The organism is Sphingobium agri, from assembly GCF_023051225.1.
Classification (GTDB): domain Bacteria; phylum Pseudomonadota; class Alphaproteobacteria; order Sphingomonadales; family Sphingomonadaceae; genus Sphingobium; species Sphingobium agri.
This window is the reverse complement of record NZ_JALKHS010000006.1, coordinates 1-55,669: the sequence shown is the minus strand read 5'-3', so window position 1 is coordinate 55,669 and position 55,669 is coordinate 1. Positions and strand designations below refer to the sequence as shown.

Annotated in this window: 55 protein-coding genes, 1 tRNA gene and 1 pseudogene (1 of these 57 cut by a window edge); 35 read left to right on the top strand and 22 right to left on the bottom strand. The window is 62.9% G+C overall.

Features of this window, described 5'->3' with window-relative positions; translation table 11 throughout:
* From MU848_RS03590 to MU848_RS03575, 4 genes are all read left to right on the top strand, one after another.
* A protein-coding gene (locus MU848_RS03590) for a hypothetical protein (protein WP_247230249.1) crosses the window boundary here: on the top strand, nt 1-187 show its 3' portion. 164 nt of this gene lie to the left of the window's left edge; only the last 187 of its 351 coding nucleotides appear in the window; its start codon lies beyond the left edge, outside the window; the stop codon is at nt 185-187.
* A 51-nt stretch (nt 188-238) separates the two neighbouring features.
* Complete coding sequence (locus tag MU848_RS03585; protein ID WP_247230248.1) at nt 239-712, top strand: hypothetical protein; 474 nt, start codon at nt 239-241, stop codon at nt 710-712.
* Nucleotides 700-1,026 carry a JAB domain-containing protein gene (locus MU848_RS03580; RefSeq protein ID WP_247230247.1) on the top strand — a complete coding sequence of 109 codons (327 nt, stop codon included), beginning with the start codon at nt 700-702 and terminating at the stop codon, nt 1,024-1,026. Before MU848_RS03585 ends, MU848_RS03580 begins: the two co-directional genes overlap by 13 nt.
* A gap of 135 nt (nt 1,027-1,161) precedes the next feature.
* A complete protein-coding gene (locus MU848_RS03575; protein ID WP_247230246.1) occupies nt 1,162-1,827 on the top strand; it encodes a S24 family peptidase in 666 nt (221 codons plus the stop codon).
* Nucleotides 1,828-2,440: 613 nt separating this feature from the next.
* On the opposite strand, the gene MU848_RS03570 is transcribed toward MU848_RS03575, so the two are convergent.
* Genes MU848_RS03570 through MU848_RS03560 form a run of 3 tightly spaced genes read right to left on the bottom strand, consistent with a single transcriptional unit; the run spans nt 2,441 to nt 5,861 of the window.
* Nucleotides 2,441-3,349 carry a plasmid partitioning protein RepB C-terminal domain-containing protein gene (locus MU848_RS03570; RefSeq protein ID WP_247230245.1) on the bottom strand — a complete coding sequence of 303 codons (909 nt, stop codon included), beginning with the start codon at nt 3,347-3,349 and terminating at the stop codon, nt 2,441-2,443.
* Nucleotides 3,346-4,239: a plasmid partitioning protein RepB C-terminal domain-containing protein gene (locus tag MU848_RS03565; RefSeq protein ID WP_247230244.1), complete on the bottom strand. Its 894-nt coding sequence runs from the start codon at nt 4,237-4,239 to the stop codon at nt 3,346-3,348. The genes MU848_RS03570 and MU848_RS03565 overlap by 4 nt, the downstream gene beginning before the upstream one ends.
* Entirely contained in the window at nt 4,236-5,861 is a 1,626-nt protein-coding gene (locus MU848_RS03560; RefSeq protein ID WP_380800162.1) for a recombinase family protein, read from the bottom strand. The genes MU848_RS03565 and MU848_RS03560 overlap by 4 nt, the downstream gene beginning before the upstream one ends.
* A 52-nt stretch (nt 5,862-5,913) precedes the next feature.
* Between MU848_RS03560 and MU848_RS03555 the strand changes: the two genes are divergently transcribed.
* The 3 genes from MU848_RS03555 (at nt 5,914) to MU848_RS03545 (ending at nt 9,772) form a co-directional block, all read left to right on the top strand.
* Nucleotides 5,914-6,267 (top strand): hypothetical protein, encoded by a 354-nt coding sequence (locus MU848_RS03555; protein WP_247230242.1) that lies wholly within the window; start codon nt 5,914-5,916, stop codon nt 6,265-6,267.
* 417 nt (nt 6,268-6,684) lie between these two features.
* Complete coding sequence (locus tag MU848_RS03550; RefSeq protein ID WP_247230241.1) at nt 6,685-8,430, top strand: type I secretion system permease/ATPase; 1,746 nt, start codon at nt 6,685-6,687, stop codon at nt 8,428-8,430.
* 1 nt (nt 8,431) lies between these two features.
* Entirely contained in the window at nt 8,432-9,772 is a 1,341-nt protein-coding gene (locus tag MU848_RS03545; protein ID WP_247230240.1) for an HlyD family type I secretion periplasmic adaptor subunit, read from the top strand.
* A 68-nt stretch (nt 9,773-9,840) separates the two neighbouring features.
* On the opposite strand, the gene MU848_RS03540 is transcribed toward MU848_RS03545, so the two are convergent.
* Nucleotides 9,841-10,692, bottom strand: a complete 852-nt coding sequence (locus tag MU848_RS03540) for an SDR family oxidoreductase (RefSeq protein WP_247230239.1) — start codon at nt 10,690-10,692, stop codon at nt 9,841-9,843.
* 309 nt (nt 10,693-11,001) lie between these two features.
* Between MU848_RS03540 and MU848_RS03535 the strand changes: the two genes are divergently transcribed.
* Both MU848_RS03535 and MU848_RS03530 read left to right on the top strand, forming a co-directional pair.
* Entirely contained in the window at nt 11,002-12,306 is a 1,305-nt protein-coding gene (locus MU848_RS03535) for an NtaA/DmoA family FMN-dependent monooxygenase (RefSeq protein ID WP_097092328.1), read from the top strand.
* A gap of 266 nt (nt 12,307-12,572) precedes the next feature.
* Nucleotides 12,573-13,019 (top strand): nuclear transport factor 2 family protein, encoded by a 447-nt coding sequence (locus tag MU848_RS03530; protein ID WP_247230238.1) that lies wholly within the window; start codon nt 12,573-12,575, stop codon nt 13,017-13,019.
* Between the two features lie 6 nt (nt 13,020-13,025).
* Here MU848_RS03530 and MU848_RS03525 read toward each other — a convergent pair whose 3' ends face one another.
* From MU848_RS03525 to MU848_RS03510, 4 genes are all read right to left on the bottom strand, one after another.
* Nucleotides 13,026-14,894, bottom strand: coding sequence for an ABC-F family ATP-binding cassette domain-containing protein (locus tag MU848_RS03525; RefSeq protein ID WP_097092329.1), 1,869 nt, complete (start codon nt 14,892-14,894; stop codon nt 13,026-13,028).
* Between the two features lie 290 nt (nt 14,895-15,184).
* Nucleotides 15,185-17,464 (bottom strand): glycoside hydrolase family 3 N-terminal domain-containing protein, encoded by a 2,280-nt coding sequence (locus MU848_RS03520; RefSeq protein WP_247230237.1) that lies wholly within the window; start codon nt 17,462-17,464, stop codon nt 15,185-15,187.
* Nucleotides 17,465-17,534: 70 nt separating this feature from the next.
* On the bottom strand, nt 17,535-17,855 hold the full coding sequence (locus MU848_RS03515; RefSeq protein WP_097092331.1) for a DMT family transporter: 321 nt from the start codon (nt 17,853-17,855) through the stop codon (nt 17,535-17,537).
* Nucleotides 17,856-17,967: 112 nt separating this feature from the next.
* Nucleotides 17,968-18,054: transfer RNA gene (locus MU848_RS03510), tRNA-Tyr, on the bottom strand.
* A gap of 106 nt (nt 18,055-18,160) precedes the next feature.
* Between MU848_RS03510 and rlmB the strand changes: the two genes are divergently transcribed.
* Both rlmB and MU848_RS03500 read left to right on the top strand, forming a co-directional pair.
* Entirely contained in the window at nt 18,161-18,901 is a 741-nt protein-coding gene (gene rlmB, locus MU848_RS03505; protein ID WP_247230236.1) for a 23S rRNA (guanosine(2251)-2'-O)-methyltransferase RlmB, read from the top strand.
* Between the two features lie 47 nt (nt 18,902-18,948).
* Nucleotides 18,949-19,683 carry a hypothetical protein gene (locus MU848_RS03500; protein WP_247230235.1) on the top strand — a complete coding sequence of 245 codons (735 nt, stop codon included), beginning with the start codon at nt 18,949-18,951 and terminating at the stop codon, nt 19,681-19,683.
* 21 nt (nt 19,684-19,704) lie between these two features.
* Here the strand turns inward: MU848_RS03500 and MU848_RS03495 are convergent, their stop codons facing one another.
* On the bottom strand, nt 19,705-20,022 hold the full coding sequence (locus tag MU848_RS03495) for a 2Fe-2S iron-sulfur cluster-binding protein (RefSeq protein WP_247230234.1): 318 nt from the start codon (nt 20,020-20,022) through the stop codon (nt 19,705-19,707).
* A 77-nt stretch (nt 20,023-20,099) separates the two neighbouring features.
* Between MU848_RS03495 and MU848_RS03490 the strand changes: the two genes are divergently transcribed.
* The 3 genes from MU848_RS03490 (at nt 20,100) to MU848_RS03480 (ending at nt 21,455) form a co-directional block, all read left to right on the top strand.
* A complete protein-coding gene (locus MU848_RS03490) occupies nt 20,100-20,717 on the top strand; it encodes a DNA-3-methyladenine glycosylase family protein (protein ID WP_247230233.1) in 618 nt (205 codons plus the stop codon).
* Nucleotides 20,718-20,721: 4 nt separating this feature from the next.
* Nucleotides 20,722-20,949 carry a DUF2188 domain-containing protein gene (locus MU848_RS03485; RefSeq protein WP_247230232.1) on the top strand — a complete coding sequence of 76 codons (228 nt, stop codon included), beginning with the start codon at nt 20,722-20,724 and terminating at the stop codon, nt 20,947-20,949.
* 68 nt (nt 20,950-21,017) lie between these two features.
* Entirely contained in the window at nt 21,018-21,455 is a 438-nt protein-coding gene (locus MU848_RS03480; protein WP_201515619.1) for a response regulator, read from the top strand.
* Here the strand turns inward: MU848_RS03480 and MU848_RS03475 are convergent.
* Both MU848_RS03475 and murA read right to left on the bottom strand, forming a co-directional pair.
* Nucleotides 21,400-22,923: a sensor histidine kinase gene (locus MU848_RS03475; RefSeq protein ID WP_247230231.1), complete on the bottom strand. Its 1,524-nt coding sequence runs from the start codon at nt 22,921-22,923 to the stop codon at nt 21,400-21,402. The genes MU848_RS03480 and MU848_RS03475 overlap by 56 nt on opposite strands.
* Complete coding sequence (gene murA / locus MU848_RS03470; RefSeq protein ID WP_097092338.1) at nt 22,916-24,199, bottom strand: UDP-N-acetylglucosamine 1-carboxyvinyltransferase; 1,284 nt, start codon at nt 24,197-24,199, stop codon at nt 22,916-22,918. Before murA ends, MU848_RS03475 begins: the two co-directional genes overlap by 8 nt.
* A gap of 215 nt (nt 24,200-24,414) precedes the next feature.
* Between murA and MU848_RS03465 the strand changes: the two genes are divergently transcribed.
* Entirely contained in the window at nt 24,415-25,149 is a 735-nt protein-coding gene (locus tag MU848_RS03465; protein ID WP_097092895.1) for a Crp/Fnr family transcriptional regulator, read from the top strand.
* Between the two features lie 30 nt (nt 25,150-25,179).
* Here the strand turns inward: MU848_RS03465 and MU848_RS03460 are convergent, their stop codons facing one another.
* Nucleotides 25,180-25,746, bottom strand: coding sequence for an HNH endonuclease (locus MU848_RS03460; protein WP_097092339.1), 567 nt, complete (start codon nt 25,744-25,746; stop codon nt 25,180-25,182).
* Nucleotides 25,747-25,842: 96 nt separating this feature from the next.
* Between MU848_RS03460 and gluQRS the strand changes: the two genes are divergently transcribed.
* From gluQRS to egtD, 5 genes are all read left to right on the top strand, one after another.
* Nucleotides 25,843-26,754 carry a tRNA glutamyl-Q(34) synthetase GluQRS gene (gluQRS, locus tag MU848_RS03455; protein ID WP_247230230.1) on the top strand — a complete coding sequence of 304 codons (912 nt, stop codon included), beginning with the start codon at nt 25,843-25,845 and terminating at the stop codon, nt 26,752-26,754.
* A 9-nt stretch (nt 26,755-26,763) separates the two neighbouring features.
* Nucleotides 26,764-26,997: a twin transmembrane helix small protein gene (locus tag MU848_RS03450; RefSeq protein WP_097092341.1), complete on the top strand. Its 234-nt coding sequence runs from the start codon at nt 26,764-26,766 to the stop codon at nt 26,995-26,997.
* 7 nt (nt 26,998-27,004) lie between these two features.
* Nucleotides 27,005-27,574, top strand: a complete 570-nt coding sequence (locus MU848_RS03445; protein WP_247230229.1) for a cob(I)yrinic acid a,c-diamide adenosyltransferase — start codon at nt 27,005-27,007, stop codon at nt 27,572-27,574.
* A gap of 93 nt (nt 27,575-27,667) precedes the next feature.
* Nucleotides 27,668-28,936, top strand: coding sequence for an ergothioneine biosynthesis protein EgtB (egtB, locus tag MU848_RS03440; protein ID WP_247230228.1), 1,269 nt, complete (start codon nt 27,668-27,670; stop codon nt 28,934-28,936).
* A 3-nt stretch (nt 28,937-28,939) separates the two neighbouring features.
* Entirely contained in the window at nt 28,940-29,899 is a 960-nt protein-coding gene (egtD, locus tag MU848_RS03435; protein WP_247230227.1) for an L-histidine N(alpha)-methyltransferase, read from the top strand.
* Between the two features lie 3 nt (nt 29,900-29,902).
* Here egtD and MU848_RS03430 read toward each other — a convergent pair whose 3' ends face one another.
* Together MU848_RS03430 and typA are read right to left on the bottom strand one after the other, a co-directional pair.
* Nucleotides 29,903-30,955 carry a DUF1176 domain-containing protein gene (locus tag MU848_RS03430; RefSeq protein WP_247230226.1) on the bottom strand — a complete coding sequence of 351 codons (1,053 nt, stop codon included), beginning with the start codon at nt 30,953-30,955 and terminating at the stop codon, nt 29,903-29,905.
* 127 nt (nt 30,956-31,082) lie between these two features.
* Nucleotides 31,083-32,900 carry a translational GTPase TypA gene (gene typA, locus MU848_RS03425; RefSeq protein WP_097092896.1) on the bottom strand — a complete coding sequence of 606 codons (1,818 nt, stop codon included), beginning with the start codon at nt 32,898-32,900 and terminating at the stop codon, nt 31,083-31,085.
* Nucleotides 32,901-33,091: 191 nt separating this feature from the next.
* Between typA and MU848_RS03420 the strand changes: the two genes are divergently transcribed.
* Genes MU848_RS03420 through MU848_RS03410 form a run of 3 tightly spaced genes read left to right on the top strand, consistent with a single transcriptional unit; the run spans nt 33,092 to nt 35,195 of the window.
* Entirely contained in the window at nt 33,092-34,306 is a 1,215-nt protein-coding gene (locus MU848_RS03420) for a toxic anion resistance protein (RefSeq protein WP_097092346.1), read from the top strand.
* Between the two features lie 4 nt (nt 34,307-34,310).
* Nucleotides 34,311-35,021 (top strand): hypothetical protein, encoded by a 711-nt coding sequence (locus MU848_RS03415; RefSeq protein WP_247230225.1) that lies wholly within the window; start codon nt 34,311-34,313, stop codon nt 35,019-35,021.
* An 18-nt stretch (nt 35,022-35,039) separates the two neighbouring features.
* Nucleotides 35,040-35,195 (top strand): hypothetical protein, encoded by a 156-nt coding sequence (locus MU848_RS03410; protein ID WP_176502231.1) that lies wholly within the window; start codon nt 35,040-35,042, stop codon nt 35,193-35,195.
* Between the two features lie 3 nt (nt 35,196-35,198).
* Here the strand turns inward: MU848_RS03410 and MU848_RS03405 are convergent, their stop codons facing one another.
* The 6 genes and pseudogenes from MU848_RS03405 to MU848_RS03380 form a co-directional block, all read right to left on the bottom strand.
* Nucleotides 35,199-35,510, bottom strand: coding sequence for a PilZ domain-containing protein (locus MU848_RS03405; protein ID WP_097092897.1), 312 nt, complete (start codon nt 35,508-35,510; stop codon nt 35,199-35,201).
* 101 nt (nt 35,511-35,611) lie between these two features.
* Entirely contained in the window at nt 35,612-36,346 is a 735-nt protein-coding gene (locus tag MU848_RS03400) for a class I SAM-dependent methyltransferase (protein WP_201515629.1), read from the bottom strand.
* Complete coding sequence (gene prfB, locus MU848_RS03395; protein WP_097092349.1) at nt 36,346-37,473, bottom strand: peptide chain release factor 2; 1,128 nt, start codon at nt 37,471-37,473, stop codon at nt 36,346-36,348. The genes MU848_RS03400 and prfB overlap by 1 nt, the downstream gene beginning before the upstream one ends.
* A 177-nt stretch (nt 37,474-37,650) precedes the next feature.
* Complete coding sequence (locus MU848_RS03390) at nt 37,651-38,028, bottom strand: endonuclease domain-containing protein (protein WP_247230224.1); 378 nt, start codon at nt 38,026-38,028, stop codon at nt 37,651-37,653.
* 141 nt (nt 38,029-38,169) lie between these two features.
* The gene (locus MU848_RS03385; RefSeq protein WP_247230223.1) at nt 38,170-40,686 is read right to left on the bottom strand and encodes a penicillin-binding protein 1A; all 2,517 of its coding nucleotides are present in this window, start codon (nt 40,684-40,686) and stop codon (nt 38,170-38,172) included.
* Between the two features lie 80 nt (nt 40,687-40,766).
* Nucleotides 40,767-41,603 (bottom strand): annotated as a pseudogene (locus MU848_RS03380) (N-acetylmuramoyl-L-alanine amidase family protein); the annotation flags it as partial.
* A gap of 574 nt (nt 41,604-42,177) precedes the next feature.
* On the opposite strand from MU848_RS03380, the gene MU848_RS03375 reads away from it, so the two are divergent.
* The 8 genes from MU848_RS03375 to yihA all read left to right on the top strand — a co-directional run bounded on the left by MU848_RS03375 (nt 42,178) and on the right by yihA (nt 50,539).
* On the top strand, nt 42,178-44,838 hold the full coding sequence (locus MU848_RS03375; protein ID WP_247230222.1) for an Rne/Rng family ribonuclease: 2,661 nt from the start codon (nt 42,178-42,180) through the stop codon (nt 44,836-44,838).
* 148 nt (nt 44,839-44,986) lie between these two features.
* Entirely contained in the window at nt 44,987-46,336 is a 1,350-nt protein-coding gene (locus tag MU848_RS03370) for a M48 family metalloprotease (RefSeq protein ID WP_247231636.1), read from the top strand.
* Entirely contained in the window at nt 46,333-47,103 is a 771-nt protein-coding gene (locus MU848_RS03365; protein WP_247230221.1) for a DsbA family protein, read from the top strand. Before MU848_RS03370 ends, MU848_RS03365 begins: the two co-directional genes overlap by 4 nt.
* Before the next feature lie 185 nt (nt 47,104-47,288).
* Nucleotides 47,289-47,423, top strand: a complete 135-nt coding sequence (gene rpmH / locus MU848_RS03360; protein WP_007683189.1) for a 50S ribosomal protein L34 — start codon at nt 47,289-47,291, stop codon at nt 47,421-47,423.
* A gap of 32 nt (nt 47,424-47,455) precedes the next feature.
* A complete protein-coding gene (gene rnpA / locus MU848_RS03355; protein ID WP_247230220.1) occupies nt 47,456-47,914 on the top strand; it encodes a ribonuclease P protein component in 459 nt (152 codons plus the stop codon).
* Nucleotides 47,911-48,123, top strand: a complete 213-nt coding sequence (gene yidD, locus MU848_RS03350; protein ID WP_247230219.1) for a membrane protein insertion efficiency factor YidD — start codon at nt 47,911-47,913, stop codon at nt 48,121-48,123. Before rnpA ends, yidD begins: the two co-directional genes overlap by 4 nt.
* A gap of 37 nt (nt 48,124-48,160) precedes the next feature.
* Complete coding sequence (gene yidC, locus MU848_RS03345) at nt 48,161-49,861, top strand: membrane protein insertase YidC (RefSeq protein ID WP_247230218.1); 1,701 nt, start codon at nt 48,161-48,163, stop codon at nt 49,859-49,861.
* A gap of 39 nt (nt 49,862-49,900) precedes the next feature.
* Complete coding sequence (gene yihA / locus MU848_RS03340; protein ID WP_380800637.1) at nt 49,901-50,539, top strand: ribosome biogenesis GTP-binding protein YihA/YsxC; 639 nt, start codon at nt 49,901-49,903, stop codon at nt 50,537-50,539.
* 233 nt (nt 50,540-50,772) lie between these two features.
* Here the strand turns inward: yihA and MU848_RS03335 are convergent, their stop codons facing one another.
* Nucleotides 50,773-51,330, bottom strand: coding sequence for a 2'-5' RNA ligase family protein (locus tag MU848_RS03335; protein ID WP_247230216.1), 558 nt, complete (start codon nt 51,328-51,330; stop codon nt 50,773-50,775).
* A 114-nt stretch (nt 51,331-51,444) separates the two neighbouring features.
* On the opposite strand from MU848_RS03335, the gene MU848_RS03330 reads away from it, so the two are divergent.
* The 4 genes from MU848_RS03330 to MU848_RS03315 all read left to right on the top strand — a co-directional run bounded on the left by MU848_RS03330 (nt 51,445) and on the right by MU848_RS03315 (nt 54,625).
* A complete protein-coding gene (locus MU848_RS03330; protein WP_201515636.1) occupies nt 51,445-51,879 on the top strand; it encodes a pyridoxamine 5'-phosphate oxidase family protein in 435 nt (144 codons plus the stop codon).
* Nucleotides 51,857-52,330: a DoxX family protein gene (locus tag MU848_RS03325; RefSeq protein WP_247230215.1), complete on the top strand. Its 474-nt coding sequence runs from the start codon at nt 51,857-51,859 to the stop codon at nt 52,328-52,330. Before MU848_RS03330 ends, MU848_RS03325 begins: the two co-directional genes overlap by 23 nt.
* Nucleotides 52,331-52,394: 64 nt before the next feature.
* On the top strand, nt 52,395-54,443 hold the full coding sequence (locus MU848_RS03320; protein WP_247230214.1) for a carbon starvation CstA family protein: 2,049 nt from the start codon (nt 52,395-52,397) through the stop codon (nt 54,441-54,443).
* Nucleotides 54,440-54,625 (top strand): YbdD/YjiX family protein, encoded by a 186-nt coding sequence (locus MU848_RS03315; RefSeq protein WP_247230213.1) that lies wholly within the window; start codon nt 54,440-54,442, stop codon nt 54,623-54,625. The genes MU848_RS03320 and MU848_RS03315 overlap by 4 nt, the downstream gene beginning before the upstream one ends.
* Before the next feature lie 9 nt (nt 54,626-54,634).
* On the opposite strand, the gene MU848_RS03310 is transcribed toward MU848_RS03315, so the two are convergent.
* A complete protein-coding gene (locus MU848_RS03310; protein ID WP_247230212.1) occupies nt 54,635-55,552 on the bottom strand; it encodes an XdhC family protein in 918 nt (305 codons plus the stop codon).
* Nucleotides 55,553-55,669: the final 117 nt, after the last annotated feature.

The window sequence follows — 55,669 nt, the reverse complement described above, 5'->3', positions numbered from 1 at the left end:
CGAACGCCTTGCCGAAGGCTTCAAGACGATAGTTGATGGGCGCCGCGCCTTTGTCGATGTCCATCTTGAACTGATCGGCATGAAAATGGATTCCAATTTGAAGAACGTTCCGATCGGCTGCGTTCCAGGTCCGGTATGCCCGTGGATCGAACCTGCCGAGACTAATGAACTGCGGGTGGTTGCCTGACGGCGGTTTCAATGCTTTGGCCGTCCTGCTGAAAAATGGACGGCCAAAAACATGCTCCTGATCATATATTGGGCGATGACGCTATGCTGCTGTCTGTACGCAGCTATCGTAGGCGGCAGACCGGAACGCCTTGGTGCCGGGCTGATCGTATGTGTTACAGTCGTGGGCTTTTACATCGGGTTGATGGAGCAGCGTTCATGGGGACACACGGTGTACCCGCTGCTTATGCTGGATCTGATCTGTCTGCTTGGCTTCGTCACGATCGCTCTGACGAGCGATCGGTGGTGGCCGCTGTGGACGGCGGCCTGCGCGCTGGTACAGGTTGCCACTCACCTGGCGTCCGTTGCCCAGATTGGGATCTCTCCTGCCATCTATCATGGGCTTAAAGGACTATGGGCAATACCCATGCAGCTTTTCATGGTCCGCGGCATCACGCTGGACGCACGCTATCGAAGCTTTTCGAACCAGAATATCGGGGATCCACCGGCCTTGCTGCGTACCTGGCCACGAATATGGCCTCGCTAACGCATGAGCAGTTCCGAGCATTCTATCTGATCGGGCAAAATACTCAGCCAGTGGACGAGCAGGTCTGGACTGGAAGCTACACCGAGGTCGTCGTCCCCTTTCGTCAGATCGTCGGCCGGGCGATTGCGCTGGACGCCAGCGCGCTGGTGATCGCGCACAACCATCCTTCGGGCGATCCCACACCCAGCAGGGAAGACGTCGAGGTAACGCGACGGCTCTTCAATATCTGCAGGCAACTGGATATCAGGGTCCGGGATCACGTGATCGTGGGTGAGCAGAGGACATTCAGCTTTTTTAACCAGGGGCTGCTGTAAAAAGTCAGCTGCTCATTCGACTGGATGCTGAGAACGCAGGCACAAATGCCTGATCATGCAGCGAATTTATTTTGCGATCCACGCGACTCCAATTAGACTGAACAGTCGAAATCAATATCACGCGGCAGCTAAGACATGGCGACAGAAAGAGCGCGGCGTTTTCTGGATGAAGCAATAGCGGAACAGGGGCTCACTTACTCCGATATTTCCCGGCTTATCAGAAAAAACCCCGCCTATATCCAGCAGTTCATCAAACGAGGCACACCCCGCCGCCTTGATGAACAGGATCGGCGCACGATTGCGCGTCATCTTGGCGTTCCCGAGCATATGCTGAGTGGCATCGCGTCACCTGAAAGTGCGTCCATAGCTCCCCTCCGTTCGCCCAAATCCATTCCGATCCAGAGAATCCACCTTGCGGCTTCGGCAGGTACCGGAACGCTGGATGCAAACGAACAGTCGTCTGATGTGCTGGCGTTTGACTCAAGATGGCTGAGAGAAATTGGTGCTCAGGCTCCTCATGTCTCGATCATCTGTGTGGACGGCGAATCTATGGCGCCGACCCTTTGCCACGGCGATCATATCATGGTCGACCACAGCGACGGGGCCAGCAGAATGCGCGATGGTATCTATGTACTTCGGCTTGACAGCGTGTTGATGGTCAAGCGGATCGCCTTGGGGCCGAGCAAGGGGCGCTACAGCATTTTGAGCGACAACAGCTTCTACCCGAGCTGGAGCGACGTTGATTCAGAGCTTGTGACGATCGTCGGGAGGGTCGTCTGGATAGGTCGAACCCTGCGCTAATGGGCGTCAGGGCCTCACCCTTGAAGGGATGCCAGATATATCCTCCAATTCGATGAGCGGCGCGGCTGATTGACCGGGCAAAAACTCTATCCCTGCACTGAGATGTGCTGCCGCCTGTAGCAGCTGAAGCCTGTCCAATATGGCAAGACAGCTGTTTAGTATGTCAGCCAGCTGCGAGACCTGTGACGGAGAACCTGCCTCCGCACTCGATTTCCCGGGCATTTCACGCCGCCTCTGGTCTGACAGCAGCACTGAAAATGCTGCAGGTTGTTGCATCGGCGCTGATTACAGCAATCGAGGATTCTCGCAACATCTACCGCCTCCAAAATGGTTAATTTGCACTCAGTAGCAACCATCGGCTCCTCCAGCTGTCCATCACACCAGAGCAGGCGCCGGGGCACCATGTGCTGACGGTCAGACTTTGCAATTGGGGCTCATTGAGCGAGCAGGCGGAGGCATGGCGGTCATGCCTCCGCCAGTTCCAGTCGGCTTATGGCTGCCGACCTGATGGGCTCAGTGCGGGGTCGCCGCCATTCCCACCCCGCCCTCGATCCGCCTCTCAGTGCGGCGTCTCCTGCGGTCCCCGCGCTTTCCGGGTCCGGGTCCCCGTCGCTCACTCCGCTGCATCTGCGGTAGCGGCTATCACTTCAATTTCTGCGATTACCTGCAGTTCACGAAGGTATTCCGGTCGGTGTTGATCCACCCAGCGGACTATGCGGGGGTTGGAAAGCAGTGACCGGACGTATCCGCGCGCCACTGTCAGATGCAGATTGTCCACCCCATACGTGTCCTCGACCGACTTCACCTGAAGCTGCAATCGGGCGAGCTCATGCTCCATCCTAGCGAGCTGATCAGCAGAGCTACCCGCGTCCGCTGCTCTTTTCCGGCTTTTCACCAACAACCTGTCGGGGGTAGCTCCCAGAAGCGCCCTCGCGAATTGACCAGAGAAGTTGTTCTGGCCGATCATCAGTTCCGCCGCCTCAACTTGCCGCGCCGGGAGCATCTGTCGGAGGAGATCAAACACGATCGCGGGGCACTGAATATCCTTGAGGAGATCGACAGCATCCGCACTGATGCCATTGAGCAGGCGGGTACGCCGATGGATCGAACCAACATCAAGGCCAAGAGCTTTCCCGATTTGAGTCTCAGGAACTCCGCGCTCGACAGCTCGCCTGATCATGCGGTGCTCCTGCACGGGTGTGAGCCGGTTGATCCGCCTGTTATATGTGTATCCCTCGTCATCGGTTGAAACGAGGCACTCAACCTCTTCGGCCCCAATATCCCTCAGGGCCTCTATCCGCAGGTGCCCGTCAAGCAGATAATAACATCCAGGGGCGGTGGGCGCAGACGTGACAACGGGAGCCTCGACCAGACCGATCGCGCGTACGGATCCGAGAATCTGGCGGTATTTCGCACTCTCCCGCCACCCGTCCCTGAGCATCTTCAACGGGATCAGGCGATCAAGCGCAACCAGCCGCGATGTGGTTTCAAACGCGAGCCTGACCCTCCGACTTTCCGTCACAGGCTGGGCTCCTTACCAAGCCGGCTGGCGAGGACCTTAGGCAGAACAGCCATTCCCTCAGCGCGCAACAGTGTGACAAATGCTTCATTCGCCAGCAGATCTCGGAGTGCTTCCACAAGAAAGAGCAGGCGCGTCTGCGTGAAATCAGCCTTTTTGACTACGATCCGATGCTTCTCGGCTTCGGTCTGGTACAGTCTCATGAGGTCGGCCGGTGACAGGCGTCGGCCCGGCGACTTCCGACCGAGGCTTTGGCTCCTGAGCGAGCGATGCCGCCGCATTCTCGCGTCCAGGAGGCGCCGGACAGCCCCAAGCTTCTTGCCCTTCAGCTTGCCCGATGCATACGCCTCCAACAGAAGATCCTGAGCCGCAACTGTTTCAGCCCTTGCGATATCTGCTGCCAGGCTGATCGGAATAAGCCCCGTCTCAGCCGCCGAAAGCAGTCTTTCCTCGCCACGCTCCAGTAGCTGGACGACCATGTTTACCCAGCTGGCGGTGCAACCGATCTTCTCACCAATCTGACCGTCAGTATACCCGCGCCGATGCAGCGAACCGATTTCACGAAGGAGGTCGATGGGGCGATGCTGACGTCGAGCGATATTCTCGACGAGGCTCATGACCAGGCAGTCGTTTTCGTCTGCATCAATAACGACTGCCGGAATGTCCGTTTCGCCCAGAATCCGGAATGCCTCGAGCCGGCCCTCACCGCAAACAAGGTCATATCGTTCTGTTCCGGGATGCCGCCTAACGGTCACCGGGCGTTTTAGCCCCACGGCTTCGATGTTGTCCACGATCTCTCGGTGGAGTTTCCGGCTGCGGGTCCGTGGATTCAACACCTGTATGTCGGTGATCGGAATATATTCGATCGCCTGATCAGGTGCTCCGACCATCATGCTGCCTCCAGCAGATTGTATCTCTCTCCGAGACCGAAGAGCAGGTCGAGTGAATCGAATCTGTAGGCGTCAAGCATGAGACCATTTTCCTCCGCCAGCCGGAGAGCCGAGCCAAGCCGATCCAGACGCGGGAAGATGTAATAGTCGGACGCCTCCCGGTTGTTCGCATCCATTCTGACAGCAACCGTGATATCGGGCATGAGGCTGGTGTCGAAGCGGATCTGCCATCGTAGTGATCCTGACGGCCTGCGCTGGCACCGGGCGATCAGGACTGACACCGAAAACTGACCATTCACGATGAGCAGATCTTCGTCGGATTTTTCCACCAGTGCGCCGCCCGCTTCGAACCCACGAACTATATCCTGCACTACGCCGGGATGGAGGCAACGCAGCTGCCGATTGACTTCGACATACCCGTAGTCGCGCATCGGCTGATAGCCGACGAGCGAATAGGCTCTCACGAGGCTGCCAAAGCGCGAGCGATAGCTGCTGCTCGAGGGCACATTTTCAGCCTCATCGATGATAATTCCCGAGAGAAGCCCACGGCGTCTCAGGAGACCATCCAGCGCGCCCAGCATTTCTTCGTCAGTCATCCGGGCAGATCGCTCCCGAATGATGATCTGAGCGGCATTGTGCAGCCCCGGATCCACCAGCGGTCTGAACGCACGCTCAGCCCGGATCCACATCGCCGGGTCATTGCGGACCCGCTTCTTCTTGAGCTTGTTAGAAACGCGGTTCCACACATTATTCCCGATGTACTTCTCGTTGATGAGTATCTGGTGCACCGTTCCCCTCGTCCAAGGCCGCCCGAGATCAGTGCACGAGCCCGACTCATTCAGGCGCTCGGCTATTTCGCGCTCCGTCAGCTGATCCACCACAAACAGAGTGTAGATCCGGCGCACGATTGCAACTTCATGATCCGGACCCGGGTAGAGGACCACCCGGTCAGTTTGGATGCTTTTTTGTTCACCTCGTGCAAGCTCACCTTTCACAACGCCATTCTGGTCAATCAGCATTCGGCGCAACCCGAACCCTGCCGGCCCGCCTTGCCTGAAACCCAGCTCGATCAGTCTGCACTGACCGATGAAAACCTTGTTCGAAAGCTCACGGCTGTACTCGCCAGCCATCCACCGCTTGAAGCCCTTGGCCATTGTGGCCACCGGGCTGCCATCATTTTCAAACTGCTCCGCGCAGTAATGGACGTCGATGCCCGCGCGGCGACAGATATATTCATAGTAGGCGCTTTCATCGGCGTCCTGAAAGCGTCCCCACCGGCTTACATCGTAAACCAGGATGACCGAGAAGTCGGCCTTTCCTGAGGTGACGTCGTCGATGAGTCGCTGGATAGCGTCCCGGCCCTGAACGCTAAGGCCGCTCTTGCCGTCGTCGGCATAGGTTTTGGCGATCACCATTCCCCGCTGCGCAGCGTACGCGCGAATAGCGTCAGACTGATTTTCCGTTGAAAATTGCTGATGGTCGGTGGACATGCGGACATATTCCGCGGCCTTGATTAGCGGTCCTAAGTCCTTTGGATGATCTGCCGACCAGCTCTCCAAGATTCCAGATCCCTGTGTTCGGAACGAAGTGGCTAGGACGCCAGCTTCGCTCCACCGATCGGACACTGGGGTCGATGCCCCTCATGAGCCGCAATTATAGACGCGAAGGGGAGGAAAGATGTTTCCGAAAACAGGCAATGTTTTACCCTCAAAGGAGGCAAAGCAGGCATTCACCGCCATGATCTCGCAGACGCTCGTTGAGGAGCTGGGGCTGACCCATCAGGCGGTGAAGACCGCGATTCGCTGGACCGGTGCGAGCGAACGAAGCGTAAAACACTGGCTCGCAGGGACTCATGCCCCACAAGGTCCTCACCTGCTCGCGCTCATGCGACACTCCGACCGGATCCTCGGCACCCTGCTGGTTGCCGCGGGACGACAGGACGTGCTTCTTGCGGTGGAACTGTCGACTCTCAGAGAGAAACTCGTCGAGGTCGTGAATTTCATAGATCATGTAGCAGCGCGTGACTCATAGGAAGGTGCAGCGAATGTCTCTTCGCTGCACAATGCATCACCCGGAGAGCGGTTCGCCCATGACTGGCAGCACCGCCAGCCCCCGGAAGATTTCGCTAAAGCAGATGGGGCTGGGCCGCACGTGCGGCCTGATCCATATTTTGTCACGCTTCACCTCAGCGGCATTGTGCTGAGCCTGGGATGGCCTGCATATCGGTCATTCATGGGGCGGTTCTTGCGCGCTTTCCGCGCGGCATATCTGCGTAAATGTAGTAAGCAGCCGTAAGGCATTTGGTACTAGGGTAAGGCTGGGCTCGCGGGGGCGAGTGCGGCGGCGGTGAGCTGGGCATGGCGGGGAGTACGGCGGGATCTGCCCGATCATGTCTAACTGGCCTAGTTCTTCTATTCGGAAACACGCTGAGAGGGTGTGAAAGTGTTCATGTCGGGCGGGGGACGTGACGGTGAGTTGTGGGACGCCGTCCGTAACTATAAGAAAGTGTTCATCATTGTCCTGTGCGTCAGTGCCATACTGAACGTGCTGCTGCTTGGCGGCTCCTTGTACATGATGATGGTGTATGATTCGGTTCTGCCGAGCCGATCCGTCCCGACATTAGCCGGTCTCGCGATCCTGGTGATGATCGTCTACGCCTTCCAGGGCTTCTTCGAGAATATGCGCGCCGGAATGCTGGCCGATGTCGCCAATGCCGTTGAGCAGCAGCTGTCCGGCAGGGTGCAGAGCGCGATTTCGCAAATGGCGCTTGCCGGTCAGAAGTTGCCGGGCGACGGGTTGGGGCCGATGCGCGATCTTGAAAATGTGCGCGCATTTTTGTCGAGCGGCGCTGTCGCGATGATCGATTTGCCTTGGATACTCTTCTTCCTGGGCGTGTTGTTCGCGCTCCATATGTGGCTGGGCGTAACGACGCTGATCGGAGCGGCCGTGCTGTTTTCCCTGACGCTGATCACCAATCGCGTCATGAAGCAGCCCGCCGAGCAGCTTTCGCAGCTGTCGGCTTACCGCAATGGGGCAGCCGAAACGAATCTGCGTCATGTCGAACTTCTGACGGCCCTTGGCATGCGGGATCGCATGCAGCAGCGCTGGGCCCAGTTGAACAGCGCCTATGGAGCCGCACAGAACAAGCTGACACGTTCTGGCGCGGCATTGGGCGGGTTAGCCAAGATGCTACGGCTTGCGCTCCAGTCGCTTATCCTGACGGTGGGCGCATTACTGGTGCTGGATGACAAGGCAAGCGGCGGCGTGATCTTCGCCTCCTCGATCCTGTCCGCGCGCGCATTGGCGCCGGTCGATCAGGCGATCGCAAATTGGAAGGGGTTCATCAGCGCCCGCGTCGGGTGGCTTACGCTGACAGCGATGCTGAAGCGTGTACCTGCGCCGCAGCCAGTGTCGCTGCGTCTGCCCAGGCCGGACCGGAAGCTGGAGGTGGAAAAGCTGGTCGTTTTCCCGCCCGGCAGTCGCCAGTTGACCGTCAGTGGCGTCTCATTCCAACTGAACGCGGGCGATGCCTGCGCGGTGGTCGGCCCGAGCGGCGCGGGCAAGTCTTCGCTCGGCCGCGCGCTGATCGGCGCCTGGCGCCCCGCCAAGGGGACCATCCGCTTCGATGGCGCGTCGATCGGCCAATGGGATGCCGAGCACTTGGGCGAATGGGTGGGCTACCTGCCGCAATCGGTGGAGCTTCTGGATGGCACAATCGCAGAAAATATCGCGCGCTTCGATCCGGCCGCGACGTCGGAGGCGATCTTGGCGGCGGCCAAGGCGGCGGCTGTCCACGACCTGATCACGCGTCTTCCGCAGGGATATGAGACCCGCGTTGGGGTGGATGGCGAAGCGCTCTCGGGCGGACAGCGCCAGCGCATCGGCCTTGCGCGTGCGCTCTATGGCGATCCATTCTTCGTGCTTTTGGACGAGCCCAATTCCAACCTCGATAGCGAAGGCGAAGCCGCACTGGCCGCCGCCATTGCATCGGTGCGCGAGCGCGGGGGCATCCTGGTCGTGGTTTCCCACAGAGCCGATATATTAGGCCGGGTCAGCCACATCCTGTTGATGCGTAACGGCCGAATGGAAACATTTGGCCCGGCCGCCGAAATCATGGCGCGCTTGCGGCAGAAGCCTAAGCTGCGCCAGGAAAATGTCGTGGCGATGCAGGGCGCCAGTGTGGGAAAGCCATAGGATGACAACCAATCTCCCCGCCGGGCTCATGGTCCTGGATCAACCCGCGATCCCATATGATCCGGCTGAACATGTTCAGAAGAAGGTGAAGGCCGTCCTGATCGCCATTGCAGTGCTCGTCTTGGGCTTCGGCATGGCGGCCATGCTGATCCCCATCGGCGGCGCGGTCATAGCGTCAGGGCATATCGGGCTCGCGTCGCACATCAAGAAGATCGCGCATCCGGCGGGGGGCGTGATCGAGGACATCCTGGTCGACAACGGCACTCATGTCCAAAAAGGACAGGTGCTGATGCGGTTCGACGATCGCGTGACAGGAGCGGATGCGGAATATTCGAGCCTCAGCGTCGATCAAATGCTGGCGCAGCGCGCCCGGCTGGAAGCGGAACGGCTTGGCGCAAGCACCATCACCTTCCCCAAGGAGCTGGCGCCGGGTGACGCTGCTGCGCGGCAAGCCATGGCTGACGAGACCAAGCTGTTCCAGATCAGGCAGGCTGAGCAAGCTGGCACAGCGGCTCAGCTACAGGCGCGCATCCGCCAGCATCGGCAGCAGATAAGTGGCTACCAGGCGCAGATCCGCGCGCTGGAGCAGCAGGCCGTGCTGATCGAACCGGAACGCAAGGGCGTAAGGCAGCTGTGGGACAAGGGCCTCGTCACGATCAGCAGATTGAACCAGCTGGAACGCACCGCCGTCGACCTGCAGGGTAGCGTGGGCGCCTTGCGCGCCAGCATCGCCCAGACCGAAGCGCGCATCACCGAGGCGCAGGAGCAGATGATCCAGCTTGGCGCAACCCGGCGCTCGCAGGCAGGCACGGACCTGGCGCAATTGAACGCCGCGCTGAACCAGCAGCAGATGCGCAGCGTGTCGGCCCTGGACGCGCAGGACCGCAGCGTGGTGCGCGCGCCCTATGGCGGCGTGGTCGACAAGCTCGCCTTCAACACGATCGGCGGGGTTGTGAAACCAGCCGAAGTCATCATGGAAATCGTGCCGGACAGCGATCAGCCTCTGGTCGAAGGAGCGGTCTCCCCTGCCGACATCGATCATGTCCATGTCGGCCAAGCCGCGCGCATCCGCTTCACCGCCTTCAACAATGCAGCGTCGCCGGAAATTCGGGGCAAGGTGACCTTCGTGGCTGCCGACCGGGCGACCGACCCGCAAGGACAGGTTAGCTTTTACCCTGTGCGGGTCGAAATCGATGAGGCGCAGCTGAAGAAATATCCCGAGCTGAAGCTCAAGCCCGGCATGCCTGCGGAGCTGTTCATCGAAACCGGAAACCGGACGATGATCTCTTACCTCACGAAACCGCTACGGGATCAGTTCGCAAGGGCATTCCGGGACGAGTGAGCAGCAGCCCAAGGTCTCGGCGGCGCATCATAGATGGCAGAGGCTGACGATTTGAGGCAACTGTCAGATCAGATGCCGGTGGCCGGGAAGCGCGGAACGATGCCATTATCTTCAAAGAAGGTAGAGGCTTGGTACAGCGTGGGTCCGGCATAGGCTGGCGCGTCGGGCGAAGCGATCATCCAGGCGACCGTGCGCCCGGTGTCGGCGGGGGTGTAAGACGGCAGTCCGCCGCCAAAACCCTTGGCGGCTTCGCCATATTGCGCAGTCATGGCTTCGGTGATGGTGAGGCCGGGCTGTATGTGGAAGCTCGCAATTCCCTGATCCCGATATTCCAGATCGACAAACTCCGCGAGTTTGCTGAATGCCGCTTTTCCCGCGGCGTACAACATGCCCCAACCGCCCTCGCTGAGTTTTCGTTCGCACAGCATACTGCCCGCGCCGCTGGTGATGAAGACGATCCGGCCGCCGCCTTGTTTCAGCATGGGGTCCAGCACCCGCTGCGTGATGTGCATTTGATTGACCATCAGCCCGCGCATGGCCGTCTCCGCAATGTCCGCATCGATCGCGGAAATGGGCGACATGATGGCGGGAGATTGAAAGATCGCGTTATTGAAAAGCCCATCGATCCTGCCCCATTTGGCGAGGACAGCATCTACCGCAGCATCGATGGATACTCGGTCCAATATATCCATCTGTATGCCCAGCGCCTCGCCGCCCGCGGCCTCTACCTCGCGCACGGTTGCTTCGATGCTGCCGGGCACGGTGATAGCCTTCGAACCGCTGGGGCTCCCGAGCCGCCCCTCCCCCTCGCGCAGGGTGCGGCCGGTCACCGCGACGGCAAAGCCGCTCCTTGCTAGTTCAAGTGCGGTCGCCTTGCCAATGCCGCGAGTGGCTCCGGTCACCATTGCAACCTTACGCATGGCCAAAGCTCCTGATGATCGTAGGGGGGGCAGATTTTGCCCGTCGTTGTTCCTGCAAATCGGTGCCCTGGCAAGCCAAAGCAGGACCAGCCGACGCGCGAGCAATTTACCCGAACCTTTTTTGTAACGCTGTCGAACCGAAACGCTTCTGCCACTTGACAAAGGTTGATCATTGTCAACTATTAGGGGCAGGTGGGCCGGCAGTCGCGCGCTTCCCGGACGCGGCTTTGAAGGAGAAGCTGCCGGAGTCGCGGCTACATCGCACCATTGAGACGCAATGAGAGAAACCTTTAGAGAGAGTATCAGGCTATGGCCCACACGAAATTCCACCTTGGCTATTTCACCAAGTTCGGCGCCACCTCATGGCCGGGCGACGGCAAGGAATTCGGCTCGCAATGGGCGGATGGGTCCTACCATAAAGAACTGGCCAAGATGCTGGAGGCCGCGAAGTTCGACTTCGTCTTCTTCGAGGACAGCCTGATCGTCGGCGATCGTTACGCCAACTCCATGGAACTCGACCTCAAGAACGCGACGCTTTCACCCAAGCTCGATCCGCTACCGCTGCTGCCTCTGATGGCGCAGGATACGTCGCACATCGGCCTGATCGCGACGGCTTCAACCACTTTCTACCCGCCCTACCTGCTCGCCCGGCTGCTTTCTACGATCGACTCCCTGACCAAAGGACGCGCCGGGTGGAACATGGTCACGTCCAGCGAGCGGAATGCCGCCATGAACTTTGGCATGGACAAGCTTCTGCCGCCCAACGAGCGCTATGACATTGCCGATGAATTTGTCGAATTGTGCAAGAAACTGTGGGATAGCTGGGAAGAAGGCGCGCTGGTCGCGGATACTGAGACAGGCGTCTATGTCGACCACAACAAGGTTCACACCGTCAATTTCGAGGGCAAGCATTTCCGTTCGCGCGGTCCGCTGAACACGCTGCGATCGCCACAGGGCTATCCCGTCCTCGCGCAAGCGGGCGCTTCCGAACGCGGAAAGCAGTTTTCATCGAAGAACGCCGAAGTCGTGCTGGGCATGATGACAGGCGGCGTTCCGGGCATGAAGGCCTATCGCCAGGAAATCCGTGACCGCGCTGAAAAGCAGGGGCGCAATCCTGACGACATCAAGGTCTTTTTCCTGACGCCGGTCGAAATTTTCCCCGAAGGTGGAGAGCGACCTGAAATGACCGAGGCCGAAAAGCAGTCGGCGTTCGAGCATAATATCGTGATGGCGTCCTCTTCGCTGGACGTCGACTTCTCCCAATATGACGTGGATGCGCCAGTGCCGCAGGACATTACTGCTGGCGGCCACACCAGCGCCCTTGAATATATGAAGAAGGCGGGCCGCGAAGAGGGCAAGTCCCTGCGCGACCTGTTCTCCGCGGGCAAGGGTGCGAGCGGCATGGACTTCAGCGGCACCGTCGAACAGGTTGCCGAGAAGATGATGGCGGTGATGGACGAAGTGGGCGGCGATGGCTTCCTGATCGAGGGTTCAGGCTACAACCGCCAGCTGCCAGACCTCGTCAACGGCGTCATCCCTGCCCTGCAGAGGGCAGGTGCGGTGCGCACCGAATATGAGGGCACGACGCTACGCGAGATCCTGCGCGAATTCTAAAGCGACTGGCGTGGCGCGGTACGCTGTTCCGCGCCGACGCTTCAAATTTTGAAGCTGGAGCGCGCCCGCACATAGCGGCGCGCTCCAGCCGTTTTTGGCATGTGCTGGTCCCAGCGGAAATCCCAGCCGCTGTCCATGTTACGAAGCAGCATGACGATTTTCACGACCTCATCTTTCGGGGAAAAGCCTTGCTTGGAACGCGGCACCCGCTGCTTTAGGGTTCTCGCAAACGGTCTGAAAGTCGTGGGCCGGGCGGGGAGGAATGCGTGACTGAAACCGACAAGATCGTAGCGACCTTGGCGATATATGCCCTGAAAGCACGCTACTTCCGCTCCATGGACAACAAGGATTGGCCCGCCCTGGAGGCGGTCTTCGCACCCGACCTGATCGCCGATTTCCGCGACGCCGCAGGGGAACGCGACGAGAGCATGCTGATCCACGGCGCTGCGCCTTATGTTGCGCGTCTCGCGCCGATGCTGGAGAAGGTCACGACCGTTCACCACGGCCATATGCCCGAAATCCACATCGAAACGGACACGCAGGCCAGCGGCATCTGGGCGATGGAGGACAAGCTGTGGGTTCAGGAAGGTTCGCCCCTGCCCTTCCGCTGGATGCATGGCTACGGCCATTATCATGAGCGCTATGTGCGGCTGGCCGACGGCTGGCGCATCAGCGAAATCCGCCTGAGCCGCCTGCGCATCGACGCGGGCTGACGGCCCTTACAGTTCCTCCAGCGCCGCGCTGGCTTCAATCCAGCTTTCCTCGATCGCCTCCAGCTTCTTTTCGACGGAGGCGCGGCGTACCATGAGGTCGGTCGTCGTCATCTTCGCCTCGGCACCCGTCGCCGCCTTGGGATCGAACAGCGCCTGATCGATCCGGCTGCGTTCGGCGGAGAGCGTCGCCATCTCCTTTTCCGCCTTGCTGACCGCTGCCTTTAAGCTCTTCTGCTTTTCGCGCCACTCGGCTGCGTTGCGCTTTTCCGCCTTGCGATCCGCCTTTGGCGCATCCCCGCCGCTGCCGCCGCCATCGGCCTTGCGCAATATGATGTCGGTATAATCGTCCAGACTGCCGTCGAACGGCTGGGCCGTGCCGCCGTCCACCAGAACGAGGCGGTCGGCCACCAGTTCGATCATGTGGCGATCGTGGCTGACGATGACGACGGCGCCCGAATATTCATTGAGCGCCTGCACCAGCGCCTCGCGGCTGTCGACGTCGAGGTGGTTGGTCGGTTCGTCGAGGATCAGGAGGTGCGGCGCATCGCGCGTGATCAGCGCCAGCGCCAGCCGGGCGCGCTCGCCACCCGACATGGAGCCGACCTGCTGCGTCGCCCGCTCGCCGGAAAAGCCGAAACGGCCGAGCTGCGCGCGCACCGCGCCCGGCGTCGCGCCTTTCATCACGCGCGTCATGTGCTGGAGCGGCGTGTCGGCGATGTCGAGCTCCTCCACCTGATATTGGGTGAAATAGCCGACATTCATCTTGGCCGAACTGTTCATCGACCCTTCCATCGGCGCGAGCTGCGCCGCGATCAGGCGGGCAAGCGTTGTCTTGCCGTTGCCGTTGCGGCCAAGCAGCGCCAACCGGTCATCAGGGTCGATGCGCAGGTTCACCCGGCGCAGCACTGGCGTGTCGCCATAGCCGACCGCCGCCATGTCCATGGTGATCAGCGGCGGGCGCAGTTCGGGCGGGCTGGGAAAGGCGAAGGACAGGGTGGGGTCTTCGATCGCGGCGGCGATCGGCTGCATCCTTGCCAGCGCCTTGGCCCGCGACTGGGCTTGCTTGGCGGTCGAGGCGCGGGCGGAGTTGCGGGCGATATAGTCCTGCAACTTCTCGCGCTCGGCCTGCTGCCGGGCGCGGGCCGCTTCCTGCTGCGCCAGCCGTTCGGCGCGCTGCCGCTCGAACGCGTCGTAGCCGCCGGGATAGAGCGTCACCTTCCCGCCTTCCAGATGCAGTATATGGTCGACGACATTGTTGAGCAGATCGCGCTCATGGCTGATCACGACCACGGTGCCGCGATAATTTTTGAGGAAGCTTTCCAGCCACATCGTCGCTTCAAGATCGAGGTGGTTGCTCGGTTCGTCGAGCAGCAGCAGGTCGGGCTCGGAAAAAAGCAGGGCGGCGAGCGCGACACGCATTTTCCAGCCGCCCGAATAGCTGTCGAGCGGCCGCCCCTGCATTTCTTCGTCGAAGCCAAGGCCCACCAGAATGCGCGCGGCACGGGCAGGCGCGGTATAGGCGTCGATCGTCGTCAGCCGCTCATAGATATGGCCGAGCCGGTCCGGGTCCTGCGTGGTTTCGCTTTCCGCCATCAGGGCAGCGCGTTCCTTGTCGGCTTCGAGCACGGTTTCGAAGGGGGTCGCCGTCCCGGCGGGCGCTTCCTGCGCGATATAGCCAAGGCGCGTGTCGCGCGGCATGTCGCAACCGCCATCGTCGGGATCGAGTTGCCCGATCATCACCTTCATCAGCGTGGACTTGCCCGCGCCGTTGCGGCCGATCAGGCCGACGCGGCTGCGCGGCGGCAGCGCGGCACTGGCGCGGTCGATGATGGTACGGCCACCCAGCCGCACGGTGATATCCCTGAGATTCAGCATGGGACGCCCTCTAGCAGAGCCGCGCGGAGTGGTGAAGGTGCAGGCGGGGAGTTTTGCAGTCACGCGGGACGTTGCGAAGTTCACACTGTTGTGGCCGACGCATTTGCGTGAGTACGGACGGGTGGCGTCGATTTCGCAATAGGAAAATTTTTGCGAAATGACGCCCCGGACCCATGGGGCGGGGAAGGTTCACGGTAGGAAAGAGCCAGTGGCATCATGCCATGGACCAGCCGCTGTAGGAAAGCGAGTTGGAGCGGCGCGCCTGTTCGGCCTTCGCGGAGATGACCGGCTTATCGGGCGGATGCGGGCGCAACTGCCTCCGCATAGAGGGTGAACTGGGCGTGGAGCCCACCCTCCGACGATTGCCCAAGCCACAGGTCGAACAGGCCGGGCTCCGCAATGATGCGATTGCCCGATCCGACAAATTGCAGGTCGGTGCGAGACAGGGAGAAGCGCACCGTCCTGCTCTCTCCGGGATCAAGCGTGACGCGTTCGATGCGCTTGAGTTCGCGCACGGGGCGGGTGCGGCTCGCCACGCGATCGCGGATGTAGAGTTGCACGACTTCGCTGCCCCGCCGGTCCCCCTTGTTCGTCAGCCGGGCCGTCACCTCTATCGCCCGATCCCAGCGCAAGGCGGTGTCGGACAGCTTGAGATTCTCCAGCGCGAATCTGGTGTAGCTGAGGCCATGGCCGAAGGGATAGCGGGCGCTGTTGTCCGTGGTCATGTAGCGCGCGCGATATTCGGTGCGGTTGTCAACCACGGGGCGGCCGGTGGACTTGCGGTCGTAGAAGAAGGGCTCCTGTCCCGATTCCCACGGGAAGCTGACCGGCAGCTTGGCGGACGGATCGACCCGGCCGAACAGGATGTCGGCGATGGCATGGCCCGCTTCCGATCCCAGGAACCAGGTGGCGAGGACAGCCTGCGCACTCGCGACCGACCCGTGCAGCGCCAAAGCGCGGCCGTGGCGCAGCAGAATGACGACAGGCTTGCCGGTGGCAGCCACCGCGTCGGCCAGCATCTGTTGCGGCGGAGGCAATTCGATGACGGTGCGCGACTGCGCCTCGCCGGACATGTCCTGCGATTCGCCGAGCGCGAGCAGCACGATGTCCGCTGCCTTGGCCGCCTCCACCGCCTGCGCGATCCCGCCGTCGATCGGCGTCATGATGTCGCATCCCTTTGCGATGCTGAGCAGGGCAGGATCGGGCATGGCGGCGCGCAGCCCGGCGGCGATGTCGACGCCCTTGCCCTTCTCCCCGTAAAATGCCCAGGGGCCGTAGAGATTGTCCCGGTCTTCGCCAAAGGGGCCGATCAGCGCGATCTTCTGGCGCTTGGCGGGATCGAGCGGGAGGACGCCGCTATTCTGGAGAAGAACGATTGACCGCCCGGCGGCTTCCCGCGCCAGGGCATGACGTGCGGGCGTGGCGATGCGGGTCCGCTCCGCCTCTTCGCTGATGGAGCGGTAAGGATTGTCGAACAAACCTATCGCCATCTTCACATAGAGGATGCGGCGCACGGCAACGTCGATCGTACCCATTGGCACAGCGCCGCTCTTCACCAGATCGGGCAAATGACGGATATACAGGCCGCTTTGCATCGACATGTCGACGCCAGCCAGCACCGCCAGGCGCGCGGCATCGCGCTCATCCTCGGCAAAGCCATGCGCGATCAGTTCTTCGTCGGCGGTATAGTCGGAAAAGACAAAGCCGCGAAACTTCATCTCGCCACGCAGCAAGTCGGTCAGCAATTCCCGGTCGGCGGTGGCGGGGACGCCATTGATCTCGCTGAAGGCCGCCATGGTGGTAAGCGCGCCAGCCGCAAAGGCAGAGCCGAAGGGCGGCAGATGGGTTTCGCGCAGCGTCTCTTCGGAGATGTCGACGCTGCCATATTCAAGGCCAGCCGCGACCGCGCCATAGGCGGCGAAATGCTTGGGACACGCCAGAAGCGAATCGTCGCGGCGCAGGTCGCGCCCCTGAAATCCGCGCACGCGGGCAGCGGCGAACAGGCTACCGAGATAGACATCCTCCCCGGAGCCTTCGACAACACGGCCCCAGCGCTGGTCCCGCGCGACATCGACCATGGGCGCGAAGGTGAGGTGCAGCCCGGCCGCGCTTGCCTCCTGCGCCATGGCGCGCGCGGTGCGTTCGGCCAGCGCCGGGTCGAAGCTCGCGGCCTCGGCCAAGGGCACGGGAAAAATGGTCTTGAGCCCGTGGATGACATCACCCGCCAGCAGCAAGGGAATGCCAAGGCGGCTTTCCGTGACGGCGATATCTTGCGCGCGGCGGGCGCCTGCCACGCCGATGCCGTTGAACAGACAGCCTACCCTGCCCTTCCGCACCTCCTCCGCCAGCCGCTTTTCATCCTGTATGCCGACTTGCGGATTGGGCGGGTTGTAGGGCCGGAAGCTGTCGGTAAGGCAGGTCATCTGCCCCGCCTTTTCCTCAACAGTCATCCGGGCGATCAACGCGTCGACGCGCTCGACCTCCGTCGCGGCGAGCGCCCGGCCAGCAAATGGAAAGGCGAAGGAGCCGGATAGAGCGGCAGCCAGGAAGGCGCGACGATCGATGGTCATTGCACGGCAGCGTAACGGATGATTGGTGCGGGGCCAACGCCCCGCTCCGCCATATGGTGCCGCCGCGCGATCAGCCGGGGGCGAACAGCTTCGTCCCCATGACGCCAATGACGATCAGCGCCATGAAACCGGCCTGCACCGGCGCGATGCGGTCACCGAACAGGATCATGCCGCCAATGATGACGCCGACAGCGCCAAGGCCGGTCCAGATGGCATAGGCGGTCCCGGCGGGCAGTCCCTTCATCGCCAGGGCAAGCAGGCCCATATTCAGGAAGCTCAAGGCGATCGGCACGGACGACGCCTGCCAGCTGCCGATGGTTGCCGCCCATTTGAGGCTGAGCGCCCAACAGATTTCAGTGAATACGGCAATGCCAAGCACAAGCCACGCCATGACGAGCGGTCCTTCTTTTCAGACGGGCTCGAATGGGAAGCGCGCAGGCCGGAAACCCGAAAGAGGCGGCGCGCCGGAAGGGGGCAGATACCCGAAGGCCAAAGCCAAAGGGTGGTGGACAGGGCTGGATTCGAACCAGCGTACGGGAAACCCGGGCAGATTTACAGTCTGCTGCCTTTAACCACTCGGCCACCTGTCCAGTGCCCTGACGCGGCAGGCAAAACTGCCTTTTACCGCGCTGGAGGCGCGCTCAATGGCGAATGGAGGCTTGCCTGTCAATGGCCGGATGTGAAAAGAGCGCTTCCATGAAAAAAGGACATCGCGGCGCTAAGCCCAAAGGCAACTTTCCCCGCTTCTACGGACGGCACGCCGTCATCGCGGCCCTGGCCAATCCCAACCGGGTGGTCCGGAAAATCTGGGGCACGCGCGACGCGCTGAACGCGCTCCACCTGCCGCCGGTGCTGCCCATCGTCTATGCCGATGTGGCGGACCTCGGCCGCATGGTGCCCTCCGATGCACCCCATCAGGGGATCGTCGCGGAAGTCGAGCCGCTGGATGATGTGTGGCTGGGCGATGTCTTGGAGGCTGGACAGGACGACAAGCGGCCGGTGCTGGTTCTCGATCAGGTCACCGATCCCCATAATGTCGGCGCGATCCTGCGGTCGGCGGCGGCGTTCGACGCGCTTTGCATCGTGACGCAGGACAGGCATGCGCCGCCGGAGTCGGGTGTGTTGGCCCGGTCTGCGTCCGGCGCGCTGGAAATCGTGCCCTGGGTGCGCGTGGTGAACCTCGCCCGCGCGCTCGATGAGATTGCCGAGGCGGGATATTGGCGCATTGGCCTCGACGGCGAGGCGGATACCATATTGGGCGAGGCGATCGGCGAATCGCGCGTCGCGCTGGTGCTCGGTGCGGAGGGCGAAGGGCTGCGTCACAACAGCATGGCCCATTGCGATATTTTGGCTAAACTGCCGATCAGCCCGCGCATGGAGAGCCTCAATGTCTCCAACGCGGCTGCCATCGCCCTGTACGCCGCCGCAAGCCGGTAGCAGGGCCAGGCTGCGCTGATGAGGCAGCGCCGGAAATGGGGGACGATATGGCTGTTTTTCTTCGCGCCGCCAGCGCACTTGCCTGCTGCCTGCTGCTGGGCGCCTGCCTCGTCACGCCGGGCAAGTTCGAATCCACCCTCGACATCCGCGCGGACCGGCAGTTCAGCTTCACCTATAAGGGCGAGATCATATCGTCCGACATGAAGGGGTTCGGCTCCTCCAGTGGGGATTCCATTGGCGATGGCGCCCCGGAAAAGAAGGATAGCGCCCTTCACAAGACGGCGATGCAGAAGGGCCGTGAAGAAGGATTTGGCGCAGGCGGAGCATCCGGCGACGAGGCGCAGATGCAGGCGATCGCCGCCGCCCTGTCCAAGGAGAAGGGATTTCGTTCCGCCCGCTATCTGGGCAATCACCGCTTCGAGATCGACTATGCGATCAGCGGGCGGCTGACCCACAGCTTCCTCTTCCCCTTCAACAGCGACGCCGAAATCGTCCTGCCCTTCGTGGCGGTCGAGCTGCGCGGCGGCGACAGGGTGCGGGTGAAGGCTCCGGGCTATTCCAACGGCTTCGACAAGAGCCGTGAGCCGATGGGGCAAAGCGGGCCTGGAGAGGATGCGGCAAAGGCGCTCGACGGCCACTTCACGCTGACCACCGACGCCGAAATCGTGAGCCAGAATCAGGAAGACGGCGCGCAGAGCATCGCAGGCGGCAGGCGGATCGTCTGGCGGATCACGCCGCTCACCAGCGAGGCGCCCATGGCGACGCTGCGCGTCAACCAGTGATGGGCGCCCGGATGAGAAGGATCAGTCTTCCGGCGCGATGGTGACGCGCAGACCGTCCAGATCCTCGTTCATCACCAGCTGGCACGACAGGCGGCTGCTTTCGTTGCGATGATCCGAACTGTCGAGCAGGTCGTTTTCGTCTTCGCTCAGCGCAGGCAGCTTTTCTGCGAAGGCGGGATCGACATAGACATGGCAGGTCGCGCAGGAGCAGCAACCGCCGCACAGCGCCAGCAACTCGTCAAAGCCATTGTCGCGGATGACTTCCATCACGGACAGGCCGCTGTCGCCCTCGACAGCCTGCTCTTCACCCGCACGGTTGACCACTATCAGTTTAGGCATGTACCTCGATCCTAAAATTTCCACCGCCGCTCATAGGCGGGGGAGCCGATAAATCAAGAGCCGGAAACAAGCAGAGCATGGTCACCACCCCCGAGCAGCTGCGCGACAGCCTGGACGCGATCGCCGTCCTCGAACCCGGCTTTGCCGCTGCCCTGGCGCGCGTCGGCTATCCCCTGCCCCGCATGCGGGAGCCCGGTTATGAGACGCTGCTGCGCACCATCGTCGGCCAGCAGGTGAGCGTAGCGGCGGCCGCAGCCGTCTGGCGCAAGCTGGAGGCGGAGCTTGGCGAGGGGTGCGCGCCGGACCAGCTGCTCTCCCGCGATTTCGACGCACTGCGCGCCTGCGGCCTGTCGCGCCAGAAACAGGGCTATGCCCGGAGCCTCGCTGAACTGGTCACAAGCGGGCAGATCGACCTGCATGCCCTGCCGGAGGATGACGAGGAGGCGATCGCGCTCCTTACCCAGGTGAAGGGCATCGGGCGCTGGTCAGCCGAAATCTACCTGCTGTTCGCCGAAGGGCGACCCGATGTCTGGCCCGCTGGCGATCTTGCCGTGCAGATCGAGGTCGGCCGCATCCTTGGCCTGCCCGAACGGCCGAGCGAGCGGCAAACCCGCGCCCTTGCCGAAGCATGGCGGCCCCACAGGGGCGCTGCCGCCATCATGGCCTGGCATCATTATAATACGGAGGTTCTCTAAGCTCATGTCCTTGCCCCATGCTCGCTACATCGTCCTGGAACATGAAGGCGTCTGGAAGATCAATCTCGACAACCGCTATTATGGCCCATTCGCCACCCGTGAAGCCGCAGTCGAAAACGCCACCGATACGGCGCGAAAGGCTGGCGACGGTGGCTATACCGCCAGCGTGCTGCTGATGCAGGGGACCAAGTTCGAGACGCTCTGGACCAATCAGACGGACGAGACGGCCTGAAAATTTTCGGATTTTGGGAACCAGATGGCGGTTTGGACATTGTCGGCTCCAGTTCCGCGGGCTGAGGCATGAGTAAGAAGGTCTTAATCGTCGAAGACGAAATTTTCGTCGCACTCGAGATCGAGCAGATCGTCGAAGACGCAGGTTTTGCGGTCAGCGCGATTGCCGCTGATCGCGAAAGCGCGCTCATTGCCGCCAATGATTGCGACATCGCGCTTGTCGATCTCAACCTGCGCGACGGGCCGACCGGCCCTGGCATCGGGTTGGAACTTGCCGCTCAATATGGCGTCCAGGTGATCTACGTCACCGCCAACCCGGCTCAGATCGGCGCCGCTGCCGAAGCGGCCCTTGGCGTGATAACCAAGCCGTTTCGCGCCCATAGTATCGCCGAAACGCTACGCCTCGCCGCGTCGGAACAAAGGGACCTCGAAACAGCCGAGATTTTCGGCTTTACGCCATTTCGACTTTCGCCCGGCTCATGGAGCGGAATGGAATCCGCAGGCTGATACGAAGGCCCTCGGGCCGCCAGTCGCGCTCCATGCGTCCGCCCAGTTGCCGCTCAGCACTTAGCTGCATGAGGCGGCTGCCAAAGCCCTCGCGGTCTGACGGCTTTACTGGTGGACCGCCTTCTTCCCGCCATTCGATGCAGATGTCTGCGCCCTCGCGCTGGACATCGATGCGCACTTGCCCCTGCGACACCGACAGCGCGCCATATTTGGCCGCATTGGTCGCGAGTTCGTGGAACAGCAGCGCAAGCGGCGTGGCGGATCGATCATCGATCGCTGGATTCTCGCCGGACAGGATGATGCGGTTTCCACCAGCGTCATTATAGGGCGCGAATATCTGCTCCAATATGCCGTGCAGCCGCCCCTGCTGCATGTCTTCGCCGGTTTCGATGCTGTGCGGCCTGATGAAATCATGCGCCCGGCCAAGAGCCATGATCCGGTCCCGCAGATCATCCGCCGCCACCCGGATTGCGGGGTTCTGACGCGCCGACAAACCGATCAGGCCCGCGATCACGGAAAAGATATTCTTGATCCGATGGGAAAGTTCGTGCGCGATGATCTCACGCTCTTCCATCATCAGCTTCTGTTCGTGAATTTCGGTGCAGGTGCCGATCCAGCGCGTGATCCTGCCTTCATCGTCGCGGATGGGCAGCGCCCGGCCCAAGGTCCACCGATATTCGCCGCTATGATGGAGCAACCGATATTCTATCTCGTATGGCTCGCCGGTTTTCAGCGAATGCCGCCACCGCTGCCATGCCCGCTCTTGATCGTCCGGGTGGAAGGTGCCGTTCCACCCGTCGCCATCCGTGGCGCCATCCGACACGCCGGTATATTCATACCAACGGGCATTATAATAATCATGATAGCCGTCCGGCAGCGTCGACCAGACCATTTGCGGCATGGTATCGGCCAGGGTGCGGAAGAGCCGGTCGCTCTCCGCCACAGCCTCCGCATCCTTGACCTGGCGGGCGATGATGTCCTGATCGCGCCGCCGCCCCTCCAGCTCCACCATCACCTGGCGCGCCAGCAGGAACAGGCCCTGCCGCTGAACCGGCGTCAGGTCCTCCCTTGGCTTGTCATCGATGACGCAGAGCGAGCCCAGCGGCACCCCCTCCCCATTCAACAACGGCGCTCCAGCATAGAAACGGATGTGCGGTGCGCTCGTGACGAGCGGATTTGCCGCAAAGCGCGGATCGGCGCTGGCATCCTGCACCACGAAAATATCGCTGCCGTGCATGGCATGGGCGCAGAAGGACACGTCGCGCGACGTCTCTTCGGCATCAAGGCCCGTGCGCGCAAGGAAACGCTGACGCTCCTCCTCAACGATGCTGACGAGCGCGATCGGCGCATCGCAAAGCGCAGCGGCGAAGTCGGTGATCTGGTCCAGCGTGCGAAAGCCGCCGGCATCCAGATCATAGCGCGCCAGCAAGGCCGCCCGATCCGTCTCCAGCCCCGTGCCGTCAGCCATCGCTTACCCGTTCGATGTCCGCGCCGACGGCCGACAATTTTTCCTCCAGCCGCTCATAGCCGCGATCGAGATGATAGACGCGGTTGACCTGCGTCTCCCCTTCCGCCGCGAGCCCGGCGAGGATCAGGCTCATGGAAGCACGCAAGTCCGTTGCCATGACCGGCGCGCCGACCAGACGATCCACGCCGCGCACCACGGCCGTGCGGCCGTTCACGCCGATGTCCGCCCCCATGCGAGCGAGTTCAGGCACATGCATGTAGCGGTTTTCGAAGATCGTCTCGGTCAGGACGGACGCGCCGTCCGCCTTCGTCAGCATCGCCATGAACTGGGCCTGCATGTCGGTCGGGAAGGCGGGAAAAGGCGCGGTGGACAAGGTCAGCGGCTTGAGCTTGCTGTCCGCCGAAACCCTGATGCCGTTCTTCAGCTCATCGACCTGGACACCCGCGTCGCGCAGGGCGGCCAGGATGGCATGCATGTCGTCGGCACAGGCCCCGGCCAGTTCAAGCGAGCCCCCGGTGATCGCCGCCGCGCAGGCGTAGCTGCCTGCCTCGATGCGGTCCGGCATGACGCTGTAGGTCGCGCCATGCAGCCGGTCCCGGCCATGGATGATCAGCTTGTCGGTCCCGACCCCTTCGATATCCGCGCCCATGGCGATCAGCAATTTGCAAAGATCGACGATCTCCGGCTCGCGCGCGGCATTTTCAAGGACGCAGGTTCCCTTTGCGAGCACCGCCGCCATGACGGCATTTTCGGTCGCGCCAACGGACACCACAGGGAAAGTATAGATGCCACCGGGCAGGCCGCCATCAGGTGCGGAGGCGCGCACATAACCCGCGTTGATCTCGATCACCGCACCGAAAGCCTCCAGTGCCTTCAGGTGCAGGTCGATCGGGCGGTTGCCGATGGCGCAGCCGCCGGGCAGCGAAACCCGCGCTTCGCCCGCACGCGCGAGCAGGGGGCCGAGCACCAGAATGGACGCCCGCATCTTGCGCACGATGTCGTATGGCGCCTCGGTCGATGTGACCCGGCCCGCGCGCATGGTCATGACCCGCCCGAAATCCTCCGGCCGCGCGCCTTCGATCATCGTCGATACGCCAAGCTGGTTCAGCAAATGACCGAAACTGTCGACGTCCGCCAGACGAGGCAGATTGCGCAGCGTCACCGGTTCATCGGTCAGCAATGCGCAAGGCAGCAATGTCAGCGCGGCGTTCTTCGCACCGGAGATGGGAAGGCGGCCGCTCAGCACTTTGCCGCCGCGAATATGAATGCGGTCCATCGGCTGGGTTCTTAACGTTAATTGCGTTCGGCGCAAGGCGGGAGCGACCAGCGTGCCCAGGCAGCCGCATGTGATCGGTGGGATACGCTGGGGAAACATTTGCACTTTCGGGCCAGCGAAATTGATCGAGTTTAGTGCGCGGCCCCAAAATGCAGCCAAAAGACGTGAGGGGCGTTTTGCCACCGTAACGACAAATTTGATAAAAGGTGCTTTGGGTGGCGACAGGTTGTTTCGCGGACAGGCTCGCAAAGCATGTGCCATTGTCCGACGAGGAAAAGAACGCGCTTACCAGACTTGAGGAAAATCCGCGCAAGGTGAAGCGGGGGGCGATGATTCAGCGCGTCAATGAAACGGTGACCGAATTGTTCGTGCTGCGCGAGGGACGGGTGATGAGCTTCGTCATCCTGCCCGATGGCAGCCGCCAGATCCTGAGGGTCTATTTTCCCGGCGATTTCATCGGCTCCGCCAGCACCATCTACAGCAAGGCGCCCGAATCACTGGTGGCGCTTTCCGACGCGATCGTCTGCCCTTTCGACAAGCATGCCTTGCGCCGGTTGCTGGAGGAATATCCGCGGGTCGCAGCCCTGTTGTTCCTGCTGTCCAACACGGAAAGGGTGGCGCTGACCGACCGGCTCGCGTCCCTGGGCCGCACGTCGGCCAAGGCGCGGGTCGCGTCCTTCCTGCTCGACATTTTCGACCGGCTGCGCGTCACCGATGACGGTGTCACCGACAGCTTCGACCTGAAACTGACGCAGGAGGAGATTGGCGATGCGATCGGCCTGACCTCCGTCCATGTGAACCGGATGGTGCGGCAGATGGAACAGGAAGGCCTGATCAGCCGCGCGAATGGTCGCATCACCCTGCTCGATATGCAGCGGCTGGAAGAGATCGGCCACTACACGAACAGGCACAAGGATGTGGATCTCGACTGGCTGCCTGGTTACATCTGACCGGCTCTTGGCGACCCGGCGGGCCAAGCATCAGGCGAGCAGTTCGACGTCCCAATAGAGCCAGTCGTGCCAGCTTTCGTGCAGATAGTTGGGCGGAAAGGCCCGGCCATGTTCCTGCAACTGCCAGCTGGTCGGCCGGATCGGCTCGACATGCAGCCGCATGCCCGCTTCCCTTGGCGTGCGGCCGCCTTTCTTGAGATTGCAGGGTGAACAGGCCGTGGCGACATTTTCCCAGGTCGTCCGGCCACCTGCCCGGCGCGGTATGACATGGTCGAAGGTCAGATCGTGCGGCGATCCGCAATATTGGCAGGCGAAGCGATCCCGCAGGAACAGGTTGAACCGGGTGAAGGCGGGATGTTCGGACGGCTTCACATATTGCTTGAGCGCGATCACCGACGGGATCTTCATCTGGAGGCTTGGGCTGTGCACCTCCCGCTCATAATTGGCGACGATGTCCACCCGCTCCAAAAAAACCGCCTTGATAGCGGTTTGCCACGGCCAGAGGCTCAGCGGATAATAGCTTAACGGCGTATAATCAGCGTTCAGGACCAGCGCCGGACAGTTTTCCGGATGTCGTATCAGGTCGGGATGGTACATAAGAACCCTCGAACCCCCAATTGCCAGGATCCTGATCGATCAGGAACGTGACGGCAACATGACAGCATTAACCACCCCGACCCGTCAAGGGCCTGTATGATCCAATCCTTCTCGCCACAGCATGTGGTAACGCGCTTCGCCCCCAGCCCCACCGGCAAGCTGCATGTCGGCCATGGCTGGTCGGCATTGCTGGCGATGGATTTTGCCCGCGCAAATGGCGGCTTATTTCGGCTTCGGATCGAAGATATCGATGGCACGCGCAGCCGGCCGGAGCATGTCGCAGGCATAGCGGAGGACCTCAACTGGTTGGGGGTGACATGGGACGGCGAGCTGGTCTTTCAATCGGAGCGGCTCGTCCATTATGACGCGGCGCTGGAGAGATTGCGGCACATGGGCCTTCTCTACCCCTGTTTCTGCACGCGCGCCGACATAGCCGCCAGCGCCAGTGCGCCGCATGGGCCGGAGGGGCCTGTGTACCCGGGCACCTGTCGCGCATTGCCTTCGCCCGAACGGGAACGGCGGGTTGCGGCAGGCGAACCTCATGCGTGGCGGCTGGATATGGCCAAGGCGATTGCGACTACAGGTGAGTTGCATTGGGAGTCCGCTCCCTTCCCCCCGCTCGGGCTGAGTGCCGGGGATGGATGGATGATCGAGGCGGAACCCCAGACCGCGGGCGACGTGGTCCTCGCGCGCAAGGATGCGCCTGCCAGCTACCATCTATCCTGCACCCTCGACGATGCGGCAATGGGCGTCACCCATGTGCTGCGTGGGGATGACCTGTTTGCCGCGACGCATGTCCACCGCCTGCTTCAGGCGCTGCTCGACCTGCCGACACCCGTCTACTGCCACCATCCGCTGCTCGTCGGCGCCGACGGCAGGCGCCTAGCCAAGCGCGACGGATCGATCGCCCTGGCGGACCTGCGCGCACAGGGCACCGATCCCGCAGTCCTTGCCGCCGATCTGCGCGGCGGTCGCTTTCCGGTTGGCATTTCACTGGCCAGGGCCTAGATTCAGGCCATGAACATCATTCTCGTCATTGCGCTTGTCCTTGCCATGGCAGCGACGCTTTTTGCGCTCGTCCGGGGCATCATCGCCTTTCTGCAGACGACCAAGGAGCAGCTGAACGCGCCGGACGGCACGCCCAGCCCTTCCAGCCTGAAGCAGAACAAGATGATGATGAACCGCATCCTGTTTCAGGCGGCGGCCGTCATCATCGTGGCCATCCTGCTGCTGATGAAGGGCAACGGCTGATCCGCCGATGGTGAAGCTGAACAAGATCTACACCCGCACCGGCGATGCGGGAACCACCGGCCTTGTGGATGGATCGCGCCTGCCCAAGCATGCGCCGCGCATGCAGGCGGTCGGCGATGTCGATGAAGCCAACAGCGCGATCGGTCTCGCCATCCTCGCTATCGGCACAGCACCCGAAGCGGATTGGCTGACGACGATCCAGAATGACCTTTTCGACCTCGGCGCAGATCTCGCCACGCCAGTGCCGGAGGGGGAGGACGAACCTTGGGCGCTGCGCATCGTCGCCACCCAGGTGAAGCGGCTGGAAGACCAGATCGATGCGATGAACGCCGATTTGCAGCCGCTCGACAGCTTCATCCTGCCCGGCGGGTCGCCTGCCGCGGCCGCCGTCCATCTTGCCCGCGCCATCACGCGCCGGGCCGAACGCAGCGCCACGGCGGCTGCAGCGGAGGTCGCGCTCAATCCTCTGGCCCTCGCCTATCTCAATCGGTTGTCGGACCTGCTGTTCGTCATGGCGCGCCGCCTCAACGGCAATGGCGCGGCCGATGTGAAGTGGGTGCCCGGCGCCTCGCGCTAGCTTCAAAGAAGCTCCGCCGCCCAGCGGAACCGAAATCGCCTCCCATGCGCTTGTTTTTGCGATTGCAGCACAAGCCTATGGGAAGGGGCCAGCATGGCGAAAAGCCGGGTCGCACCGGGTCAGCATGATCTGACGCAACACTATCGCGACGTGCGCGCGCTGAGTGAAGCGCTGTGCGCCCCGCTGTCGGATGCCGATGCGACCGTCCAGTCCATGCCGGACGCTTCCCCAGCCAAATGGCATCTGGCGCATACGAGCTGGTTCTTCGAAACCTTCGTCTTGCGCGACCATGCGCCCGCCTATCGTCCGTTCGATCCGCACTATGCGTTCCTGTTCAACAGCTATTATGAAGCGGAAGGCCCCCGCCAAGCCCGCCCGCTGCGCGGCGTGCTGACCCGCCCGCCGCTTGAGGATATTCTCGCTTACCGGGCCCATGTGGATGAAGCGCTGCTGGCGGCCCTCCCTACCCTACCTGCGCCCGCGCAGTCGCTGGCCCTGCTCGGCCTTCATCATGAACAGCAGCATCAGGAGTTGATGCTGACGGACATGCAGCACCTCTTTTCGCTGAACCCGCTGGAACCTGTCTTGTTTGAAACACCAAGGTCCAAGCCAGCGGCGCTTCCGGGGTCCATCCACTGGATCGAAGGACGCCAGGGCCTTGTGGAAATAGGCGACGATGGCAAAGGCGATTTTGCCTTCGATTGCGAGGGGCCACGGCACAAGGCGCTTCTCCACCCGCATGCGCTGGCCCACCGGCTGGTCACGAATAGCGAGTGGATCGCCTTCATCGAAGATGACGGCTATCGCGATCCCGCGCACTGGCTGTCGGACGGTTGGACATGGGTGCAGGCGGAGCGCGTGGAAGCGCCCCTTTACTGGCGCCACGATGCTCAAGGCTGGACCCGCTTCGGTTTGGACGGCCGTAAACCGGTCAACCCCGCCGCGCCGGTGTGTCACATCAGCTTCTACGAGGCCGACGCCTATGCCCGCTGGGCCGGCGCGCGGCTGCCGACCGAAGAGGAGTGGGAAAGCGGCGCGCTGAATGTCGCACCGACCAGCGGCAATCAGCTGGACGGCGCTGAATGTCCCCGCCCCCAAGCCACGGACGGCCGCGCCTCGCTTACCCAGATGTTCGGCGATGTGTGGGAATGGACCGGCAGTGGCTATCGCCCTTACCCCGGCTTCCGCCCCAATGAGGGCGCGGCAGGCGAATATAATGGCAAGTTCATGGCCGGGCAGTTCGTCCTGAAGGGCGGCAGTTGCGCCACCCCGCGCGGGCATGTGCGGCCGAGCTACCGGAATTTCTTCTACCCCCATCAACGCTGGCAGTTCACTGGCCTGCGCCTGGCCAAGGATCTCTAGCCTGTGCTTCTGACACTCGACGCCCCCGCCGCGAACCCCGTCGCGGACAGCAGCTTTCGCCGTGACATAGTGGAGGGGCTTTCCCGCTATCCCAAGGCGACGCCACCGATCTGGTTCTACGACCGGCGCGGATCGGAACTGTTCGAGGAAATTGCCGACCTGCCCGAATATTATCCCACCCGCACCGAAACTGCATTGCTGGAACGCCATGGCGCGGACTTCGCCGATGCCGTCGGCCCCGGCCGGGCCGTCATCGAATTCGGCGCAGGCAGCGCGCGCAAGACGCCGCATCTGCTTCGGGCGATCGATCCATCCGCCTATGTGCCGATCGATATCAGCGGCGACTTTCTCCATGCCAGCAGCGCGGCGTTGGCGTCCGCATTTCCCGGCCTTCCCGTGCTGCCGCTGGTCGGCGACTTTCATGCCGACCTGACGTTGCCCAATATGGTCGATGATCTGCCAAGGCTCGGCTTTTTCCCCGGATCGACCATCGGCAACATGGAACCGTCATCGGCCGTCGACCTGCTTCGATCGATGCGCAGGCTGCTCGGAGAGGGCGCGATGCTGTTGATCGGCATGGACCAGATCAAGGACCCTGCCCGGCTGATCGCAGCCTATGACGACGCAGCGGGCGTCACAGCCGCCTTCAATCTCAACCTTCTGGCGCGCATCAACCGCGAGTTGGAAGGCGACCTGCCGCTCGAAGACTTCGCCCATCGCGCGATATGGAATGACGGGAAGGCCCGGATCGAAATGCATCTGGAGGCACTGCGGCCCCTGCGTTTTCACGTTGCGGGACATGCGTTCGCGATGGAGCAGGGCGAGACCATCCATAGCGAGAGCAGCCACAAATATGGGCCGCGCGACGAACAGCTGCTGCTGCGTGCAGGAGGATGGGAACCGGCGCGGCAATGGACCGATCCCGACGGGCTCTTCTCCCTCATCCTCGCCGCTGCGGCGTGACCGCTATGGGACGACCTTGGCCGACCAGGTGGTGATCCAATGCCAGGCCCCCCGGCATTCGCCCATCGCGCTCGCGGATGCCAGGCGGAAGCGGATGCCATCCCAGACATAGCTTTCGCTGCTGCCGCAGTCGCCAATGCCCCTGCCCTTCGCATAGCTTTCAAGCGACGAACTTTCTGGCGTCCAGGAGGCGTTGACCAAGGTGGGATGCGCGGCATCCTCGCTCCAGCCGGGTTGATAATCGAAGGCCGCGTGGCGGAAGCTGCGCCGTCCCGGAATGCCGGTGGCGATCACCGGAACAGCCGAATAATTGTAAGCGCCCGCGCCGCAGGGGACCAGCACCAGCGTTTCCGTCTTTGAAAGGCGATGCAGTTCCGGCGGCGACGCATCACGCATCTCGTCCGCGCAACCGGTGAATTTCCCCACAGCCGCCAGTTCTTCGCGCCACAGGGTCACGGGCGCCGCGCCTGCCGGTATGACCGCCCGGCGGATCAAAGGAAGCGGAGGCGCCGGGCGAACCGCATTCGCCGCCAGCGCTCCTGTCGCGACCAGCGCCGCCTGCGTGCCTGCACGCCCCTGCCGCGCGTCCATATAGCGCATTGCCGCCGCCGCTCCGGCAAGGGACGGCCGGGCAATGACTGCACCGGCCGATCGCAGTTCAAGCTTCGTGCCCCGCGCCATGGCGATGGCGAGTGCGGCCGCCTGGGGCCCTTGCAGCCGGGCTTCGCCGTCCCTGCTCGCCGCTGTCGCGATCTTGCGGCCATCGACCAGGAAGCTGACGTCCTCCTGCCCGTGCGTATCGCGGCTGACCCATATTTCCGGGTCGGCGGCTCCCCCCGCCTCGCGCACCAGGCCGAGCGCGACAGGCTTGTCCGGCCACTCACCGCCATCGGGAAGCAGTGACACGGCCTCGCATCGGCTGCGATTGTCGCAACCGATCGTCCAATCCTTGTAGATTTCCAAGGCGCCGGGCCGTGGTGCCTGAGCTGCCAGCGGCGCGGATGCGATGAACGCCGACAGCATCGCCGCCAACGTGATTAAGCGTTTGTCCCCCATTGGTTAACTATAACTTAGTTTATAGTGGAGCGGTAGTGGCTTGTCGGCATGCCGCATCGCCGGACATGCACTGCTGATGGGGCCCCATAACAAAAAGGCCGGTGTCCTTCGACACCGGCCTCCTGGATCAAGCCGCCTTGGCGCGCGACATGCGCTTGCGCTCGTTCGGATCGAGATAGCGCTTGCGCAGGCGGATGGTCTTGGGCGTCACCTCGACCATTTCATCATCGTCGATATAGGCGATCGCCTGTTCCAGCGTCATCTTCTTCGGCGGGGTCAGGCGGACGGCGTCGTCCTTGCCGCTGGCGCGGAAGTTGGTCAGCGCCTTCGACTTCATCGGGTTGACTTCAAGGTCTTCGGGCTTGGCGTTTTCGCCGATCACCATGCCTTCGTAGAGCGCTTCGCCCACGCCGACGAACAGGATGCCGCGATCTTCCAGCGGACCCAGCGCATAGGCATTGGCTTCGCCCGCGCCGTTCGAGATCAGGACGCCGTTCTTGCGGCCTTCGATCTTGCCCTTGTGGGGGCCGTACTTCTCGAACAGGCGGTTCATGATGCCGGTGCCGCGCGTGTCGGACAGGAATTCGCCATGATAGCCGATGAGGCCGCGCGAGGGCGCGGAAAAGGTGATGCGGGTCTTGCCGCCGCCCGAGGGACGCATGTCGGTCATCTCGGCCTTGCGGATGTTCATCTTGTCGACGACCGTGCCCGAAAATTCATCGTCCACGTCGATGACGACGGTTTCATAAGGCTCGGTCTTGTTGCCATTTTCGTCCTCGCCGAACAGCACGCGCGGGCGCGAGATGCCGAGCTCGAAACCTTCGCGGCGCATCGTCTCGATGAGAACGCCGAGCTGAAGTTCGCCGCGGCCTGCGACTTCGAAGCTGTCCTTGTCTTCCGATTCCGTCACCTTGATGGCGACATTGGATTCGGCTTCGCGGGCCAGGCGATCGCGGATCATGCGGCTCGTCACCTTGCTGCCCTCGCGGCCAGCCATCGGCGAATCGTTGACCGCAAAGCGCATCGACAGGGTCGGCGGATCGATCGGCTGGGCCTTGATCGGAACGCTGACCTGCGGGTCGGCGATGGTGTTGGCGACGGTGGCGACGGTCAGGCCCGCGAGGCTGATGATGTCGCCCGCCTTGGCTTCGTCCACCGGTACGCGGTCCAGGCCCTGGAAGGACATGATCTTCGACGCACGGCCGGTTTCGATCACATTGCCGTCAGCGTCGAGCGCGTGGATCGGCTGGTTGACCTTGACCGTGCCGGACTGGACCCGGCCGGTCAGGATGCGGCCAAGGAAGTTGTCGCGGTCGAGCAGCGTCACGAGGAAGCTGAAAGGCGCGTCCACGTCCAGCGACGGCGGCGGCACATGATCGACGATCTTCTGGAACAGCGGCTCCAGCGTGCCTTCGCGGCGCTGGGCATCTTCGCTGGCGTAGCCGTTACGGCCCGAGGCGTAGAGCACCGGGAAGTCGAGCTGCTCGTCGGTGGCGTCCAGCGTCACGAACAGGTCGAACACTTCGTCCAGCACTTCCTGGATGCGCTCGTCGGGACGGTCGACCTTGTTGACGACGACGATGGGCTTGAGGCCCAGCGCCAGCGCCTTGCCGGTCACGAACTTCGTCTGCGGCATCGCGCCTTCAGACGAATCGACCAGCAGGATGACGCCATCGACCATCGAGAGGATGCGCTCCACCTCTCCGCCGAAGTCGGCGTGGCCCGGCGTGTCGACGATGTTGATGCGGGTGCCGTTCCATTCGACCGAGGTGGGCTTCGCCAGGATGGTGATGCCGCGTTCCTTTTCGAGGTCGTTCGAATCCATCGCCCGTTCCTCGACGCGCTGATTGTCGCGGAAGGTGCCGGACTGCCGGAAGAGCTGATCCACCAATGTGGTCTTGCCATGATCGACGTGTGCGATGATGGCGATATTACGCAGGGACATGCATGTGCCTTTGGGATTTTCTGTTTTCCCGGCCGGCACCACGCCTGACCAGAGTATCGCGCGCGCCCCTACAGGAAATGATGCGTTGCGGCAAGGGCAGGGCAAGGATTTGCATCGGCCCGGACGCAGGACCATATTCCGGATTGAAGCGCCACTGTTATAGCTACATATAACAGCATGAAGGAGACGTTATGGCCAGCACCGCGCCCACCACGGCGACAGCCGACACGCTCAACCTGACGCCGCCCGATCCGGTGCCGCCGGTCTCGCCGGAAAAGGCGGCGGGTCTTGTCCCGATCGATGACGAGAAGCGTTCGAAGCTGGACGAGAAGGTCGATGCCTTCATCGACGACCTTGTCGCACAGGACGCCAACTCGCCCGAATTCGGCCAGCGGGTGGACCAGCTGACCAATATGGGCCGCAAGGAGATCGCAGAGGCGGCGGGCCATTCGAACCGCTTCCTTGACCGCCCCGTCCGCGCGATGGACAGCGACAACAAGGTTGGCGCGGACCTGGCTGAGCTACGCCGCACGGTCGAGGATCTCGATCCGGGCAAGCGCGGCAGCCTGCTTGCGCCCAAGAAGCTGTTCGGGATCATTCCCTTCGGCAACCGGCTGCGCGACTATTTCGACGGCTATAAAAGCGCGCAGGGGCATATCAACTCGATCCTCGGCAGCCTCGCCAGCGGCAAGGACGTGCTGATCAAGGACAATGCCGCCATCGATGTCGAGCGGCAGAATATGTGGGCGGCGATGGGCCGCCTGGAACAGATGATCCACATCTCCAAGACGCTCGACGCCCGGTTGGAGGCGAAGGCGCTTGAACTGGACGCGACCGATCCGGCGAAGGCCAAGGCGATCCGGGAGAGCGCGCTCTTCTACATCCGCCAGCGCACGCAGGACCTGCTGACGCAGATGGCCGTGACCGTTCAGGGCTATCTGGCGCTCGACCTCGTCAAGAAGAACAATGTCGAACTGGTGAAGGGCGTCGACCGCGCGAGCACCACCACCGTTGCCGCGCTGCGCACCGCCGTCACCGTAGCGCAGGCACTGGCGGGGCAGAAGCTGGTGCTCGAACAGATCAGCGCGCTCAACACGACCACGGCGAACATGATCGATTCGACCGGCGAGATGCTGAAGAACCAGACGGCGCAAATCCATGAGCAGGCCGCGTCCAGCACCATCCCCATCGCGACGCTGCAACGCGCATTCCAGAATATCTACGACACCATGGATAATATCGACACGTTCAAGGCCAAGGCGCTGGAGAATATGAAGACGACGGTGAACACGCTGTCGACGGAGGTAGAAAAGTCGAAGGGCTACATCGCCCGCGCAGAGGGCCAGGCCCAGGCCGCGCAACAGGCGCGCGCCGACAACCCGCTATTGAGCGCGATCGAGGCCTAAGGCAGTGAGCCGATCCGACCGTGTCCTGGCCGATGCCGAAGCAGTGCTGCGCCGCCACGGCGAGCGTGGGCGCAGCCTGTCGGCCCGGGCGCGGCAGAGGCGCGGCACCGCGCTGATGCGCAAGGTGAAATGGGCCTTCTGGTCGATACTCGCCATCCTTATCGGCAGCATGGTTGCAGGCTTCTTCATCCCACTCGGCACGACTGGCGTCATGGTCGCGCTGGGTCTTGCCATCGCGGCGCTGCTGTTGATCGCCCTCCTCCCCTCCGAACCACGCGTCGGGACGCAGGCGCTTGCCACCGCCCCCATCACCGCCCTCCCGCTCCAGACCGAAATCTGGCTCGACAATCAGCGCAAGGCGTTGCCCGCCCCCGCCGTCACCCTGGCCGACAGCATCGGCGTCAAGCTGGAGACGCTCGCGCCACAGCTTGAACGCCTTAATGAACAGGAGCCGGCCGCCCAGGAAATCCGCAAGCTGCTGTCCGATCACCTGCCCGAACTGGTCACCGGCTATGAATCCATTCCCGCCCCGCTCCGCCGCGAGGAACGCAACGGCCGCGTGCCCGAGCAGCAGCTGATCGAAGGGCTGAAGGTCATCGACGGAGAACTCGCCCGGATCAGCGAGACGCTGGCCAGCGGCGATATCGACAAGCTGGCGGTGCAGAACCGCTTCCTTGAACTCAAATATCAGGAAGCCAAGGAACTTGGCCGCTAGGCCAGCCGTCCTCTTGCCATGATCCATCTGACGCTGATCATCGTCGATTTCCTGACCGGCCTGCTCGCCGCCGGTGCCTGGGCGCTCGCCTCCGCCGGTGGCGCCATCGCCGCGCTGCTGGGCGGCGGTCTGGTCAGTGCTTCACTCTTCCGGAAATGGCGCAAGCGCGGCTGACGCTCAACTTCCCCGGATGACTGTGTCGATCGCTTCATCCGTCATCGGTTGGCTGAACTGAATGCCGAAACGCTTGCCTCGCGCCCATACGACGCGGCCACTGGTTTCCACGCCAAAGGCCTTCACCTCGACATAGCTGCCAGCAGCGGGTGGTGTTTCGCAATGAGCAAGCGCGCCGGAGGTGGAAAGGTCCAGGAAATGGCCGCGCATTTCGGCATTGGCCACGCATAGGGTGACGGGGCCGAACATCTTGTGCCGTGCACTGTGCCGCCGCTGTTCGGCGTTGCCCGCCAGGAATGGGCTTTGGTTGTTCATACCGAGCTTCTCCCACGGGCCATCCAACCATGAAAAGGTCAAGACGGCGCACAGAATCATGGTTAACCCGCCATTAGCTACCTTTTACCCTAGGGAAACTGCTAATTTACGTTAGTCGCACTTTTCATGGCGCAGGGTACGATGCTTTGCGGCGATGGCCGGGCCGTGACCCGGCGGAAGCGGGCGAAATAGCCGCCTGCGGTGGGCTTGGGCACCAGTTCCTCCAGACGGAAACCGACGGCTGCCAGTTCACAGACCAGCAGGCGCGGCGGCGTCCCGTGCTGCGCCGTCGGCCGATTGGCATCGACCACGATCAGTTCGCCGTCGCTCTTGAGCGCGGGACTGAGGTTCCACAGGAACGCATAGGGCTCGGCGATCTCATGATACATATGGACCATGAATATGCGGTCGAAGCTGTTTTCCGGCAGCTTCGGGTCTTCCGGCGCGCCCAGCCTGACACTGACATTGCGCCAGTCCTCGCGCGTGATGCGGCGGGACAGCGCCTCGATCACCTCAGGCATGATGTCTTCGGCCAGCACCCTGCCCTTGGCGCCGACGCGGTTGGCGAGCCGAACGGTATAATAGCCTTCGCCAGCGCCGATGTCGGCAACGGTCATGCCGGGCCGGATGCCCGCACGATCCATGATGTCTTCGGCCTCGTTGACGCGGTCGCGCGCTTCCTCGTTGGACCAGCGGGTCGAGACGATGGGCGCCACCGGCCTGTCGGCACGGGGAAAGTCCCGCGCGGCGGCGGGCCGGTCATCCTGCTTGGCGGACGACAACAGGCCGCAGCCTGCCAGCAGGAACAAGGATCCCGCCAGCGCGCCCCGGATCATCAGTCGACATCCTCCACATCGACCTTCTCGCCCGTCACCTTCTGCGACAGGGCAGCCGCCATGAAGGGGTCGAGCGCGCCGTCGAGCACGTCGTCGGGCGAGGTCGAGGTAACGCCGGTGCGCAGGTCCTTCACCAGCTGATAGGGCTGGAGCACATAGGATCGGATCTGGTGGCCCCAGCCGATCTCTGTCTTCGCCTGATATTCGCCCGAAGCCGCCGCCTCGCGCTTCTGCAACTCGGCCTCGTAGAGCCGGGCCTTGAGCATGTTCATCGCCGTCGCGCGGTTCTTGTGCTGCGACCGGTCATTCTGCGACGCGACGATGATGCCCGAAGGGATGTGCGTGATGCGGACGGCGGAGTCGGTCGTGTTGACGTGCTGCCCGCCCGCACCCGACGCGCGATAGGTATCGATCTTGAGGTCGCCCTCATTCACCTCGATCTCGATATTGTCGTCGATCACCGGATAGACCCAGACCGACGAGAAGCTGGTGTGCCGCCGCGCCGAGCTGTCATAGGGGCTGATACGCACCAGCCGGTGGACGCCGCTTTCCGTCTTGGCATAGCCATAGGCATTCTCGCCCTTGAACAGGAAGGTCGCGGACTTGATGCCTGCCTGATCGCCTGCCTGATAGTCGACCAGTTCGACCTTGTAGCCGCGCCGTTCGGCCCAGCGGCGGTACATGCGGGACAGCATCTCCGCCCAGTCCTGGCTTTCCGTGCCGCCCGCGCCCGCATGGATTTCCAGATAGGTGTCGCTGGCGTCCGCCTCACCGGCCAGCAGCGCCTTGATCTTGTCCTCGTCCGCGCGGTCGGCCAGCGCCTTCAGCGAAGCGACCCCTTCGTTGACCATCTCCTCATCGCCTTCGGCCTCGGCCATTTCGATGAGTTCGGCGGTGTCGGTCTTTTCACTGTCGATCGCCCGGGTCGCGCCGATCGCGGCTTCCAGGCGCGTGCGTTCGCGCATGACTTCCTGCGCCATCTTCTGATTGTCCCAGAGCGTCGGGTCCTCGACGCGGGCATTCAATTCGTCGAGGCGACGCAAGGCGCGGTCCCAGTCAAGGAAACGGCGCAGCAGGTCCAGCGCGGCGTCGATGCGATCGATATATTGCTGCGCTTCGGCGCGCATGGGGAGTCTCCAGAAACTTCGGGGCGCATCCTAAACGCGCTAAACGCCAGCCCCTATCCGAGGGATGCGATTTTGGGAAGGGCGTAGTAATCCTCCCCTGGAAGGGGAGGTGGCGGCCCGCAGGGCTGACGGAGGGGTAAAAGCTGTGGAGCGCTGAGCCAAATACCCCTCCACCGTCTATGTCGTTCCGCCTCCCCTTCCAGGGCATGATGAAGCTTGAACAACTATATGACGAATAACCGACCCCACATCCCGCAACACCTCCCGGGCAGGAATACGGATCACCTTGATTCCTTCGCCAAGTAGCCAATCATCGCGCACCCGATCTCGCACAGGCCGATCGCCATACCCATGCGCCTCACCATCCACCTCGATCGCCAGCTTCCGGGCCGGACAGAAGAAGTCCACCACATAGGGACCAGCCGGATGCTGCCGCCGAAATCGCAATCCTTCGGGCCGCTTTCTCAGTTCCTGCCAGAGCAGCACTTCAGGCAAGCTCATCGTCCGGCGCAATTCGCGAGCGCGCCGTTGCGTGGACTTAGGCCCGTAGAGCATAAGTGATCCTCCTTGAAATCCTCCCCTGCAAGAGGAGGTGGCAGCGCCGAGCGCTGACGCAAGGGTACAGCCCAAAGCGCTGCGCTATACCCCTCCACCACCTTCGGCGGTCCCCCTCCCCTTGCAGGGGAGGATTTCAGATCAATAAATCCCGCCCTGTTCCTGCAGGAAGTCGCTGTCCGTCCGCTGTCGCGTCTGGGCTCTTGCCTCACGCCGCTGGGCGGCCTGTTCCTGCGCGGCGACCTCTTCCTTGCGGATGGAGCGGCGGGGTTCGCTTTCAGGCTTGAACGCTTCCCAGATGACGGCGGGCTTGGGATCGTCGGTGGGCCAGACGCCATAGACGCGCTTGCCCGAACGGCGGTCGATCGTGACCATGCGGATGCCCGCGGGCGCGACGAAGGGGGTCTTGGGCATGGTTTCGAGCACCGGGGCCATGGCCGCTTTCCAGATCGGCGCGGCGACCCGGCCGCCCTGCGCCCAGCCGCCCAGGCTGCGTGGCTGGTCATAGCCGATATAGACGCCAGCGACGATGTCGGGCGATCCGCCGACGAACCAGACGTTGGTCGGGCCGTTGGTCGTGCCCGTCTTGCCGAACAGCGGCCGCTTGAGATCCGCAAGAACCGTCGCGGTGCCGCGCTGGATCACGCCTTCGGTGATATGCACGACCTGATAGGCGGTCATCGGGTTCATCACCTGCCGTCCTTCGAAGCCGAAGCGGGGCATGGGCTTGCCGTCCCAATTGGCCATGTTGCACCCGTCGCAGGCGCGCCAGCGCAGCGGCCATATCACCTTGCCGCGCCGGTCCTGCACATAGTCCATGACCTTGGGCGAAAGCTGACGTCCATGGTTGGCGAGCATCGCATAGGCATTCACCATCCGCTCGACCGTAGTCTCGCCAGCGCCGAGAGCGAAGGAGAGGTAGGGCTGATAATCGCCGATCCCCATCGCCTTGATGGTGCGCACGACGCGATCCATGCCGGTCTGGCTGGCGGCGCGCACTGTCATCAGGTTGCGTGATTGCTCGACGCCCCAGCGCATCGTCTGCGGCCCGGCGCTGCCGCCGGAGAAGTTGCGGAAGCATTTCTGCCCCAGCCCCGCGCCCTGATAGACGCACAACGGGCCATCGACGATGATCGAGGCAGGCGTCATGCCATTGTCCAGCGCGGCGGCATAGACGAACGGCTTGATGGTCGATCCGGGCTGGCGCATCGCCTGCGTCGCGCGATTATAGGACGACAGGCGGTTGTCGAACCCGCCCTGCATGGCAAGCACCCGTCCGGAATGGACCTGCTCGGCCAACATGCCACCGGACACTTCGGGCACGTTGCGCAGCGCCCAGCTGGACCCGTTGCGCGCGACCACGATCAGGTCGCCGGGCTTCATGCTGTTGAACGCAGGCCCGCCGGCGCGGCGATAGGGCATTTGCGCCGCGCTGGCGGGCAGGGTCGCGGTGGTCCCATCGGAAAAGCCGATCTCGGCCCCTGAAGAGCTGCGGTCGATCACCGCCGCCACGCGCCAACCGGCGTAATCGATGCCGATATAGCTGGCGGCCAGTTCGCGCTTCCATCCCCGCGCCAGGTCGATCTTGCCTACCGGACCAGACCAACCCTTCCCTGCGTCGAAACGCAAAAGGCCGTTGCGCAGGGCGGTGGCGACCCCTTCCTGCAGCTTGGGATCATAGGGGCTGCGGACCCAAAGGCCGCCCGCATAGACGCTGTTGGGGCCATCTTCCGCCTTTTCGCCGAACAGGTCGATCAGGCGGCGGCGCACCTCTTCCATATAATAGCCGCCCGCGCGCGCGTCGAAGCTGGAGCCATGCTGTGCGACCGTGCCGAGCGGCTGGGCCTGTGCCTCGGTCAATTGCGCCTGGCTGATCCAGCCATTCTTGTACATCTCGCCAAGCGCCCAGTTGCGCCGGTCGAGCGCGCGCTCATGACCTGTGGGGCTTTCCGGACGGTAATTGGCCGGTCCCTTGGGCAGGATCGCGAGATAGGCCATCTCCTGCAGCTTGAGGTCCGCGACGTCCTTGCCGAAATAGGCCCGCGCTGCGGCCTGCACGCCATAGGCGTTCCGGCCCAGGAATATCTGGTTCAGGTAGAGTTCCAGGATCTGCTGCTTGGTCAGCACATTTTCCATGCGGTAGGCGAGGATCATCTCCTTCACCTTGCGCGTGGGGGAATATTCATCGCCGATCAGCAGATTCTTGGCGACCTGCTGGGTGATGGTCGACCCGCCCTTGGCGCGCTGCCCCGATCCGATCTTGCTGGCATAGTCGAAGACTGCGCCAAAAAAGCCGGGAATATCGACGCCATGGTGATCAAAGAAGGTCTTGTCCTCCGCCGCCAGATAGGCGCGGATCAGCAGCGGCGGGTAATCGCTATATTGCAACTGGACGCGGCGTTCGCGGGCATAGCTGTGCACCGGCTGGCCATTGATGTCGCGTACGATCGTGGGAAGGGGCGGTTCATATTCCAGCAGCGTGGCGGCGTCGGGCAAGCCGCGCGCGAAGATCAGCCAGAACAGCAGTATCGCAGTGAACATCCCGCCCAGCGCAATGGCTGCCCAGCGGAACCGGCGTCGTTGCCAAAGGGGCGCCAGCCTGCCCCTCAGGCGGTCGGCGAAGGACGAGCGGGCGGTATGGGGACGGGCCTCTTCCATGACGACAGGAGGCTCTAAGGTCAAAATGCGGCCAGCGCCAGTGCGGATCGACGGAGTGCAGATCGACGGGATCTTGGCGCTCAGCCGCCGCCGGGCGCGAGCCTGCGGGCGAAATAGATCTCGACCGCTTTTGCCACGCCCTTCGCGATGCCGCTCCGCCCTTCAGGCGAGGCGAGGAAAGCGGCGTCGTCCTTATTACTGAGATACCCGGTTTCGAACAGCACGGACGGCGTGTCGGGCGCCTTCAAAACCATGAGTGAGGCATAGCGATGAAACGCAGGCCGGAACAGCATGAACGGCCTCCCCTCCCGCTGGAGAAGGCGAGCGAAATTCGCTGATTCCTTCATTGTTTCACGCTGCGTCAGATCAATGAGGATGGATGACACAGCATCGGTCTGGCCGCTGAGATTGACGCCGTTCAGAACGTCCGCCCTGTTCTCCCGCGCCGCCAGCCGCGCTGCTTCCCGGTCCGAGGCGACTTCCGACAATGTATAGATGGTCGCGCCCCGCGCTTCGTGATTGTCGGCCGAATCGGCATGCACCGAAATGAAGAGATCGGCGTTCATCTTCCGTGCGATGCCATAGCGTTCCTGCAGCACCAGGAAGCGATCGTCATCCCGCGTCAGCGCCACCCGCAGCCGGCCCGACCTTACCAGCTGATCGCGGATCGCCTGCGCGATGGACAGCGTCAGGTCCTTTTCCTTCTCGCCCGTTTCGGCGCTGATCGCGCCCGGATCATGCCCGCCATGGCCCGCGTCGATGACGATCAGCGGGCGCGAGGGATCGGTCGACCCTTCCACCTTCGGCAGAGACAGGCCTCGCGCGACCGGCGGGATCGGCACGGTGATGCTGTGCCACCGCTTGGCAGGGCGCGGCGCCATGGCCGCTGGAGGAGCGAAGAGGATGCGTCCGGACCCTTGAGGGCCGGTCAGGAAAGCAGCTGCCAGAGCTAGCGCGTGAAGCATGGCGCGCTTTTGCAACGCGCCGCGCCATGACGTCCAGCCCCTTCTCCATGCGCGTGCATCCGCGCGGCGTTTACCTTTGCTTCACCATGTTCGGGCGATTGAACGGCAGAATGGCGGCATTCATCCTGGACGAAACAATTTCGCCCGGGACATTGCTAGGCTGGCCTTAGGCTGCTACCCATTCACATTCCTGAAAGAAACGCCCATGTCAGATGGGCTTCTTCATCGGGAACATTTACGGCAGCATCGGCGAGCGCCCAACGCTCTGGCCCGATGCGACGAACAGGTTGACGCTGCATGAGGCATGATTTCCGTTCCACGCTGAGCCCGATGACGGGCGATGCGGCTTGGACGGAGCGGACCGGCGATTTGCCCGGCCCTGCCAATGCAGCAGAAGCGCAGTTTTTCCTGTCAAACCGGACGATAGCAACACCCGCGCCGCTGGCGGCGCGACTGCGTTCGTCCCCCCACTATCGCGTGGCAGCCCGGCCCAGTGCCGCTGGCCGCCTTCGCCGGAGAATAATGAATGACAATGCGTATGCTGATCGATGCGCGCCACCGGGAAGAAACCCGGGTCGCGGTCGTCAAGGGTAACCGGATCGAGGAGTTTGATTTCGAATCGGCCGAGCACAAGCAGCTCAAAGGCAATATCTACCTCGCCAAGGTCACCCGCGTAGAACCTTCGCTTCAGGCGGCGTTCGTCGATTATGGCGGCAACCGCCACGGCTTCCTCGCCTTCAGCGAAATCCATCCCGACTATTACCAGATCCCGCGCGAAGACCGCGAGGCGCTGCTGCGCGAAGAGCGCGAGCATGCCGAGGAAGAGGCCGCGCTGCGCGCCGAGGTCGAGGATGACGAGGATCATCACGACGATGGGCTGGAAGTCGTCGAAGCCACGCATCATGAGGATGATGAAGGCGAGGCCGCTGAAAGCAGCGAGGGCTCCGAGGGCAACGGCAACAGGGGCGGCCGCCGCAAGCGCGGTGGTGACGAAGCCGCCGACGAACTGCGCCGCAAGCGCATGGCGCTGCGCCGCCGCTACAAGATCCAGGACGTCATCAAGCGCCGTCAGGTGCTGCTGGTGCAGGTCGTCAAGGAGGAGCGCGGCAACAAGGGCGCGGCGCTGACCACCTATCTCTCGCTTGCCGGGCGCTATTGCGTGCTGATGCCCAACACCAGCCATGGCGGCGGCATTTCGCGCAAGATTTCGAACGCCGCAGACCGCAAGCGGTTGAAGTCGATCATCGCGGAAATGAACCTGCCCTCCACCATGGGCTGCATCGTCCGCACAGCCGGGCTCCAGCGCACCAAGCCGGAGATCAAGCGCGACTTCGACTATCTTGCGCGCCTGTGGGACGAGATCCGCGAAAAGACGCTGAAGTCCGAAGCCCCCGCGTTGATCCACAATGACAGCGACCTCATCAAGCGCGCGATCCGCGATATCTACAACAAGGATATCGAAGAGGTCATCGTCGAGGGCGAATATGGCTACAAGGCCGCCAAGGATTTCATGAGGCTGCTGATGCCCAGCCATGCGCGCCGGGTGCAGCAATATGCCGACGCCGTGTCGCTGTTCCAGCGGGCGGGCGTCGAGGATCAGCTGGCGGCGATGTACAATCCCGTCGTTCAGCTGAAGTCGGGCGGCTATCTGGTGATCAACCCGACCGAGGCCTTGGTGTCGATCGACATCAACTCCGGCCGTTCGACGCGCGAACATGGCATCGAACAGACCGCTGTCGCCACCAACCTGGAAGCGGCTCGGGAAATCGCCCGCCAGCTGCGCCTGCGCGACATGGCGGGCCTGGTCGTCATCGACTTCATCGACATGGAGATGAACTCCAACATCCGTAAGGTCGAGAAGGCGATGAAGGAGGCGCTGAAGGATGATCGCGCCCGTATTCAGGTCGGCCGCATCTCCGGCTTCGGCCTGATGGAAATGAGCCGTCAGCGGCTGCGCACCGGCGTGCTGGAAGCATCGACCCGCCAGTGCCCGCATTGCGAAGGCACCGGCCTTGTCCGCACCGCTTCGTCGGCAGGCCTCAGCGCGCTGCGCATGCTGGAAGAGGAAGCGGCGCGCGGGCGCGGCAACCTGGTCACACTGCGCGCGAGCCAGGAAGCGGCTTTCTATGTCCTCAACAACAAGCGCCGCGAGCTGGACGAGATCGAGCAGCGCTATGGCGTCACCATCGCGATCCTGCCGGATGGCGAGGTCGAAGGCGCGCGCATGTCGGTCGAAGCCAGCGGTCCGCGTCCGGAACGGGTGGTGACCTATGCGCCGCTCGTCGAGGATGAGGATGATCTCGACATCGTCGAGGAGCTGGACGACGAGGAGATTGAAGAAGTCGAGGCCGCAAGCCACGAAGATCGTGGCGACCGGGGCGAGGACCGAGAGGGTGGACGTCGCCGCCGCCGTCGTCGCCGTCGCCGGGGCGGTCAGCGCGACGACCATCATGGAGAGGGTCAGGCAGAAGCTGCCGCCGCTCCCACCGAAGAGGCTGACGAAGACGCTGAAGCGGTAGCCGAAGGGGCCGAAGAACAGCCCGTCGAAGCCGATCGCGAGGGTGAAGAGGCGGGCCGACGCCGTGGCCGGCGCGGCCGCCGGGGTGGACGCCGCCGCCGCGAGGGCGAAGCGGTTTCGGACGACGCGATCAGCGAAGCCGCCGAGGCTGCCGAGCCCGCCGAGGAACCCGCTGAGGCTGAACCGGTCGCGGACGTGGTAGCTGAAGCCGCACCGGAAGCACCGGCTGAGGAAGAGGCGCCGAAGACGCGCCGCCGGCCCCGCGCGCGCAAGCCGAAGGAAGCGGAAGCTGCCCCTGTCGAGGCTGTCGAGGCTCCTGCCGAAGTGGCCGCAGAGGAAGCGCCTGCCAAGCCCAAGCGCACGCGCCGCAAGAAGGCTGAAGCTGCTCCGGAGGCACCTGCCGAACCGGCGGTTGCGGCGGAGCCCGAGGCCGAAGCACCCGCCAAGCCCAAGCGCACACGGCGCAAGAAGGTGGAGGCCGTTGCTCAGGAAGCAGCGGAAGCCCCATCGATCGCGGAAACCGTGGCGCATGAAGGTGATGCGGCACCGGCCAGCGCGAACGAGAATGCCGTCGCTGCCGCTGATGGCGGCGAGACTGCCGATGCGCAGCAGGCCGAAACGGAAAGCGCACCGCGCCGTGGATGGTGGCAGCGCACCTTCGGCCAGTAAGCAGGGACGCCCGTCTGATGAGCAACGCCGCCGCCCTGCCGGTTTTCCGGAAAGGCGGCGGCGTTCTCGCTTCAGGCGGAGTTCATCGCGGCGCTGGCAGGGGCGCGGGCATGCTGCCTTCATCCCTGCTCCATGGTGATCGGCCATGATGCGCCGCTGGCTGCGCGCCGCTGCGATCGCCCTTGCATCGCTGGCACTCGTCGCCAAACCGGTGATGGCGCAGCAAATATTGCGCGACGCCGAAACCGAAGCCTTCATGGCGGACATGTCGGGACCGCTGGTGAGCGCGGCGGGGATGGAGCCCCGCAATGTCCAGGTGCTGGTTCTCAACGATCCGGAAATCAACGCGTTCGTCGCGGGCGGTCAATATGTCTGGGTTCATAGTGGCCTGATCGCCGCGGCAGACAATGTGAACCAGCTGCAAGGCGTCGTCGCGCACGAACTTGGCCATATCGAGGGCGGCCACATCATCCGCTCGTCGGAGGGCATGAAGGCGGCGACGGGTATTACCTTGCTCAGCCTCGTCCTTGGCGCCGCTGCGATCGCGGCGGGCGGCGCGGAAGCGGGCATGGGCATTTTGGGCATGGGCCAGCAGGCGGCGATGGGCAAATTCCTCGCCTTCTCCCGCGCGCAGGAAAGCTCCGCCGACCTTGCGGGCGCGCGCTATCTGAGCAAGGCGGGCCTGTCCGGCAAAGGCAGCCTGGAATTCTTCAAGAAGCTGCAGAACCAGGAATATCGGCTCGCGATCCCGCAGGAGGACAGCTACGGCCGCACGCATCCTTTGTCGGGCGAGCGCATCAATGTCCTGAGGGAGGTGTACACCGTCGATCCCGCTTGGGACAGGCCGGTCGACCCGAAGCTTGAAGCCCGGTTCGAGAGGATCAAGGCCAAGCTGGTCGGCTTCGTTTCCGAACCCACCCAGACGCTGATAAAATATCCCGAGAGCGACCAGTCTCTTCCGGCGCATTATGCGCGCGCCTATGCCTGGCACAAGAGCGCCTACCCCGACAAGGCGATCGCCGAGGTGAACGCCTTGCTTGCAGCGCAGCCGCATGACCCTTATTTTCTGGAGTTGAAAGGCCAGGTGCTGTTGGAAAGCGGCAGGCCCGCCGACGCCATTCCTCCTCTGCGCGAAGCCGTGCAGCTCACCCAGCAGCCCTTGATCGCAACCATGCTGGGCCATGCGCTGATCGCGACGGAGGATGACAAGAATTTCGCCGAGGCCGAACAGGTGCTGCGCAACGCCGTCGCACGGGATCGGGAAAATCCCTTCGCCTGGTATCAGCTGGGGGTCGTTTATGAACGGCGGGGCGATACGCCCCGTGCGGCGCTCGCCACGGCGGAACGCTACGCGCTCATGGGTCAGGACCAGATGGCGTTGCGCAGCGCGGACGCGGCCATGCAGGCGTTAAAGCCTGGCACGGTTGACTATCTGCGGGCGCAGGATATCGCCATGGTTTCACGTGCGGCCATCGAGCAGAAGCGAAAGAAGAAATGACCGAAACCTCTCGGCCCGGTTTTCGCGCCGCACTTTCAAACAGGACCATCCAGATGACGATTGGCGCCCTCGCCTTCATCGCCGCCACTGCCGCGGGCGCGGCCCTTGGCATGCAGAGTACAGGCAGCGTGGCGGCGGGAGACAAGGCGGCGATCGAGAAGATCGTGCGCGACTATATCCTCGAACATCCCGAGATCATTCCCGAAGCGGTCGAACGGCTCCAGGCGAAGCGTGTCGCCGACAGCATCGGCGAAAGCCGCAAGGCGATCGAGACGCCCTATGCCGGTGCCTGGGAAGGCGCGGCCAATGGCGACGTCACGCTGGTCGAGTTTTTCGACTATGCCTGCGGATATTGTCGCGCGTCGTTGGCGGACCTTGCCAAGCTGGTCGGCGAGGACAAGGGGTTGAAGGTCGTCTATCGCGAGTTACCGATCCTGTCCGACGCGAGCGCGGATGCTGCCAAGGTGTCGCTGCTGGCGGCGGAGAAGGGCCAATATATGCCCTTCCACCGGGCGCTGTATGATAGTGGCAAGGTTACTCGGGAAACGATCCTCGGCGCTGCCGCCAAGGTCGGCATCGATGCCAAGGCTGCGGAGGCGGCCATGGCCAGCAGCAAATATGACGCGGAGATTCAGTCCAACATCGCCCTGGCGCAAAAGCTGCGCGCGACCGGCACGCCGACCTTCGTCGTGGGCGATCAGGTGCTGAACGGCGCGGTGGGATATGATGCGCTCAAGCAGGCGGTGGCGACGGTCCGCGCGAAGTAGAGGCGCAACCTACTCCCTCCCCTGAAGGAGAGAGGGAACATGTTGCGCATCCTCTTCGATCACCCTCCTCCGCCATTGACTCGTCCACCGCTTTTGCCTATCGGACGCCCCCTGACATGCGGCCGCCCAACGGCGGCCCTTTTTTGTCACGCCCGATTTTGACGTTTTGCTTTGAGGAATGAACGATGAAGCGCACCTATCAGCCGAGCAATCTGGTTCGGAAGCGCCGTCACGGTTTCCGCGCTCGCATGGCGACGCCCGGCGGCCGCAACGTGCTGCGTGCCCGTCGCGCTCGCGGCCGCAAGAGCCTGAGCGCCTGAACGACGCGCCGCCGGATCGCGCGCCAGCCGTCATGCGGCGGCGCGCTGATTTCCTGGCGGCGAATCGTGGGCGGCGCGCGCCAATGCCGGGCTTTGTCCTGCTGGTGCGCGAACGGGCCGATGGTGATCCGGCGATGCGTATCGGCATCACGGTGACGAAAAAGATTGGCGGCGCTGTCATCCGCAACAGGATGAAGCGCCGTTTTCGCGTTCTGGCACGCGAGCTGCTGCCGGTCCATGGCGTGGCGGGGGCCGATCATGTGCTGATCGGCCGGTCCGAAGGGATCGAGCGGGACTTCGCCCTGCTGCGCGCGGAGCTGGAAAAGGCGCTGGGTAAGGTGATGAGCCGATCGGTCGGCGACGCACCGCGCAAGGCAAAGAAGCGACCCGCCCGCGCAAAGGATCAGAAGCATAGTCCTGACGCAGCGATGCCGGGCAACGGCAGCAGTGGTTTCCCCGCTTCGCAGAAACAGGGTGAGTCGAGCTCATGATCGCCCCCCTCCTCATACTCATCGCGCGTTTCTGGCAGATCGGCCCGTCGCGCATATTGCCGCCAAGCTGCCGCTACGCGCCGTCCTGCTCGCAATATGCGATCGAGGCTGTCCGTAAATATGGTGCGGTGAAGGGTAGCTGGCTCGCTACGAAGCGGCTAATGCGATGCCACCCTTGGGGCGGATCGGGCTACGACCCGGTGCCCTGACACGAATTTTCATTAAAAGACGGCGGAGCCGACAAGCGTGGACGACAAGAAGAATATTGTTCTGGCGGTGCTGCTGACCGCAGCGATCCTGTTCGGCTGGCCCTATATCGCCAATCATTTCTTCCCCGCCGCTAATCCGCCCGCAACCAAGATCGAAGGCGGCAAGACGACGCCGGTGGCGCAGGGATCGAGTCCCGTGGCGAGCAGCCCCGCCGCGATTCGCGACCGCGCCCTCGTCCTGAAGGAAAGCCCGCGCGTTGCGATCCGGACTCCCAAGCTGGTCGGCTCGATCAACCTGAAGGGCGCGCGCATCGACGACATCGTGCTGCCCACCTACAGCGAGACGATCGCGAAGAATTCCCCAGCGATCCGCCTTTACAGCCCCTCTGGCACGAAAGACGCCTTTTTCGCGGGCTTCGGCTGGCAAGGGGAAGGATTGAAGGCACCCGATGCGAACACCGTCTGGACTGCCGACGGCAAGGAACTGACGCCCACCAGCCCCGTGACGCTGCGCTGGGACAATGGCGCAGGCCAGACGTTCGAAATCCGCCTGACGGTCGATGAAAATTACATGATCACCGCGCAGCAGAAGGTCGCGAACAGCGGCACGGGCGTGGTGGGCGTGAAGCCATTCGGCTATATCAGCCGGACCGGCATTCCCCAGGATCCCGACACCTGGACCATCCATATAGGGCCCATGGGCGTGTTCAACGGCGCGGCCAATTATGACGTGAACTACAAGGATCTGGACAAGGGCCCCTCCAGCCAGAGCTTCCAGTCCACGGGCGGTTGGCTCGGCTTTACGGACAAATATTGGTTGTCCGCGCTGGTGCCCGACCAGAAGGCCGCCTTTGAAGGCCAGTTCCGTAAAGGGGCAGGCACGCAATATCAGGCCGACTACAGCCTTGCGCCCACCATGCTGGCGCCGGGCAAGGCCGTGACGCAGACCGTGCGCCTGTTCGTCGGCGCGAAGGAAGTGAAGACGCTCGAAGCCTATCAGGACGCGGGCATTCCGCTGTTCGACCGGGCGATCGATTGGGGCTGGTTCTACTGGTTCGAAAAGCCGATCTTCGCGCTGCTGCACTGGTTGTTCGAACATATCGGCAATTTCGGCGTCGCTATCATCTGCCTGACCTTCGTGGTCCGCGCATTGATGTTCCCCGTGGCCCAGCGCCAGTTCGCCAGCATGGCGGCGATGCGCGCCGTCCAGCCCAAGATGAAGGCGCTGCAGGAGAAATATAAGGACGACAAGCCCAAGCTCCAGCAGGAGATGATGGAGCTCTACAAGCGCGAGAAGGTGAACCCGCTCGCAGGCTGCCTCCCCATCTTCATCCAGATTCCGATCTTCTTCGCGCTGTACAAGGTGCTGCAGCTGACGATCGAAATGCGTCACCAGCCCTTCGTGCTGTGGATCAAGGATTTGTCCGCACCCGACCCGCTGCACATCCTCAACCTGTTCGGCCTGTTGCCCTTCACCCCGCCGTCCTTCCTTGCGATCGGCGTGCTGGCGCTGCTGCTGGGCATTTCCATGTGGCTGCAGTTCAAGCTGAACCCGGCGCAGATGGACCCGATGCAGCAGCAGATCTTCTCGATCATGCCGTGGATGATGATGTTCATCATGGCGCCGTTCGCGGCAGGCCTGCTGGTTTACTGGATCACCAACAACTGCCTGTCGATGTTGCAGCAGTGGTGGCTCTACAAGCGCCATCCTGCATTGAGCGCGGCCCCGGCGAAATAGCGCATAGTCCACGAGACGAACGGAAATCATGTGACCGACATTGTGGACCCTGACCTGATCGAGGAAGCGCGCAAGGTGTTCGCCGGGCCGATCGCCTTCCTTAAATCGGCGCCGGATCTGAAATTCCTGCCCGACATGTCGGTCAATGAAGTGGCCTTTGCGGGCCGTTCGAATGTGGGCAAATCGTCGCTGCTCAACGCTCTTACCGGGCGGAACAGCCTGGCGCGCACGTCCAACACGCCGGGGCGGACGCAGGAGCTCAACTTTTTCGACGTGGGCGATCCGCTGCGCTTTCGCCTCGTCGACATGCCCGGCTATGGCTATGCCCGCGCGCCCAAGGACATGGTGCGTAAATGGCGCTTCCTGGTGAATGATTATCTGCGCGGCAGAGCCAAGCTGAAGCGGACGCTCGTGCTGATCGACAGTCGCCACGGCATCAAGGATGTCGACAACGACATTCTGGACATGTTGGACGCAGCAGCGGTCAGTTATCGCATCGTGCTCACCAAGGCGGACAAGGTGAAGGCAAGCCATCTGGCTGAAATCATGCAGGCCGCGAGCGATGCCATCCGCAAGCGGCCGGCCGCCCATCCGGAGATCATCCCGACATCGAGCGACAAGGGGATGGGCATAGCCGAACTTCGAGCCGCCGTGCTGGCCAGCGTGACCGAGGGCTGAGAAACTCTCCACCTGCGGCTATCTGGCAGCGCTCCTGCTAACCGCACATCTGCACGCTGCTCCACGGCATAACCATCGATACCGAGCTACGGCCTCAAATCTTGTGCTTCACACCGGCACCACGCCGTTCGCCCTGAGCCTGCGGAGGGGCTCTACTTTTCAAGAAGAGGGCTTCGGCAAGCTCAGCCCGAACGGCTTGAGTGATTCTGGTTAGGCGCACTTTCGCTTGAGTATCAGAATAACTCATACTGTCCGTCGCCTTTAAGCGTCCACGTGCCCAGAATATCGTGCCGCGTGCGGCCCACATGGCTGCACACCAGGACAAACCGGTCGAGTGACCATGAAAAGCCATCGATGCTCTGCTGCGATGGCGGCCCGTCCCTGTAAAATAATGTCTGATGGGGGCTGAAGCTCCAGCCCGGACGCAAGGCGACCCCCGCCCTCCACATCGCATCGGCAATCGAGCGCTGTAGCTGATTGAGCAGCGGCACGGATCGGGACGGACGCAGCGCGACCGACCGGTTGTTGAAGCTCACCTGGTCAAGCCGCATGTCGAAGGGTTCAGCCTCCACACTCGTGCCCGCGCGCAGCAATGCCTTGATCACTGCATAGGGATATTCGACATAATCGGCCGTGACGGCGAGCGTCATATGCTGATGTTCCAGGCGGATACGCCGCTCACCACCACCTAATTTTTCCGCCAGATGATCGGTCTGCCGCGCCACCGTTACCGGCGGCTTCAGCGCGAAGAAGAGGCGATACAAAGTTGTGGCGCGCATATCGTGGCGCATGGCTGATCCTTTCCGATTCGTTTGTTCACTATATGTTCTTATAGGGCGGTTGACGAGTCCGGAGCTTATTGTGCGCCGGGACGTTGGCATGATCTCGTCAAAGGAGTGTGCTGGATGGTTCAACTGACGCTGCCGCAGCTGGCAAAGAAGATGAAGGACATCGACTTCGCCATGCTTTCCACCCGCGCTGAAGGCGGCCAGATCGCCGCTCGCCCGATGAGCAACAATGGTGACGTCGATTATGACGGCGACAGCTATTATTTCACGACGGACGACACCGTCATGGTTCGTGATATCGAGCGCGACCCTAAGGTTGGATTGTCATTCCAGGGGTCGGCCGGATTGCTGAAGCAGCGCCCCTTGTTCGTGGCGGTCGAAGGGCGCGCTGACCTGATCCGTGACAAGGCGCAGTTTGCGGCGCATTGGAACAGCGATCTTGACCGCTGGTTCGACGAAGGCGTCGACACGCCGGGCCTGGTGATGATCAAGGTACGCGCGGAAAGGGCGCATTATTGGGATGGCGAAGATGAGGGGGAGATCACGCTCTGACGGTGGCGATGCGCGAGGCGATGGCAATAATGTAAGAACGGCCTCGCGCTGGCTGCTTTCTGCATTCTACCTGATCGCCGGCGTCGCCCATATAGCCAGACCGGGCGGCTTCATCGCCATTACCCCGCATTGGGTGCCATATCCGGCTGACATCATTACCCTCACGGGGATCGCTGAGATTGCGGGCGCCATAGGGCTGCATGTCCCGTCAGTCCGCAGAGCGGCCGGAATTGGCCTCGCGCTTTACGCCCTGTGCGTTTGGCCCGCCAATATCAATCACGCGCTGAACGACATTCCATTGGGCGGCGTGCACCTTGGCTGGTGGTATCATGGCCCGCGCCTGCTGTTGCAGCCGGTGATCATATGGTGGGCGCTCTGGGCCAGCACCGCGATCGAATGGCCGTTCAATCGCAAAGCAGCGAGCCGCCCACATCGGTGCCCACATCGGTGATTGTCTTTGGAGGGCGCGGCCCTACTGTGGCGGCCAACACTGCGACAATGACAGAGAGAGAGCGATGACCCGGCACATCCCCTGGATCCTGATGGCGATAGTCGGGGCGGTGGCGCTGTCGGTGGTTGCCGTATCGCGCGGGGAGGCGGTCAACGCGCTCTGGATCGTCGTGGCTGCGGTCAGCAGTTTCGTCGTCGCCTACCGCTATTATGCGCTGTACATCGCCCGAGCCGTGATGCGGCTCGACCCCGCACGGCCGACGCCCGCAATCAGGCGGGCGGACGGGCTGGACTATGTCGCGACGGATCGGGTGGTGCTGTTCGGGCATCATTTTGCGGCGATCGCCGGTGCCGGTCCCCTCGTCGGGCCGGTTCTTGCCGCGCAGATGGGCTATCTGCCCGGCACGCTCTGGATCATCGTGGGCGTGGTGCTGGCGGGCGCCGTGCAGGACTTCATGGTCCTGTTCATTTCCATGCGCCGCGACGGGCGATCCCTGGGCGAACTCATCCGCATGGAAATGGGCCAGGCCGCCGGGACCATCGCGCTGTTCGGCGCCTTCATGATCATGGTGATCATCCTGGCCGTGCTGGCCTTGATCGTGGTGAAGGCGCTGGCGGAGAGTCCCTGGGGCATGTTCACCGTGGCGGCGACGGTGCCGCTTGCCCTGCTGATGGGAGCCTATACGCGCTGGATCAGGCCGGGGCGCATTGGCGAGGTGTCGCTTATCGGGCTCGTCGGGCTTCTGGCTGCGATCATCTATGGGCAGGCGATTGCGGAATCACCAGTATGGGGACCGATCTTCACCTTCACGCCGGTGCAGCTGTGCTGGATACTGATCGGCTATGGCGCGGTGGCGTCGGTACTGCCGGTCTGGCTGCTGCTGGCGCCGCGTGACTATCTGTCCACCTTTCTCAAGATCGGGGCGATCGCCGCGCTCGCCATCGGCATCGTCATCATGGCGCCGCCGCTCAAGATGCATGCCGTCACGCAGTTTATCGACGGCAACGGCCCGGTCTGGTCGGGCGGGCTCTTCCCCTTCCTCTTCATCACCATCGCCTGCGGCGCGGTATCGGGCTTCCATGCCCTCATCGCCAGCGGCACCACGCCCAAGCTGATCGCGAGCGAGAGCGACGCGCCGCTGATCGGCTATGGCGCGATGCTGATGGAAGCGTTCGTCGCGATCATGGCGCTGGTGGGGGCGTCGATCCTAGATCCCGGCATCTATTTCACGATGAACAGCCCGGCGGCGGTGATCGGCACCGACGCCGAAAGCGCATCGGCGGCGGTCACGGCGATGGGCTTTCCCATCACGCCCGAGCTCATCACCCAGACCGCGAAGGATGTCGGCGAACATAGCATCATATCGCGCGCAGGCGGCGCGCCGACGCTGGCCGTCGCGATGGCCGAAATCTTTTCCCATGTGATCGGCGGGCCCGCGATGAAGGCCTTCTGGTATCATTTCGCGATATTGTTCGAGGCGCTGTTCATCCTGACGGCAGTGGACGCAGGGACGAGAGCGGGACGCTTCATGTTGCAGGACCTGATCGGGCTTGTCGTGCCTCGTTTCAAGGATACGTCCGGCATTGGCCCCGGCCTGATCGCGACGGGTCTCACCGTGGCGGCATGGGGCTTCTTCCTTTATCAGGGCGTCACCGATCCCTTGGGCGGCGTGAACACCTTGTGGCCGGTGTTCGGCATCTCCAACCAGATGCTGGCGGCGATCGCGCTGATGCTGGCAACGGCGGTGCTGTTCCGCATGAAGCGCGACCGCTATGCCTGGGTGACGATGATCCCGGCGGCGTGGCTGCTGGTCTGCACCTTGTCGGCCGGGCTGCTGAAGCTGTTTTCGGCGGACGCGAAGGTCGGCTTCCTTGCGCATGCAGCCAAATACTCCACGGCGGCGAATGAAGGCAAATTGTTGAGCCCCGCCAAATCCATGGCGGAAATGCAGCAGATCATCTTCAACGATCGGGTGGATGCGGCCCTGGTAGGCATCTTCCTTCTGGTGGTGCTGTCCCTGCTGTTCTTCACTATCCGCACCTGCATCGCCGCGCGGCGCGTTGATGCACCCACCGCACGCGAAATCCCCGCATCTCTGGTGCCAGCGGAATGACCCGGCTGTTCGCCAAGCTTCGCCAGACAGCGCTGATGATGGTCGGCATGCCCGACTATGACGGCTATGTCGGCCACATGCAGGCGCACCATCCCGGCGCCCCTGTCATGACCCGCACCCAGTTTTTCCGGGAACGGCAGGAAGCCCGCTATGGCGGCAAGAATGGCGGCAAATGCTGCTGACCGTTGGGGTCAGCCGCGCGCGTTGAAGCCTGCGATCATGCCCGCCGCGATCGACAGGGCGATTTCAGCCGCACCCGACGCGCCGATGTCGATGCCCGCCGGGCCATCGATCCGCCGCAGTTGATCTTCGGAAAACCCCATGGCGGAGAGCCGCTCAAGCCGCGCGGCATGGCTCTTGCGCGATCCCAGCGCCGCCACATAGCCAGTCGGCGCGCGCAAAGCCTCCGCCAGCGCGGGGTCGTCGATCTTGATATCATGGCTGAGCGTCACGACCGCCGTCGCTTCACCCGGCCTTCGCGCTGCAATGGCTTCATCGGGCCAGCGATCGTCCAACTCGACGCCCGGGAAACGCTCCTGCGTCAGGAAGCGGCCTCGGGGATCGATCACCACAGGCCTCACTCCCATGGCTTGCGCGAGCGCGCATAAGGATTGGGCAATCTGCACCGCGCCTACGATCAGCAACTGGCGCGGCGGATCGTACCTGTTCTGGAACTGACCCTCGACCACGCCCTCACGGGTGATGCCTGTGCCAAGGTCGGTGGAAAGGGTGAGCGCCCGCCCCTCATCCCGCGCCTGCGCAATCCGGTCGAAGAGCAGCGGCGCGAAACTCTCCTCGGACACCGGCTGCACCAGCACGCTGATCTCGCCCCCGCATGGAAGCCCCACGGCCCACGCATCGCCATCGGCAACGCCATAGCGTTCGACATGCGCAGCACGCCCGGCGATGACGTCCGCGGCGCGTTGCAGCACGTCCGCTTCGACACAGCCGCCCGAAATGCTGCCTTCGAAGCGGCCATCGCCATGGACGATCATATGGCTGCCGCGCGGCCGGGGCGCAGATCCCCATGTCGATACGACCGTGGCCAGCGCCATCGGCTGGCCATGCCATTCGATCGCCTTGCGGATCACCGCGTCATTGTCGTTCAATCGGAGCCTCCTTGCGCCGTCCGCACATAGGAAGCCTTCGCCATCGCGCCAAGCTAGAGTATCCGTGATGATCAAGCTGGAGATTGCGTCCAGCATCGATCGGCTTTGAGCAGGGCG

Excerpts from the sequence above, each read along its gene's own strand:
- MU848_RS03585 (WP_247230248.1), top strand. The coding sequence starts at position 239 with ATGCTCCTGATCATATATTGGGCGATGACGCTATGCTGCTGTCTGTAC.
- MU848_RS03580 (WP_247230247.1), top strand. The coding sequence starts at position 700 with ATGGCCTCGCTAACGCATGAGCAGTTCCGAGCATTCTATCTGATCGGG.
- MU848_RS03575 (WP_247230246.1), top strand. The coding sequence starts at position 1,162 with ATGGCGACAGAAAGAGCGCGGCGTTTTCTGGATGAAGCAATAGCGGAA.
- MU848_RS03565 (WP_247230244.1), bottom strand. The coding sequence starts at position 4,239 with ATGATGGTCGGAGCACCTGATCAGGCGATCGAATATATTCCGATCACC.
- MU848_RS03555 (WP_247230242.1), top strand. The coding sequence starts at position 5,914 with ATGTTTCCGAAAACAGGCAATGTTTTACCCTCAAAGGAGGCAAAGCAG.
- MU848_RS03550 (WP_247230241.1), top strand. The coding sequence starts at position 6,685 with ATGTCGGGCGGGGGACGTGACGGTGAGTTGTGGGACGCCGTCCGTAAC.
- MU848_RS03545 (WP_247230240.1), top strand. The coding sequence starts at position 8,432 with ATGACAACCAATCTCCCCGCCGGGCTCATGGTCCTGGATCAACCCGCG.
- MU848_RS03540 (WP_247230239.1), bottom strand. The coding sequence starts at position 10,692 with ATGCGTAAGGTTGCAATGGTGACCGGAGCCACTCGCGGCATTGGCAAG.
- MU848_RS03535 (WP_097092328.1), top strand. The coding sequence starts at position 11,002 with ATGGCCCACACGAAATTCCACCTTGGCTATTTCACCAAGTTCGGCGCC.
- MU848_RS03525 (WP_097092329.1), bottom strand. The coding sequence starts at position 14,894 with ATGCTGAATCTCAGGGATATCACCGTGCGGCTGGGTGGCCGTACCATC.
- MU848_RS03520 (WP_247230237.1), bottom strand. The coding sequence starts at position 17,464 with ATGACCATCGATCGTCGCGCCTTCCTGGCTGCCGCTCTATCCGGCTCC.
- MU848_RS03515 (WP_097092331.1), bottom strand. The coding sequence starts at position 17,855 with ATGGCGTGGCTTGTGCTTGGCATTGCCGTATTCACTGAAATCTGTTGG.
- rlmB (WP_247230236.1), top strand. The coding sequence starts at position 18,161 with ATGAAAAAAGGACATCGCGGCGCTAAGCCCAAAGGCAACTTTCCCCGC.
- MU848_RS03500 (WP_247230235.1), top strand. The coding sequence starts at position 18,949 with ATGGCTGTTTTTCTTCGCGCCGCCAGCGCACTTGCCTGCTGCCTGCTG.
- MU848_RS03495 (WP_247230234.1), bottom strand. The coding sequence starts at position 20,022 with ATGCCTAAACTGATAGTGGTCAACCGTGCGGGTGAAGAGCAGGCTGTC.
- MU848_RS03490 (WP_247230233.1), top strand. The coding sequence starts at position 20,100 with ATGGTCACCACCCCCGAGCAGCTGCGCGACAGCCTGGACGCGATCGCC.
- MU848_RS03485 (WP_247230232.1), top strand. The coding sequence starts at position 20,722 with ATGTCCTTGCCCCATGCTCGCTACATCGTCCTGGAACATGAAGGCGTC.
- MU848_RS03480 (WP_201515619.1), top strand. The coding sequence starts at position 21,018 with ATGAGTAAGAAGGTCTTAATCGTCGAAGACGAAATTTTCGTCGCACTC.
- MU848_RS03475 (WP_247230231.1), bottom strand. The coding sequence starts at position 22,923 with ATGGCTGACGGCACGGGGCTGGAGACGGATCGGGCGGCCTTGCTGGCG.
- murA (WP_097092338.1), bottom strand. The coding sequence starts at position 24,199 with ATGGACCGCATTCATATTCGCGGCGGCAAAGTGCTGAGCGGCCGCCTT.
- MU848_RS03460 (WP_097092339.1), bottom strand. The coding sequence starts at position 25,746 with ATGTACCATCCCGACCTGATACGACATCCGGAAAACTGTCCGGCGCTG.
- gluQRS (WP_247230230.1), top strand. The coding sequence starts at position 25,843 with ATGATCCAATCCTTCTCGCCACAGCATGTGGTAACGCGCTTCGCCCCC.
- MU848_RS03450 (WP_097092341.1), top strand. The coding sequence starts at position 26,764 with ATGAACATCATTCTCGTCATTGCGCTTGTCCTTGCCATGGCAGCGACG.
- MU848_RS03445 (WP_247230229.1), top strand. The coding sequence starts at position 27,005 with ATGGTGAAGCTGAACAAGATCTACACCCGCACCGGCGATGCGGGAACC.
- egtB (WP_247230228.1), top strand. The coding sequence starts at position 27,668 with ATGGCGAAAAGCCGGGTCGCACCGGGTCAGCATGATCTGACGCAACAC.
- MU848_RS03430 (WP_247230226.1), bottom strand. The coding sequence starts at position 30,955 with ATGGGGGACAAACGCTTAATCACGTTGGCGGCGATGCTGTCGGCGTTC.
- typA (WP_097092896.1), bottom strand. The coding sequence starts at position 32,900 with ATGTCCCTGCGTAATATCGCCATCATCGCACACGTCGATCATGGCAAG.
- MU848_RS03420 (WP_097092346.1), top strand. The coding sequence starts at position 33,092 with ATGGCCAGCACCGCGCCCACCACGGCGACAGCCGACACGCTCAACCTG.
- MU848_RS03410 (WP_176502231.1), top strand. The coding sequence starts at position 35,040 with ATGATCCATCTGACGCTGATCATCGTCGATTTCCTGACCGGCCTGCTC.
- MU848_RS03405 (WP_097092897.1), bottom strand. The coding sequence starts at position 35,510 with ATGAACAACCAAAGCCCATTCCTGGCGGGCAACGCCGAACAGCGGCGG.
- MU848_RS03400 (WP_201515629.1), bottom strand. The coding sequence starts at position 36,346 with ATGATCCGGGGCGCGCTGGCGGGATCCTTGTTCCTGCTGGCAGGCTGC.
- prfB (WP_097092349.1), bottom strand. The coding sequence starts at position 37,473 with ATGCGCGCCGAAGCGCAGCAATATATCGATCGCATCGACGCCGCGCTG.
- MU848_RS03390 (WP_247230224.1), bottom strand. The coding sequence starts at position 38,028 with ATGCTCTACGGGCCTAAGTCCACGCAACGGCGCGCTCGCGAATTGCGC.
- MU848_RS03385 (WP_247230223.1), bottom strand. The coding sequence starts at position 40,686 with ATGGAAGAGGCCCGTCCCCATACCGCCCGCTCGTCCTTCGCCGACCGC.
- MU848_RS03375 (WP_247230222.1), top strand. The coding sequence starts at position 42,178 with ATGACAATGCGTATGCTGATCGATGCGCGCCACCGGGAAGAAACCCGG.
- MU848_RS03370 (WP_247231636.1), top strand. The coding sequence starts at position 44,987 with ATGCGCCGCTGGCTGCGCGCCGCTGCGATCGCCCTTGCATCGCTGGCA.
- MU848_RS03365 (WP_247230221.1), top strand. The coding sequence starts at position 46,333 with ATGACCGAAACCTCTCGGCCCGGTTTTCGCGCCGCACTTTCAAACAGG.
- rpmH (WP_007683189.1), top strand. The coding sequence starts at position 47,289 with ATGAAGCGCACCTATCAGCCGAGCAATCTGGTTCGGAAGCGCCGTCAC.
- rnpA (WP_247230220.1), top strand. The coding sequence starts at position 47,456 with ATGCGGCGGCGCGCTGATTTCCTGGCGGCGAATCGTGGGCGGCGCGCG.
- yidD (WP_247230219.1), top strand. The coding sequence starts at position 47,911 with ATGATCGCCCCCCTCCTCATACTCATCGCGCGTTTCTGGCAGATCGGC.
- MU848_RS03335 (WP_247230216.1), bottom strand. The coding sequence starts at position 51,330 with ATGCGCCACGATATGCGCGCCACAACTTTGTATCGCCTCTTCTTCGCG.
- MU848_RS03330 (WP_201515636.1), top strand. The coding sequence starts at position 51,445 with ATGGTTCAACTGACGCTGCCGCAGCTGGCAAAGAAGATGAAGGACATC.
- MU848_RS03325 (WP_247230215.1), top strand. The coding sequence starts at position 51,857 with ATGAGGGGGAGATCACGCTCTGACGGTGGCGATGCGCGAGGCGATGGC.
- MU848_RS03320 (WP_247230214.1), top strand. The coding sequence starts at position 52,395 with ATGACCCGGCACATCCCCTGGATCCTGATGGCGATAGTCGGGGCGGTG.
- MU848_RS03315 (WP_247230213.1), top strand. The coding sequence starts at position 54,440 with ATGACCCGGCTGTTCGCCAAGCTTCGCCAGACAGCGCTGATGATGGTC.